The sequence below is a fragment of the Novosphingobium capsulatum NBRC 12533 genome (genome assembly GCF_001598375.1).
In the GTDB taxonomy this organism is placed as follows: Bacteria; Pseudomonadota; Alphaproteobacteria; order Sphingomonadales; family Sphingomonadaceae; genus Novosphingobium; species Novosphingobium capsulatum.
Genome location: NZ_BCYV01000018.1, coordinates 56,131 through 110,163 on the forward strand (window position 1 = coordinate 56,131; position 54,033 = coordinate 110,163).

At 66.6% G+C, this 54,033-nt stretch carries 59 protein-coding genes (2 of these 59 cut by a window edge); 36 read left to right on the forward strand and 23 right to left on the reverse strand.

Annotation, left to right across the window (positions count from 1 at the left end):
• Together SCA01S_RS16355 and SCA01S_RS16360 are read left to right on the forward strand one after the other, a co-directional pair.
• On the forward strand, positions 1-554 hold the 3' portion of the coding sequence (locus SCA01S_RS16355; protein ID WP_062787584.1) for a 4-oxalomesaconate tautomerase. Its footprint begins 508 nt before the window's first position; 554 of the gene's 1,062 nt are visible here — the last part of the coding sequence; its start codon lies beyond the left edge, outside the window; it ends in the stop codon at positions 552-554.
• Positions 555-663: 109 nt separating this feature from the next.
• On the forward strand, positions 664-1,533 hold the full coding sequence (locus SCA01S_RS16360) for an amidohydrolase family protein (RefSeq protein ID WP_062787586.1): 870 nt from the start codon (positions 664-666) through the stop codon (positions 1,531-1,533).
• Positions 1,534-1,573: 40 nt separating this feature from the next.
• On the opposite strand, the gene SCA01S_RS16365 is transcribed toward SCA01S_RS16360, so the two are convergent.
• Entirely contained in the window at positions 1,574-3,928 is a 2,355-nt protein-coding gene (locus SCA01S_RS16365; RefSeq protein WP_062787587.1) for a TonB-dependent receptor, read from the reverse strand.
• A gap of 254 nt (positions 3,929-4,182) precedes the next feature.
• On the opposite strand from SCA01S_RS16365, the gene SCA01S_RS16370 reads away from it, so the two are divergent.
• The 4 genes from SCA01S_RS16370 (at position 4,183) to SCA01S_RS16385 (ending at position 7,480) form a co-directional block, all read left to right on the forward strand.
• Positions 4,183-4,599, forward strand: a complete 417-nt coding sequence (locus tag SCA01S_RS16370) for a secondary thiamine-phosphate synthase enzyme YjbQ (protein WP_062787684.1) — start codon at positions 4,183-4,185, stop codon at positions 4,597-4,599.
• Positions 4,600-4,601: 2 nt separating this feature from the next.
• Positions 4,602-5,003: an acyl-CoA thioesterase gene (locus tag SCA01S_RS16375; RefSeq protein ID WP_062787589.1), complete on the forward strand. Its 402-nt coding sequence runs from the start codon at positions 4,602-4,604 to the stop codon at positions 5,001-5,003.
• 137 nt (positions 5,004-5,140) lie between these two features.
• Complete coding sequence (locus SCA01S_RS16380) at positions 5,141-6,904, forward strand: transferrin-binding protein-like solute binding protein (protein WP_062787591.1); 1,764 nt, start codon at positions 5,141-5,143, stop codon at positions 6,902-6,904.
• A gap of 48 nt (positions 6,905-6,952) precedes the next feature.
• Entirely contained in the window at positions 6,953-7,480 is a 528-nt protein-coding gene (locus SCA01S_RS16385; protein ID WP_062787593.1) for a hypothetical protein, read from the forward strand.
• Between the two features lie 172 nt (positions 7,481-7,652).
• On the opposite strand, the gene SCA01S_RS16390 is transcribed toward SCA01S_RS16385, so the two are convergent.
• Positions 7,653-10,115, reverse strand: coding sequence for an FtsK/SpoIIIE family DNA translocase (locus SCA01S_RS16390; protein ID WP_062787596.1), 2,463 nt, complete (start codon positions 10,113-10,115; stop codon positions 7,653-7,655).
• Positions 10,116-10,207: 92 nt separating this feature from the next.
• Complete coding sequence (locus SCA01S_RS16395; RefSeq protein ID WP_439646872.1) at positions 10,208-10,765, reverse strand: thiamine phosphate synthase; 558 nt, start codon at positions 10,763-10,765, stop codon at positions 10,208-10,210.
• On the opposite strand from SCA01S_RS16395, the gene SCA01S_RS16400 reads away from it, so the two are divergent.
• Together SCA01S_RS16400 and SCA01S_RS16405 are read left to right on the forward strand one after the other, a co-directional pair.
• Entirely contained in the window at positions 10,764-11,429 is a 666-nt protein-coding gene (locus SCA01S_RS16400; protein WP_062787597.1) for a YggS family pyridoxal phosphate-dependent enzyme, read from the forward strand. The two genes, SCA01S_RS16395 and SCA01S_RS16400, sit on opposite strands and share 2 nt — an antisense overlap.
• Positions 11,430-11,573: 144 nt before the next feature.
• Complete coding sequence (locus SCA01S_RS16405; protein ID WP_108338589.1) at positions 11,574-12,896, forward strand: GGDEF domain-containing protein; 1,323 nt, start codon at positions 11,574-11,576, stop codon at positions 12,894-12,896.
• Between the two features lie 25 nt (positions 12,897-12,921).
• Here the strand turns inward: SCA01S_RS16405 and pyk are convergent, their stop codons facing one another.
• A complete protein-coding gene (gene pyk / locus SCA01S_RS16410; RefSeq protein WP_022675851.1) occupies positions 12,922-14,379 on the reverse strand; it encodes a pyruvate kinase in 1,458 nt (485 codons plus the stop codon).
• A 95-nt stretch (positions 14,380-14,474) separates the two neighbouring features.
• Here pyk and SCA01S_RS16415 point away from each other — a divergent pair, with 95 nt between their 5' ends.
• Complete coding sequence (locus SCA01S_RS16415; RefSeq protein WP_022675852.1) at positions 14,475-14,813, forward strand: DUF1244 domain-containing protein; 339 nt, start codon at positions 14,475-14,477, stop codon at positions 14,811-14,813.
• A gap of 151 nt (positions 14,814-14,964) precedes the next feature.
• Positions 14,965-15,201, forward strand: coding sequence for a DUF2312 domain-containing protein (locus SCA01S_RS16420; RefSeq protein WP_022675853.1), 237 nt, complete (start codon positions 14,965-14,967; stop codon positions 15,199-15,201).
• A gap of 39 nt (positions 15,202-15,240) precedes the next feature.
• Here SCA01S_RS16420 and SCA01S_RS16425 read toward each other — a convergent pair whose 3' ends face one another.
• Positions 15,241-15,936, reverse strand: coding sequence for a CPBP family glutamic-type intramembrane protease (locus SCA01S_RS16425; protein WP_158271913.1), 696 nt, complete (start codon positions 15,934-15,936; stop codon positions 15,241-15,243).
• A gap of 164 nt (positions 15,937-16,100) precedes the next feature.
• Between SCA01S_RS16425 and SCA01S_RS16430 the strand changes: the two genes are divergently transcribed.
• The 4 genes from SCA01S_RS16430 to ruvA all read left to right on the forward strand — a co-directional run bounded on the left by SCA01S_RS16430 (position 16,101) and on the right by ruvA (position 18,685).
• Complete coding sequence (locus SCA01S_RS16430) at positions 16,101-16,844, forward strand: YebC/PmpR family DNA-binding transcriptional regulator (protein WP_022675855.1); 744 nt, start codon at positions 16,101-16,103, stop codon at positions 16,842-16,844.
• 151 nt (positions 16,845-16,995) lie between these two features.
• Positions 16,996-17,472: a crossover junction endodeoxyribonuclease RuvC gene (gene ruvC, locus SCA01S_RS16435; RefSeq protein WP_062787601.1), complete on the forward strand. Its 477-nt coding sequence runs from the start codon at positions 16,996-16,998 to the stop codon at positions 17,470-17,472.
• Between the two features lie 49 nt (positions 17,473-17,521).
• Positions 17,522-18,022, forward strand: a complete 501-nt coding sequence (locus tag SCA01S_RS16440) for a nucleoside deaminase (protein ID WP_062787603.1) — start codon at positions 17,522-17,524, stop codon at positions 18,020-18,022.
• A gap of 45 nt (positions 18,023-18,067) precedes the next feature.
• Positions 18,068-18,685: a Holliday junction branch migration protein RuvA gene (gene ruvA / locus SCA01S_RS16445; RefSeq protein WP_062787604.1), complete on the forward strand. Its 618-nt coding sequence runs from the start codon at positions 18,068-18,070 to the stop codon at positions 18,683-18,685.
• 110 nt (positions 18,686-18,795) lie between these two features.
• On the opposite strand, the gene SCA01S_RS16450 is transcribed toward ruvA, so the two are convergent.
• Entirely contained in the window at positions 18,796-19,131 is a 336-nt protein-coding gene (locus SCA01S_RS16450; RefSeq protein WP_022675859.1) for a GIY-YIG nuclease family protein, read from the reverse strand.
• A 74-nt stretch (positions 19,132-19,205) separates the two neighbouring features.
• Here SCA01S_RS16450 and ruvB point away from each other — a divergent pair, with 74 nt between their 5' ends.
• A complete protein-coding gene (gene ruvB / locus SCA01S_RS16455; RefSeq protein ID WP_062787606.1) occupies positions 19,206-20,264 on the forward strand; it encodes a Holliday junction branch migration DNA helicase RuvB in 1,059 nt (352 codons plus the stop codon).
• Positions 20,265-20,512: 248 nt separating this feature from the next.
• The gene (locus SCA01S_RS22330) at positions 20,513-21,469 is read left to right on the forward strand and encodes a PEP-CTERM sorting domain-containing protein (RefSeq protein WP_231627758.1); all 957 of its coding nucleotides are present in this window, start codon (positions 20,513-20,515) and stop codon (positions 21,467-21,469) included.
• Positions 21,470-21,667: 198 nt separating this feature from the next.
• On the opposite strand, the gene acnA is transcribed toward SCA01S_RS22330, so the two are convergent.
• Positions 21,668-24,337 (reverse strand): aconitate hydratase AcnA, encoded by a 2,670-nt coding sequence (gene acnA / locus SCA01S_RS16465; protein ID WP_062787608.1) that lies wholly within the window; start codon positions 24,335-24,337, stop codon positions 21,668-21,670.
• 490 nt (positions 24,338-24,827) lie between these two features.
• On the opposite strand from acnA, the gene SCA01S_RS21890 reads away from it, so the two are divergent.
• The gene (locus SCA01S_RS21890) at positions 24,828-25,592 is read left to right on the forward strand and encodes a DUF4145 domain-containing protein (protein WP_245652705.1); all 765 of its coding nucleotides are present in this window, start codon (positions 24,828-24,830) and stop codon (positions 25,590-25,592) included.
• Positions 25,593-25,707: 115 nt separating this feature from the next.
• On the opposite strand, the gene SCA01S_RS16470 is transcribed toward SCA01S_RS21890, so the two are convergent.
• Both SCA01S_RS16470 and SCA01S_RS16475 read right to left on the reverse strand, forming a co-directional pair.
• On the reverse strand, positions 25,708-26,094 hold the full coding sequence (locus SCA01S_RS16470; protein ID WP_062787609.1) for a type II toxin-antitoxin system VapC family toxin: 387 nt from the start codon (positions 26,092-26,094) through the stop codon (positions 25,708-25,710).
• Positions 26,091-26,324, reverse strand: coding sequence for a type II toxin-antitoxin system Phd/YefM family antitoxin (locus SCA01S_RS16475; RefSeq protein WP_062787611.1), 234 nt, complete (start codon positions 26,322-26,324; stop codon positions 26,091-26,093). The genes SCA01S_RS16470 and SCA01S_RS16475 overlap by 4 nt, the downstream gene beginning before the upstream one ends.
• 101 nt (positions 26,325-26,425) lie before the next feature.
• Between SCA01S_RS16475 and SCA01S_RS16480 the strand changes: the two genes are divergently transcribed.
• Together SCA01S_RS16480 and SCA01S_RS16485 are read left to right on the forward strand one after the other, a co-directional pair.
• Positions 26,426-26,848 carry a nucleotidyltransferase substrate binding protein gene (locus SCA01S_RS16480; RefSeq protein WP_062787613.1) on the forward strand — a complete coding sequence of 141 codons (423 nt, stop codon included), beginning with the start codon at positions 26,426-26,428 and terminating at the stop codon, positions 26,846-26,848.
• Complete coding sequence (locus tag SCA01S_RS16485) at positions 26,838-27,149, forward strand: nucleotidyltransferase family protein (RefSeq protein WP_216643030.1); 312 nt, start codon at positions 26,838-26,840, stop codon at positions 27,147-27,149. The genes SCA01S_RS16480 and SCA01S_RS16485 overlap by 11 nt, the downstream gene beginning before the upstream one ends.
• 24 nt (positions 27,150-27,173) lie before the next feature.
• On the opposite strand, the gene SCA01S_RS16490 is transcribed toward SCA01S_RS16485, so the two are convergent.
• The gene (locus SCA01S_RS16490) at positions 27,174-28,070 is read right to left on the reverse strand and encodes a DMT family transporter (RefSeq protein WP_028657750.1); all 897 of its coding nucleotides are present in this window, start codon (positions 28,068-28,070) and stop codon (positions 27,174-27,176) included.
• Positions 28,071-28,292: 222 nt separating this feature from the next.
• Between SCA01S_RS16490 and SCA01S_RS16495 the strand changes: the two genes are divergently transcribed.
• A complete protein-coding gene (locus SCA01S_RS16495) occupies positions 28,293-29,780 on the forward strand; it encodes a L,D-transpeptidase family protein (RefSeq protein WP_054132408.1) in 1,488 nt (495 codons plus the stop codon).
• Positions 29,781-29,868: 88 nt separating this feature from the next.
• Here SCA01S_RS16495 and SCA01S_RS16500 read toward each other — a convergent pair whose 3' ends face one another.
• From SCA01S_RS16500 to SCA01S_RS16510, 3 genes are read right to left on the reverse strand one after another with little or no spacing between them, the layout of a single operon-like run.
• Complete coding sequence (locus SCA01S_RS16500) at positions 29,869-31,323, reverse strand: SPOR domain-containing protein (protein ID WP_167542918.1); 1,455 nt, start codon at positions 31,321-31,323, stop codon at positions 29,869-29,871.
• Between the two features lie 20 nt (positions 31,324-31,343).
• Positions 31,344-31,865 carry a hypothetical protein gene (locus SCA01S_RS16505; protein ID WP_062787616.1) on the reverse strand — a complete coding sequence of 174 codons (522 nt, stop codon included), beginning with the start codon at positions 31,863-31,865 and terminating at the stop codon, positions 31,344-31,346.
• Positions 31,866-31,882: 17 nt separating this feature from the next.
• Positions 31,883-32,626, reverse strand: coding sequence for an AAA family ATPase (locus SCA01S_RS16510; RefSeq protein ID WP_062787618.1), 744 nt, complete (start codon positions 32,624-32,626; stop codon positions 31,883-31,885).
• A 252-nt stretch (positions 32,627-32,878) separates the two neighbouring features.
• Here SCA01S_RS16510 and SCA01S_RS16515 point away from each other — a divergent pair, with 252 nt between their 5' ends.
• Both SCA01S_RS16515 and SCA01S_RS16520 read left to right on the forward strand, forming a co-directional pair.
• Entirely contained in the window at positions 32,879-34,033 is a 1,155-nt protein-coding gene (locus tag SCA01S_RS16515; protein ID WP_062787620.1) for an SPOR domain-containing protein, read from the forward strand.
• Positions 34,034-34,078: 45 nt separating this feature from the next.
• A complete protein-coding gene (locus SCA01S_RS16520) occupies positions 34,079-35,344 on the forward strand; it encodes a DUF418 domain-containing protein (protein WP_062787622.1) in 1,266 nt (421 codons plus the stop codon).
• Here SCA01S_RS16520 and SCA01S_RS16525 read toward each other — a convergent pair.
• Positions 35,316-35,963 (reverse strand): retropepsin-like aspartic protease family protein, encoded by a 648-nt coding sequence (locus tag SCA01S_RS16525; RefSeq protein WP_157089017.1) that lies wholly within the window; start codon positions 35,961-35,963, stop codon positions 35,316-35,318. The genes SCA01S_RS16520 and SCA01S_RS16525 overlap by 29 nt on opposite strands.
• The gene (locus SCA01S_RS22615; protein ID WP_167542919.1) at positions 35,963-36,157 is read right to left on the reverse strand and encodes a hypothetical protein; all 195 of its coding nucleotides are present in this window, start codon (positions 36,155-36,157) and stop codon (positions 35,963-35,965) included. The genes SCA01S_RS16525 and SCA01S_RS22615 overlap by 1 nt, the downstream gene beginning before the upstream one ends.
• On the opposite strand from SCA01S_RS22615, the gene SCA01S_RS16530 reads away from it, so the two are divergent.
• Complete coding sequence (locus SCA01S_RS16530; RefSeq protein WP_084391077.1) at positions 36,156-36,935, forward strand: L,D-transpeptidase family protein; 780 nt, start codon at positions 36,156-36,158, stop codon at positions 36,933-36,935. The genes SCA01S_RS22615 and SCA01S_RS16530 overlap by 2 nt on opposite strands.
• Before the next feature lie 141 nt (positions 36,936-37,076).
• Here the strand turns inward: SCA01S_RS16530 and SCA01S_RS16535 are convergent, their stop codons facing one another.
• The 8 genes from SCA01S_RS16535 to SCA01S_RS16570 form a co-directional block, all read right to left on the reverse strand.
• On the reverse strand, positions 37,077-37,808 hold the full coding sequence (locus tag SCA01S_RS16535) for a sigma-70 family RNA polymerase sigma factor (protein ID WP_062787626.1): 732 nt from the start codon (positions 37,806-37,808) through the stop codon (positions 37,077-37,079).
• 54 nt (positions 37,809-37,862) lie between these two features.
• Complete coding sequence (locus tag SCA01S_RS16540) at positions 37,863-39,971, reverse strand: flagellar biosynthesis protein FlhA (RefSeq protein WP_062787628.1); 2,109 nt, start codon at positions 39,969-39,971, stop codon at positions 37,863-37,865.
• A gap of 6 nt (positions 39,972-39,977) precedes the next feature.
• Positions 39,978-40,922 carry a lysozyme family protein gene (locus SCA01S_RS16545; RefSeq protein WP_245652714.1) on the reverse strand — a complete coding sequence of 315 codons (945 nt, stop codon included), beginning with the start codon at positions 40,920-40,922 and terminating at the stop codon, positions 39,978-39,980.
• Between the two features lie 208 nt (positions 40,923-41,130).
• Positions 41,131-41,499, reverse strand: coding sequence for a hypothetical protein (locus SCA01S_RS16550; protein ID WP_022677654.1), 369 nt, complete (start codon positions 41,497-41,499; stop codon positions 41,131-41,133).
• A complete protein-coding gene (flgM, locus tag SCA01S_RS16555) occupies positions 41,496-41,816 on the reverse strand; it encodes a flagellar biosynthesis anti-sigma factor FlgM (RefSeq protein WP_084391078.1) in 321 nt (106 codons plus the stop codon). The genes SCA01S_RS16550 and flgM overlap by 4 nt, the downstream gene beginning before the upstream one ends.
• Before the next feature lie 120 nt (positions 41,817-41,936).
• Positions 41,937-42,506 carry a flagella basal body P-ring formation protein FlgA gene (locus SCA01S_RS16560; protein ID WP_084391079.1) on the reverse strand — a complete coding sequence of 190 codons (570 nt, stop codon included), beginning with the start codon at positions 42,504-42,506 and terminating at the stop codon, positions 41,937-41,939.
• A 56-nt stretch (positions 42,507-42,562) separates the two neighbouring features.
• On the reverse strand, positions 42,563-43,018 hold the full coding sequence (locus SCA01S_RS16565) for a hypothetical protein (protein ID WP_062787630.1): 456 nt from the start codon (positions 43,016-43,018) through the stop codon (positions 42,563-42,565).
• Positions 43,015-43,758, reverse strand: coding sequence for a MotA/TolQ/ExbB proton channel family protein (locus SCA01S_RS16570; protein ID WP_062787632.1), 744 nt, complete (start codon positions 43,756-43,758; stop codon positions 43,015-43,017). The genes SCA01S_RS16565 and SCA01S_RS16570 overlap by 4 nt, the downstream gene beginning before the upstream one ends.
• A 223-nt stretch (positions 43,759-43,981) precedes the next feature.
• Between SCA01S_RS16570 and flgB the strand changes: the two genes are divergently transcribed.
• The 13 genes from flgB to SCA01S_RS16635 all read left to right on the forward strand — a co-directional run.
• On the forward strand, positions 43,982-44,344 hold the full coding sequence (gene flgB, locus SCA01S_RS16575) for a flagellar basal body rod protein FlgB (RefSeq protein WP_022676873.1): 363 nt from the start codon (positions 43,982-43,984) through the stop codon (positions 44,342-44,344).
• A complete protein-coding gene (flgC, locus tag SCA01S_RS16580) occupies positions 44,341-44,763 on the forward strand; it encodes a flagellar basal body rod protein FlgC (protein ID WP_412103046.1) in 423 nt (140 codons plus the stop codon). The genes flgB and flgC overlap by 4 nt, the downstream gene beginning before the upstream one ends.
• 1 nt (position 44,764) lies before the next feature.
• On the forward strand, positions 44,765-45,166 hold the full coding sequence (locus SCA01S_RS16585; protein ID WP_062787636.1) for a flagellar hook assembly protein FlgD: 402 nt from the start codon (positions 44,765-44,767) through the stop codon (positions 45,164-45,166).
• A 31-nt stretch (positions 45,167-45,197) separates the two neighbouring features.
• The gene (locus SCA01S_RS16590; RefSeq protein WP_022676876.1) at positions 45,198-46,010 is read left to right on the forward strand and encodes a flagellar hook-basal body protein; all 813 of its coding nucleotides are present in this window, start codon (positions 45,198-45,200) and stop codon (positions 46,008-46,010) included.
• Between the two features lie 22 nt (positions 46,011-46,032).
• Positions 46,033-46,788, forward strand: a complete 756-nt coding sequence (locus SCA01S_RS16595; protein WP_062787638.1) for a flagellar basal body rod protein FlgF — start codon at positions 46,033-46,035, stop codon at positions 46,786-46,788.
• A 25-nt stretch (positions 46,789-46,813) separates the two neighbouring features.
• Entirely contained in the window at positions 46,814-47,602 is a 789-nt protein-coding gene (flgG, locus tag SCA01S_RS16600) for a flagellar basal-body rod protein FlgG (protein ID WP_062787640.1), read from the forward strand.
• 22 nt (positions 47,603-47,624) lie between these two features.
• Positions 47,625-48,401, forward strand: coding sequence for a flagellar basal body L-ring protein FlgH (locus tag SCA01S_RS16605; RefSeq protein ID WP_245652707.1), 777 nt, complete (start codon positions 47,625-47,627; stop codon positions 48,399-48,401).
• Positions 48,402-48,528: 127 nt separating this feature from the next.
• Positions 48,529-49,617, forward strand: a complete 1,089-nt coding sequence (locus SCA01S_RS16610; RefSeq protein WP_157089022.1) for a flagellar basal body P-ring protein FlgI — start codon at positions 48,529-48,531, stop codon at positions 49,615-49,617.
• Complete coding sequence (locus SCA01S_RS16615; protein ID WP_062787644.1) at positions 49,617-49,961, forward strand: rod-binding protein; 345 nt, start codon at positions 49,617-49,619, stop codon at positions 49,959-49,961. Before SCA01S_RS16610 ends, SCA01S_RS16615 begins: the two co-directional genes overlap by 1 nt.
• Before the next feature lie 5 nt (positions 49,962-49,966).
• Positions 49,967-51,304, forward strand: coding sequence for a flagellar hook-associated protein FlgK (flgK, locus tag SCA01S_RS16620; RefSeq protein WP_062787646.1), 1,338 nt, complete (start codon positions 49,967-49,969; stop codon positions 51,302-51,304).
• 7 nt (positions 51,305-51,311) lie between these two features.
• Positions 51,312-52,238, forward strand: a complete 927-nt coding sequence (locus SCA01S_RS16625) for a flagellin N-terminal helical domain-containing protein (protein ID WP_054132419.1) — start codon at positions 51,312-51,314, stop codon at positions 52,236-52,238.
• 88 nt (positions 52,239-52,326) lie between these two features.
• A complete protein-coding gene (motA, locus tag SCA01S_RS16630) occupies positions 52,327-53,190 on the forward strand; it encodes a flagellar motor stator protein MotA (protein ID WP_022676884.1) in 864 nt (287 codons plus the stop codon).
• A 15-nt stretch (positions 53,191-53,205) separates the two neighbouring features.
• Positions 53,206-54,033, forward strand: partial view of a flagellar motor protein MotB gene (locus SCA01S_RS16635; protein ID WP_054132421.1) — the 5' portion only. Its footprint extends 9 nt past the window's final position; only the first 828 of its 837 coding nucleotides appear in the window; the start codon lies at positions 53,206-53,208; the stop codon falls past the right edge of the window.

Below are 54,033 nucleotides of genomic sequence, written 5' to 3' on the forward strand. Positions count from 1 at the left end.
CCGGTTCCTCGTGCGGGGCGCTGCTGCCCACCGGCAACGTGGCCGATACGATCCAGGGCGTGGCCGTGACGCTGATCGACAATGGCATGCCCTGCGTGGTGATGAAGGCCGAAGATCTGGGCATCACCGGCTATGAAGACCGCGAATGGCTGGACAATGCGACCGACCTGAAAGCGCGGATCGAGGCGATCCGGCTGGAAGTGGGCCCGCTGATGAACCTGGGCGACGTGAAGGAAAAGTCGGTGCCCAAGATGATGCTGGTGGCCCCGCCCAAGCACGGTGGCGCGGTGACCGTGCGCAGCTTCATCCCGCATCGCGCCCATGCCACGATCGGGGTGCTGGGCGCGGTGTCTGTGGCGACGGCCTGCCTGCTCGAAGGCTCTCCGGCGGCCGAGGTCGCGCAGGTGGGCGACGGCAGCCGCAAGACCCTGTCGGTGGAGCATCCCACCGGCGAAATGAGCTGCGTGCTGGAAGTGGACGAGAGTGGCGCGGTCAAGACTGCCGCCCTGCTGCGCACCGCGCGCAAGCTGATGGATGGGGTGGTGTTCGGGTAAACGTGTGCTTCTCGCCCTGCGACAGGCTCAGGGCGAACGGCGTGCGAGATTTCAAATAGGTTGCCGTTCGGGCTGAGCGTGTCGAGGCCCGGTTTTCAAGGACAAGACCATGACCGACCGTATCATTTCCTGGCACGGCAACCCGTCGAAGCCGCGCTATACCCCGCCGGCCGGCGCGATCGATGCGCATTGCCATGTGTTTGGCCCGATGGCGCAGTTTCCGTTCAGCGCCAAGGCCAAGTACCTGCCCGAGGACGCCGGGCCGGATATGCTGTTTGCGCTGCGCGATCACCTGGGCTTTGCCAAGAACGTGATCGTCCAGGCGAGCTGCCATGGCACCGACAATGCAGCGACGCTCGACGCCATTGCCAAGAGCAACGGGAAAGCGCGCGGCGTCGCCGTGGTCGATCCGGCGATTTCCGAGGCTGATCTCGCCGCGCTGCACGTGGGCGGCATCCGTGGCATCCGCTTCAATTTCTTGAAGCGGCTGGTGGATGATGCGCCCAAGGACAAGTTCCTGGACGTGGCCAAGCGCCTGCCCAAGGGCTGGCACGTGGTGATCTATTTCGAGGCCGATATCCTGGAGGAACTGCGCCCGTTCATGGACGCCATTCCCGTGCCCTTGGTGATCGACCACATGGGCCGGCCCGACGTGACCCAGGGGCCCGATGGAGCCGACATGAAGGCGTTCCGCGCGTTCCTCGATTCGCGGCCCGATATCTGGTTCAAGGCGACCTGCCCGGACCGGCTCGACCCATCAGGGGACCCGTGGAATGCCTTTGCCGAGGCCGTGGCGCCGCTGGTGGCGGACTATCAGGACCGCGTGCTGTGGGGCACCGACTGGCCGCATCCCAACATGCAGGATGCCATTCCCGATGACGGGCACCTGGTCGACATGATCCCGCGCATCGCACCGACCGAGGAATTGCAGCGCAAGCTGTTGATCGACAATCCAACCAAGCTCTATTGGGCCGATTGAGCAACGAAGGGGGCGAGATGATCGCCCCCTTTCTTGTGGGTCAGAATGCATAGCCCAGGGTGAGCACGGCCGAGCGCCCCTCACCCGGCACGGCCCAGCCATTGTTGCGGATCGACGTGTAGTACTTCTCGTCGGTCAGGTTCTGCACGTTGATCTGCGCGGAAAGGCCGTTGTCCAGCTTGTAGCCCAGCGAAATGCGGTGGGTGAGATAGGACGGCGCCTTGTACATCGGCGCGCCGGTGGAATTGGTGAGATACCAGCTGCCCTGGTAGGTGAGGCCATAGCCCACCTCCAGCCCGAACGGCAGGTGATAGCTGGTGTAGAGGCTGCCCGACCAGCGTGGCGTGTTGGTGACCGGGTTGCCGGCCTGCACGTCGCTGGCGGGGCAGGTCACGCTACCGCCCGTGGGCAGCGTCTGCGTGGCGCCCAGGTGGTTCTTGCAGTAATTCGAGATCGACTGCTTGATCACGCCATCGAGGTACATGGCATTCGCAAAGATCGTCCACGCGGGCGTGATCTTGCCCGACAGGCCCAGCGACACGCCATCGACCTGGCTGCGCCCGTCGAGCACGTTGGTGGTGCCGACCAGCGGATCGTTGGCGGCGACGGGATAGTTGGTGCGCTCGTTGCGGAACACCGAGGCGGTCAATTGCAGCTTGCCCTGCGCCAGATCGACCTTGCCGCCCAGTTCGAAATTGACGGCGGTTTGCGGGGCGACGTTGCAGGGGTCGCCCAGCAGGGTCGTGCTGGTCACGCCGCAACCGCTGCGCACGGTGGACGAGGCCGGTGTCTTGCTGTTGCCGTAAGCGACATAGAGGCTGGCGTTGGCCACCGGCTTGTAGACCAGGCCCAGGCGATAGCTGAACAAGTCGTCGGTGTTGTTCTGCGGCGCACCGGTGGTCACCGCGCCGCTGACCGCCACGGTGTCGCTGCGATAGCGGGCGCGGTTATTTTCCCAGCGAATACCGCCGTTCACTTCGAACCCGCCGCCCAGCTTGACCGCATCGAACGCATAGAGCGCGATGTTGCGGGTGGAGCCATGGGCAATTGCCGTGGTGATGTAGTTTACCGGCCCGGTATAGACGGCATTGGGATTGGCGATGTTGATCGCATCGAGTGTGGGCGTGGTGCCATTGGCATTGCGTAACCCGTTGCCGGAAACGACGTCATAATCTTCCTGCGAGTATGCCGCGCCCAGTGCCAGAGTGTGTTCGAGGCCGAAGGTGGAGACCTTGGCGGAAAGATCAAGCTGGTCATACCAGATCGAGGTGTCGGTCAGGCGGAACAGCCCGCGCGGACCGCTGGGGTAATAGGTGCCCGCCGCCTGGGTTGATGAGCAGGCCGTGGCCGCGCCGGTCGAATTGGCCAGCGTACCGTTGGCCAGGCACCAGGCACCCTGCGGCGGATCGACGAAGGTATCCTGCTTGACCTTTTGGTAGCGTGCCAGATTGCGGATCGAGACCGCATCGGAAAAGCGGTGGTCGAGGATGGCGGTGGCCTGGTCCACCGTCTGTTCCTGGCGATCGTAGTTCTTGTATCCGTAATAGCCGGCATAGCTGGCGCCGGGCAGCAAGCCGCCATAAACCGCGTAATAGGGCACGCCATATTGCGGGATATTCTTGTCACGCTGGTGCAGATACAGCAGCGTCAGGCTGGTATCGCCGGTCAGCCCGAACTTGACCGACGGCGCCACGCCCCAGCGGCGGCTGTATTCGAAATCGCGGCCGGGCACATCGGCGCTGTGGCCCATGACGTTGAGGCGCACGGCGACCTCGCTGCCCAGCTGCCAGTTGCTATCCACCGTGCCGCGCCAGTAATTGGCCGTGCCCACCCCGCCCTGCACGGTGGTGCTGGTTTCGTCCTTGGGCCGCTTGCTGACCAGGTTGACCGTTCCGCCGATCGAGCCCGAGCCGCTGAACACCGAATTGGCACCATTGGTCACTTCCACCTGTTCGATGTTGAACAGGTCGCTGCGGGAATACTGCGCGCTGTCGCGCACGCCATCGATCTGGATATCGGTATTGGCGCTCTGCCCACGCAGATTGATGCTGTCACCATAGCCGCCGCCGCCTTCGCCCGCGCCCAGGGTAATGCCGGGCAGGATCGACAGCGCATCTTTCAATGACAGCAGGTTCTGCGCCTCGATCACCGCGCGGCCGACCACGGTGACGGTCTGCGGCGTATCGAGCAGCGGGCGCACGTACTTGGGCGATTCCGCCCGCTCTACCTTGACCGGGGCTTGCGCGATCGCGGTATCGGTCACGGTCACCCCGCCCAGCACGGTTTGCGCGGCATCCTGGGCCTGGGCCGGCATGGCGGCGATCACGCCGATACAGCCGGCGGCGAGAAATGCGGGACGCAAGGGCGAGGTGGCAGGCACGTGCCCGCTTGGCATGGGTGACGCGCGACGAGACCGGGATGCATTGATCATGATGGAATTTTTCCCCTTTGCTCGGATCGGGCAGCGGCGCCCGGTCCGGATGGGTAGCGCTTTATTGCGAGTGATTTTCATAATCAACCATGTTGATAATGATTCTCATTTTTTATCGTGCCGCGCAAAACCGGGGTGACATGGTCGGCGCCCCATGCCAGGCTGATGCGGTCATGAGCCAAGCCCTTCACCCCGCAGACGCGGTGCACGCCGCGCCGCTGCGCCAGGCCAGCACCACGCTGACCCTGCATACGCCCGGCCCCGGCCTGCACGAATTCACCCGCGAAACCGCGCAGTGGGTGGCGGCCCAGGGCATGAATAGCGGGCTGCTCACGCTGTTCTGCCGCCACACCTCGGCCTCGCTGTGCATCCAGGAAAATGCCGCGCGCGAGGTGCGTGGCGATATCGTGCGCTGGCTCGATCGCCTGGCACCGGAAAGCGCGGCCTATGCCCACGACGACGAAGGTTCGGACGACATGCCGGCCCATTTGAAAAGCATTCTGACCGGGGTGAGCCTGTCGATCCCGCTGATCGGCGGGCAGCTCGCGCTTGGTACCTGGCAAGGCATCTACCTGTGCGAGCACCGCCGCATGGCGCATCGCCGCCAGATCGTGCTGCACCTGGTGGGTGCCTGATCATGACGGCTCGGTTTTCTTGCACGTTCACCGCCCTGCCCGAGCATATCGACGAGCTGGGCCATGTGAACAACGCGGTGTGGGTGCGCTGGATGGAACAGATCGCCACGCGGCATTGGGAAACGGTGGCGCCACCGGAACACGTGGCGGCCTATGTCTGGGTGGTGACCCGGCACGAGATCGACTATCGCGGCAATGTTGGCCAAGGCGAGAGCGTGGTGGCCACCACCTTCATTCCCGATCCGCCCCACGGCGCGCGGTTCGACCGCTGCGTCGATTTCGCCAACGCGACCGGCAAAGTGATCGTCAGCGCGCGCACGACCTGGGCCCTGATCGATAAAAGCAGCGGACGCCTGGTTCGCGTTCCTGCAGAAGTGGCAGCGCCCTTTTACTCTCAGGCGTAAAGCATTGCTGGAACAATATGTAAAATAGCGTATTATGGCGCCAAGTTGGATCTATTCTGTTTTTTGACAAGGATCGAATCATGGCGCGCGCTGGTCTCCAACGGTGTTGCAGAGCGACACGGTATTCGGCACTTGTGTTGGCGGTTCTGCTCGCCGCGTGTGGCGATGGCGGTGGCGTTGCCAGCACGAACTCTCCCAACCCGCCGCCTTCTCCCCCGCCCAAGCCGACCAACGACGATCTGGTGGGCAGCCTGGTCAGCGAGGCCTTCGTCAACGATGCAAAAACCCAGACGGCCTATCAACCGATCACGTCCGCCCAGCCGAACACGGTTACAAGCAAGCCTTTGACGATCGAATACAAGGCATCCACGCAGACCTACACGATTGCCACGCAAGGGCGGACACAGGATTTCGGACCGGCGCAAAAGGATGCCACGCTCAGCAATGCTGCAGCCACGGTTTACAAGCGCAGCGAAGGCGCGCTGACGGAGACACTGTCGCTCAGCACGAATACGACCGATCCCGGCACGCCCGACGCACCCCTTTTCCGCTATGTCGGTGCCGGCCTTTGGCAACGGACGCAGACCGATGGGCCGAACGCCACAACGACCATGGACTATTTCACCTATGGCGTCCCCACGCCCGCATCGGCCATGCCGACCACCGGGACGGCCACATTCGGTGTGCGCCTTGATGGGCAGGCCGGCTATCCTCAGCAGAACTATGTGCTGACAGGCGGCGGTCGCTTTCAGGTGGATTTCGCCAGCGGCGGCCTGGTTGGCAGCGGCACGATCGATCGTTACAGGAATAGCCTGTATGAAGGCACTTTAAACTGGACGTCACAGGCAAAGCTGAAAGCAGGTAGCACGACGTTTTCCGGCAGCTTCAACTTCGGCGCGCGGCCGGGGGCGATCGACGGCCGCTTCTATGGCCCCCATCATGAAGAGTTCGGCGCGGTCTGGAACACCAACCTTTACGACAACGTGGTGGCGAGCGGCACGATTCTGGGCCGCGACACCGCGACGATGCCATCCAACAATGGCCTGGCGAACCTGGTAATCAACGAAGACCTGGGCGGGGCAGCCGTGGCCGTCAGCTATGGCCGCTCCACACGGTGGGACCAGCAAAACCTGACAACGCGCTCGTTGTACATCACCTATTCCGAAACGCAGAAGGCGCTGACGATACGTGCTGGGATCGACGGATATTCCGGAAATCCACGTGCGCTCACGCCCGCGATCCGCGACGCGGCGCACAGCGACGCCACGTACGATGCCTATTCCGTTACGGCGCAAGCCAGTTCGTTGAGCGCGGGCACGCTGCGCGTTTCGCGCCCCGGCTCCAGCAATCCGCTGATTGCGTTGACCTATACCGGCTTTGGCACGTCTGAAACGGTACTGGCACCGTCGCAATCCTCCACATTCCCGTACACCGATTTCGCTTACGGCTTCGGAGAAGCGACGCCGGCCTCGGCGGTGCCGAGCAGCGGCAGCGCTACATACAATGGCGTGATCCTGGGCTATTCCGGGGTCCCGTCTGATGGCAACACCCGGCCCTATGCGATCAGCGGAGACGCGCGCATGGCGTACAATTTCGGCGCGGCAACCTTGACCGGCGCGCTCAACCCCGTGGCGACAGACCGCGATACCGGAACGTCCTACGCGCTTGGCGCCTATGCTTTTTCCGGCACGGGCGACGCAGGCAAGGCAACGTTTGCGGGCACCTTTGACAAAATCATCAACCTGCCATTCAGCGGCGACACCCGCGGTTCGATCAAGGGGCAGTTCACCGGTCCGCATGCTGAAGAATTCTATGCGACCTGGCTCATTGGGATGCGCGATCCCAAGGGTGGCAGCAATATTCCCGTGGGCGGTGTGATCGTGGGCAAGCAGGGCAAGTGATCCAGTCCCCCTTTGCCTAGGACCGCTTTGCGCCTAAGGGCCGCGGTCATGACCGCATCGCTTGCCCTGACCCGCCTCTCGCGCCTGATCGCCGCCAGCCATTCGTGGGAAACCGCGCGCACGTTCAAGGCGTGGAGCCCGAGCGAGGACGACAAGGCGCTGATGGCCACCCGCGCGCAGGACGTGCTCAAGGTCATGGCGGGCAAGGACGTGACCGCGCCGATGCTGGGTGCCGCCTATGCCGTGCACCTGGCCCGTGCCCTCGATGCGCCGATCATGGTGGTCGAAGGCACGCTGAGCGTGGCGGGCGAAGTGGTGGCCGATGACCATGGCTGGGTGATGATCGGGCCGTGGGTGGCCGACATGGCGCTGTTTTCGCGCGCCTATGCGCCCGACGCGCCGCCGCGCCTGGCTGCCCATGTGCTGCGCGCGTTTGGCCCCAACAAGGGCCTGTTCTGCGATGCCTGGCGCCGCACTGCCCGCCTGGGCCTGGGCTATGACCCGCGCCGGGTGTTGACCGAGGCAGAGGTGACCGCGCTGGTGGGCGAGGCGGCCGTGGCGCTGCGGGCGGCCTGAGGGAACACCCCTCCACCACCCGCTGCGCGGGCGGTCCCCCTCCCCGTCGGTGACGGGGAGGATCTATGGCCCGACAGCATCCCCAACGGGTAACAAGCCTTTTCCCAGGCCGTTCGCCCTGAGCTTGTCGAAGGGCCCTGCCCAGTGACCGGGCACTGCAAGCAATCGCCGATTACAGCGGGTTGCCATCCTTGTCGCGATAGATCTCGCGGCGGCCGACGTGGTTGGCCGGGCCGACCAGGCCATCCTGCTCCATGCGTTCGACCCACTTGGACGCGGTGTTGTAGCCCACGCCCATCTGGCGCTGAATCCAACTGGCCGAGGCCTTCTGGCTTTCGAACACGAGCTGGCAGACCTGGCGATACTTGCGGTCTTCGGGATTGTCCGAGGTGTCGAGTTCGTCGAAGCCGTACGAGCCTTCCTCGGGTTCCTCGGTGACCGAATCGACGTATTCCGGCTTGCCCTGGCCACGCCAGTGATCGGCCACGCGCTCCACTTCCTCGTCGCTGACAAAGGGGCCGTGGACGCGTTTGATCGGGTCGGTGCTGGGCTTGTAGAGCATGTCGCCCTTGCCGAGCAGCTGTTCGGCGCCCTGTTCGCCCAGGATCGTGCGGCTGTCGATGCGGCTGGTCACGGCAAAGGAAATGCGCGTGGGCAGGTTGGCCTTGATCACGCCGGTGATGACATCGACCGAGGGGCGCTGCGTGGCCATGATCAGGTGGATACCGGCGGCGCGGCTCTTTTGCGAGAGGCGCTGGATCAGCACTTCGATTTCCTTGCCGACGCTGACCATGAGGTCGGCCAGTTCGTCGACGATCACCACGATCTGCGGCAGCACCTGGTATTCGAGCTGCTGTTCCTCGAACAGTTCCTCGCCGGTTTCGGGATCGAAGCCGACCTGGATGCGGCGGCCGAGCGGCTTGCCCTTGGCCTGGGCGGCGCGAACCTTTTCGTTGAAGCCCGACAGGTTGCGCACGCCGATCGACGACATCTGGCGATAGCGCCGCTCCATTTCCTCGACCGCCCACTTGAGCGCGCGCACAGCCTTGGCCGGCTCGGTCACCACGGGCGAGAGGAGGTGCGGGATATCGTCGTAGGACTTGAGTTCGAGCACCTTGGGATCGACCAGGATCATGCGGCACTGCGCCGGGGTAAGCCGGTAGAGCAGCGACAGCAGGATGCAGTTCAGGCCCACCGACTTGCCCGAGCCGGTGGTGCCGGCGACGAGCAGGTGGGGCATGGTGGCCAGATCGGCGACGATCGGTTCGCCGGCAATGTCCTTGCCCAGGATGATCGGCAAGAGGCCCTTGGCATTGACGAACTTGTCGCACGCCACCAGCTCGCGGAACGAGACCATGTCGCGGATCTGGTTGGGCAATTCGATGCCCATCACGGTGCGGCCGGGAATGGCCGAGACGCGTGCCGACACCGCGCTCATGTTGCGGGCGATATCGTCGGCCAGGCCGATCACGCGGCTGGCCTTGATGCCGGGCGCGGGTTCGAGCTCGTACATCGTCACCACCGGGCCGGTGCGCACGGCGGTGATCTCGCCCTTGACGTTGAAATCGTCGAGCACGTTTTCGAGCAGGCGCGCGTTGCGTTCCAGCGCGAGCTTGTCGATCTTGGGCTGGGCCGAGGCGGGAATTTCCTCGAGAATGTCGATCGCGGGCAGCGCGAACTTGTCGAACAGGTCGCTTTGCCGGGCCTGCGCCTTGGCCGCAGGCGCAGGGGTGCGCTGCGGATCGCTGATCTCGGTAGGGCGGCGGGGCGCGGCAGCATCGGCCGGGATCACCGGCGCGCGGGTATCGAACGGCGGCGCGTCATCATCGGCGCCATCGTCATCATCGGCGAGCAGGGCATCGCCGGCGGCTGCGGCCTTGGCCTTGGGCGCGCGGCGCTGGCGGGCCGGGGCGCCGTCGGCCGCTGCCTCGCGCGGAGTGCGGCGCAGCAACGCCGGGATCGACAGCAGCCGCGCCCAATCGAGCGCAAAGACGCGCCCGGTCAGGAACAGGCCGCCGCCAAAGGCGAGCAACGCGATGGCCAGGATGATCCAGCCCTGCGCCACCGGCACCAGGCCAGCCAGCGCGCGCACCCCGGCCGCGCCGAGCAGGCCGGTGGCGCCGCCAAACCCGGCGGGCAGGCTGCCGCCCGGGCCGGTGAACGCCAGCGCCAGCGCCGTGCCCGACAGCATCATCGCCACCGACAGGCCGAGCGACAGGCGCCACCAGGCCGGTTCGGGCGCGGGCGCTTCTTCATCCTCGTCCACGTCGATCAGGTCACCGGCGGCATCCCACAGGCGACGGGCGAACACGAACAGCAGCGGCACCAGCAGGCCACCGGGCAGGCCGAACAGCACCAGCACGCGTTCCGCGGCCCAGGCGCCGGGCAGGCCCATCCAGTTGTCCACCGGGCTGCCCGAGGCGGTGCTGCCGGAAGGATCGGTCTGGGTATAGCTGACCAGCGCCAACGCGAGGAATACCATGGCGCCAAACAGCGTGGCGCCGCCGATCAGTTCGAAACTGCGGCGGAAGCTGCGCCGCAGCACGGCGCGCCAGTTGGGGTTGCCCCGGCCAGGGCCGAGTTTCCCGCCGCCAGGCGCGGTCGAACGGTTGGGGGTGAGTGCCCGCGAAGCCATGATGCTGAATATTCCCTTCTGGCGCCATCATCGCCCCAAGCGCTGCCGGGGTCAAGAATCGCCCGCGAAAACCCACGGAATTGCGCGGATTTTCACGACAGTCCGTCGATCGCGGCCCAGCCCTGCACGGCGCCCCTTGACGGCAGGCGGCGCGCGGCTGCGCGGTTCATCCCGCCCAACGCCAGGACCGGCACCGGGCTGTGGCGCGCCAGCAGCAGGAAGCGCACCATGCCCAGCACCGGCGCGCCGGGATGGCTGCGCGTGGGCAGCACGGGAGACAGCAGCACGGCATCGGCACGCACCCGCGCCGCCGCCGCGATTTCGCGCAGCGAATGGGCCGTGGCCAGGCGCAACCCGGATTCGCGCCCCAAGGCATCCGGCGCGCCATAGCGCCCCTGCCCGCCCCGGCCGCAACGCGCGCCCGCTGCGATCAGCGCCACGCCACGCGAGGCCGCCAGGCGGCGCAGCGCGGCCCAGCGCTGGCAGCGCGCCCCGGGCGCCAGGTGATAATGGCGGAACACCAGCGCACTGCCGCGCGGCAGGCGCGCCACGGCGCGGGCCAGCACGGCATCGTTGCGCGCATCGCTGAGCAGGACCAATCGCGGCACGGGGTAGCGCTTTGCCATGACGACGCTATAGCACCGCGCCATGACCGGACCAGAGCATACCCCGCTTGACGACATTCGTGCCCGCATCGCCCAGGCCGCGCGCATTGCCCGCCGCGCCCCTGCCGACGTGACGCTGGTGGCCGTATCGAAAACCCACCCGGCCGAGGCGATCCGCCCGCTGATCGCCGCCGGGCAAACCGTGTTCGGCGAAAACCGCGTGCAGGAAGCCCAGGCCAAGTGGGCGCCGCTGCGCGAGGAGCATGCCGGGCTGGAACTGCACCTGGTCGGCCAGCTGCAATCGAACAAGGCCGATGAGGCCGTGGCGCTGTTCGATTGCATCCATTCGCTCGATCGCCCCTCACTGCTGACCGCGCTGGCCCGCGCGATGGACAAGACCGGCCGCCGCGTGCCGCTGTTCGTGCAGGTCAACATTGGCGCCGAAGAGCAGAAGGGTGGCTGCGCCATCGCCGATCTGCCTGCCTTGCTGACCGAGGCGCGCGCGGCCGAGCTGCCGGTGATCGGGCTGATGTGCGTGCCCCCGGCAGGAATCGAGGCGGCGCCGTTCTTTGCCCTGCTCGACAAGCTCGCCGCAGACCATGGCCTGGCCGGCCGATCGATGGGCATGAGCGACGACTTTGAAACCGCGATCCAGCTGGGCGCCACGCATATCCGCGTCGGCTCTGCCCTGTTTGGCGCGCGCGGCTGATCATCGTTAGCGTCCTGCGCCGCCCATCATAGGCATTCATGCGCAGGCGCGCGTTCAGCCTGCTCCACCTGCCCTGTCCGTAAGAATGGCCGTGCCCGGCATCCCCCGGGACGGTGCAGGTTTCGGAACGGGAGCTTTCTGAGCGTGGTGGACGAGCAAGCGCCATTCCTGCGTCGGCTGCGCCTGCCGGAATGGCGCGGCACCACGCGGCAGCGCCTGGGCCTGATGTATAATGGCGCGATCGCGCTGCAGCTGCTGTCCATCGCCCTGGTGGCGGTGCACGAAATGCTCGACCGCTGGCAGCCTGGCGGCAACGACATGCTGCTGGTGCTGGCGCTGGGCTTGCAGGTGGCCGTGGCCACATCGCTGCTGGGCTTTCGCACGATCCTGATCACCCATCACAACCACGAACAGCACATGCGCGCGGATTCAGAGGCAGCGCGGCGGCGCACCGCCGAACTCTTTGCCATGACCGACATGTTGCAGGCCGCCGAAACCAACGAGGAAGCCGGCGCAGTCCTGATGGTCACCGCGCGACGCCTGCTGGGCGGGCACGGCGCGGCGCTCTATGTGCTCAACAATTCACGCGATCGGTTGGACCTGGCGCGCCAGTGGGACTTGCCGGATGGCTATGTCGCACCCGATTCGTTGGCGCCGAGCCACTGCTGGGCGTTGAAGCGCGGCAAGGCGCACGTGAATGCGCCGGTCGAAGGCGGGCTGTGCTGCTCGCACCATGGCGGCGACAATGCCGTGCTGGAAATCCCGATGATGGCCGGTGGCCAGGTGCAGGGTCTTCTGGTGCTGGCGCGCAGCGATGCGCCAGTGGCGCTGGCGGGGGGCGAGGAACTGGCCAACTTGCGCCACCTGGGCACGGCGCTGGCGGATTCGATGTCGCTGGCTTTGTCCAACATCGCGCTGCGCGATCGGCTGCGCACCCAGTCGCTGCGCGATTCGCTGACTGGCCTCTATAACCGGCGCTATATGGAAGACACGCTGGAGCGCCTGATTGCGCTGTCGCAGCGATCGGGCAATCCCACCGCAGTGATCATGATCGATCTGGATAACTTCAAGGAACTCAACGACAGCTATGGCCATGCCAAGGGCGATGCGGTGCTGCGCGACGTGGCGGCGCAGATCGTTGGCGCGCTGCGCCCCACCGACGTGGTCTGCCGCTATGGCGGGGAAGAGATCATCGCCATCCTGCCCGATTGCGCGCTGGCCGATGCCGTGGCCAAGGCCGAGCAGATCCGCCTGCGCGTGCTGGGCGTGACCGATATCCAGGGCTGCCCGGTCAGCGCGTCGCTGGGCGTGGCGGCCATGCCGGAAACGTCCGTCAGGGGCGAGGAACTGATCCCCGATGCCGATGCCTCGCTCTATCTGGCCAAGGCATCGGGCAAGAACTGCGTATTCGCGGCCGAGCGCGTCACCTCGGGCCTGACAGTGGCCCGGGTGACGGACAAGACCTGAACGCGCCAGGTCTTGTCAGGGCTGCTCAGTCGGCCTGGTGCTGCTTGAGTTCGTCGCCGGTGAGGGTGACGACATGCAGCAGGTTGGTGGCCCCCGGCGTGCCGAACGGCACCCCGGCCAGCGCCACCAGCTTGGATCCGGCGGTGCCGAAATCGTGGCGCAGGGCCATGCGCTTGCCCTTGGCGATCATTTCCTCAAAGCTGCCGATGTCCTTGGTGGCAACGGCGTGGGCGCCCCACAGCAGGCCGACCTTGCGCGCGGTCTTCTGGCTGGGCGTGAGCACCAGCATCGGCACGCCCGGCCTTTCACGCGCCACGCGGCGGGCGGTGGAGCCCGAACCGGTGAACACGATGATCCCCGAGATCGGCAGGGTTTCAGCGATCGAGGCGCAGGCCTGGGCCAGCGCGTCAGCCGTGGTGGGATCGGGCAGCGTTTCGATGAAGTGGACGCGGGCGGCATAGCCGGGATCGCTTTCCACCTGCACGGCGATGCGGTTCATGATGCTGACCGCTTCTTCCGGCCAGGCGCCGGCGGCGGTTTCGGCCGACAGCATGACCGCGTCGGCGCCGTCATAGACCGCGTTGGCCACGTCCGACACTTCGGCGCGGGTCGGCGTGGGCGCCTCGATCATCGATTCTAGCATCTGCGTGGCCACGACCACCGGCTTGCCCTGGCGGCGTGCGCTTTCGACGATGCGCTTTTGCAGCGGCGGCACTTCTTCGGGGTTGAGCTCGACGCCCAGGTCACCACGGGCGACCATGATGCCGTCGGACAGTTCGATGATCTCTTCCAGGCGCGAGATCGCGGCCGGCTTCTCGATCTTGGCCATGAGCGAGCCATAGCCGCCCATCAGGCGGCGCGCCTCGGCCACGTCTTCGGGGCGCTGCACGAACGACAGGGCGATCCAGTCGGCGCCATGCTCCACGGCGAAGGCCAGGTCGCGACGGTCCTTTTCGGTGAGCGCGGGCACAGGCACCACCGCGTCGGGCACGTTGACGCCCTTGCGATCGGAAATCACGCCGCCCACTTCGGCCGAGCAGAGGATTTCGCTCTCGCTGGCGCGGATCACGCGCAGGCGCAGCTTGCCATCGTCGATCAGCAGGCGCTGGCCCTTTTGCAGGATGCCGAACAGTTCGGGATGGGGCAGGCAGACGCGGTTTTCATCGCCCGGCTCGGGATTGCGATCGAGCGTGAAGTGGCCCGAATGGCGGATGACGGCGCGGCCTTCCTTGAACGTGCCGACGCGCAGCTTGGGCCCCTGAAGATCGCACAGCACGGTGATCGGGCGCTTCACCCGTTCTTCCAGCGCGCGGATATTGGCGATGGTCTCGGCATGGATGGCGTGTTCGCCATGGCTCATGTTGACGCGAAAGGCATCGGCGCCGGCCAGGAAAAGCTTTTCCAGCATTTCCGGGGAACGGCTGGCCGGCCCCACCGTTGCGAGGATCTTGACCTTGCGTTCGCGCTTGTCAGGCTGGCCCATGGTGCAAAAAACTCCTCTTCACTATCGAACCCGGCAGGCTTTCATTCGGCCTGCCCTATGGCCTATGCCGGGGCAAAACCCAAGGGATGATAACCATGGATACGAATGCTTCGACCGGCCAAACCACCCATTCTGGCGCTGATCCGCTCGATCAGCTCGATGATGCGGTGGCCGCGGCTGCCTTTCGCCACCTGGTGCGCCATTTGCGCCACCGCCACGATGCCCAGAACATCGATCTGATGGGCCTGGCGGGCTTTTGCCGCAATTGCCTGGCCGACTGGATTATCGAGGCCGGCGCCCCGCTGGACAAGGCCGCCGCCCGCGAGGCGATCCACGGCCTGCCCGCCGATGAATGGAAGGCCCGCTACCAGACGCCGGCCACCCCCGAACAACTGGCGCGGATGGACGAGAGCATGAAGCGCAACCCGCGCTGACACCGGCCAGAACCCGGACATAACCCGGCCCGCGCCCGACAGCGGCGCAATCTTTCCACAGGATCGGCTTTGCCAGCGTGGGCGTGGGCGGCTATTTGCCCGCGGCTGAAGGCCGCAACGGCCGCCCACACAGAGATTCGGAGCTTATCCCATGGCCGACGCCGCCGACGACCGCCTGCGCCTCTTGATCGAGCGCATCGAACGCCTGGAAGAAGAAAAGAAGGGCATCGGCGACGACATCAAGGATGTCTACAGCGAAGCCAAGTCGGCCGGCTATGACGCCAAGATCATGCGCCAGATCGTCCGCCTGCGGAAAATGAAGCCCGACGATCGCCGCGAAATGGAAGCGATTCTCGACGTTTACAAGAACGCCCTGGGCATCGACTGAGCGCCAGGGACTGAGCAACGCGGCGCTTGGCCGCCCCGCTCACTGCACCAGGAATGCCACGGTTACCGCCGCCAGATTGCCCAGCGCGTGGGCAAGCATGGCGGCGGGCAAGCTGATCCGCACACGGATGAAGCCGAACACCAGCCCGGCCCACAGCTGCGGCAGCACCATCGGCACCAGCGCCAGCGTGATGCGCGGATAGTTGCTGAGGTGAAACAACGCGAAGACCACCGCGTGCAGCATGAACAGCACCGGAAACGCCGCGACGAACCACGCCGGGGTTTCCCGCCGGCGCAGCACGAACCAGCCCAGCGCCGCACCCAGCACGCCCAGCAGCAACAGCAGCAGCGCCACGGGGTGGGCCGCGCCATCGCGCACCGTCCATAGCGCGGCAGCCGCTACAACCAGCCCCGCGATCAGCGCGAGTGCGCGGGGCCGGCCCGAAAGCCAGCCCCGGAACACACATTCCTCGGCCACCGGGGCCAGGAGGGTGACGGTGGGGAGCAGCAGGGCGGGCGGCACTTTGCCAAAGGCGTCGGGTGAAGGCAGGCCCATCGCCCGCTGCCACAGGTGCAGAACCAGCGCGAGCACCAGCAGCCCGGCCAGATAGAGCCCGGTTGCCCCGCGCCACAGCGCCCAGCTTTCCGCGCTGCCCAGCCCCATCGGGCGCGTCCAGCGTGGATGACGCAGGAAGTGGGCCAAGGATTGCGCAGCGGGCAGGGACAGGCGGACCATGGCAAGGGCCATACTGCGCCAGCGGTTAACGCCGCGTTTGCCGATCTGCTCCGGTTGCTGGGCCGCCCCGTTGTTGGCCAGGCGCGCATTGCCGTTTTGCGCCGGTTGGTCTAGGGGCCGTGGCAAACCCCAAGTTCCCACCATCAGCCGCAAGAAGCAGATCCATGGCAGGCCATTCCAAATTCAAGAACATCATGCATCGCAAGGGCGCGCAGGACAAGAAGCGCTCGGCCATGTTCTCCAAGCTCTCCCGCGAAATCACCGTCGCGGCCAAGATGGGCATGCCCGATCCGGACATGAACCCGCGCCTGCGCGCCGCGATCAACGCCGCCAAGGCGCAGTCGATGCCCAAGGACAACATCCAGCGCGCCATCGACAAGGCGAGCAAGGGTGACGGCGAGAACTATGAAGAAGTGCGCTACGAAGGCTATGGCCCGGGCGGCGTGGCGATCATCGTCGAGGCGCTGACCGACAACCGCAACCGCACCGCCACCAACGTGCGCACCGCCTTTGCCAAGAACGGCGGCAACCTGGGCGCTTCGGGCGCGGTCAGCCATGGCTTTGAACGCCTGGGCCTGATCGAATATCCCGCCAGCGTGGGTGACGAGGAAAAGGTGCTGGAAGCGGCGATCGAAGCCGGCGCCGACGACGTGGAATCGGACGACGATACGCATCAGATCTGGACCGCGATCGACAACCTCCACCCCGTCAGCCGCGAGCTGGAAAAGGCGCTGGGCGAAGCCGAAGCGGTGAAGCTGGCATGGAAGCCCAGCCTCAAGACCACGGTTTCGGCCGATGATGCCGCCACCCTGCTCAAGCTGATCGACGTGCTGGACGACGACGACGACGTGCAGACCGTGTGGGGCAACTATGAAATCCCCGACGACGTGATGGAAAAGCTGGGCTGATCAGGCCAATGGCGGTGCGCGCTGGCGATCGATCCTCCCCCTCGCAGAGGGGGAGGTGGCGGCCGTCAGGCCATCGGAGGGGGCTCCCCCTCCACCACGCGCTGCGCGCGCGGTCCCCCTCCCCCGCGATGCGGGAGAGGATCTTGCAGTCATGATCATCCTGGGCATCGATCCCGGCCTCACCTGCACCGGCTGGGGCGTGGTGGCCAAGTCTGGCAGCCGGCTCAGCCATGTTGCGAATGGCCAGATTCGCACCGATGCCAAGGCCACCATGGCGCAGCGCCTGGTGGAACTGGATGCGGCGCTGACCGACGTGATCCTGGTCCACCGCCCCGACGAAGGCGCGGTGGAAGAGGTTTTCGTCAACGTGAACCCGCAATCCACGCTCAAGCTGGGCCAGGCCCGCGGCGTTGCCATGCTCAGCCTGGCGCGATCGGGCATGCATGTTGCGGAATATCCCACCAAGGTGATCAAGAAGGCGCTGGTCGGCACCGGCGGCGCGGAAAAGCAGCAGATCCAGCACATGCTCAAGATCCTGCTGCCTGGCGTGAAGCTGGCCGGCGAGGACGCCTCTGACGCGCTGGCCGTGGCGATCACCCATGCCAACATGCTCGGCAGCCACCGCTGATCCCGAACGGGCACGGGAACGCCAGCCCTCGCGCGGCGTAGCGTTCTTCATGAACATCGCCGCCACCGACGAAGCCTGGATGGCCCGCGCCATCGCCCTTGCCATCCGCGAAAAGGGCGATGACCCGGCCAATACGCCGATTGCCGCGCTGGTGGTGCGCCACGGCAGCCTGGTCGCTGGCGCGGTCAACCGCACGGTGGAACGGTGCGATGCCACCGCCCATGCCGAAGTGGAAGCGCTGCGCGCGGCCGGCCAGGCAGTGGGCGACATGAAGATCGACGGCGCCACGCTCTATACCACGCTGCAGCCCTGCGGCATGTGCACGATGGCGGCGATCTGGGCTGGGATCACCCGCATCGTCTATGGCGCCGGACGCGATCAGGTGCACGAGATGTATTTCGAGGACCGCCACCTTTCGACGGTCGATTACATCCGCGATGCCTTCAAGGACGACCTGTCGCTCGAAGGCGGGGTGGCCGCGCATGATTGCGCCAAGCTCTATTACGGCCCTCATGATGCCGTGCCCGAGGATCAACAGGCCAATACCTGAACCCCGGTTGCGCGCGGGAAAGTTCCCTGCCATAGGGAACAAACCATGATCGCCAAATTGACCGGCATGCTTGACGACACCGGCCCGGATTGGGCGATCATCGACGTGAACGGCGTCGGTTACCTGGTGCAATGTTCCGCCAAGACGCTCACGCACCTGGGCGTGCGCGGCGACAAGGTGGTGGTGCACACCGAAATGCAGGTGAGCGAAACCGACCAGCGCCTGATCGGCTTTGCCAGCGCGGGCGAACGCGCGTGGTTCCGCCTGCTCACTGCCGTGCAGGGGGTGGGATCGAAAGTGGCCCTGGCCATTCTCTCGGCCCTGTCGGTGGAGGAATTGCAGCGCGCCTGCGCCGGTGGCGATGCCGCCATGGTCGCACGCGCCAACGGGGTGGGGCCAAAGCTCGCCAGCCGCATCGTCAACGAACTCAAGGACAAGGCCGGGGGCCTCGCCGGCATGACCGGCGGCCTGGGCGTGGCGGCAGAGGCAGATGTTGCGCTGCCGGCCGGCTCGGCCAGCGCCGACGCGATCTCGGCCCTGCAGAACCTGGGCTTCAAGCCCGCCGTGGCAGCCAGCGCCGTGGCCTTTGCGATCAAGGACCTGGGCGAAGACGCCCGCCTCAACGACCTGGTGCGCGTGGCGCTCAAACGGGCGACGGGGTGATGGCCGTTACGGCGGGAAAGGCGGCATGCTGGACCCCGGATCAAGTCCGGGGTGACGAGGATTTTGAAGTCAAACGTTGCCTGCAGAACGGTCGTCACCCTGAACTTGTTTCAGGGTCCAGGGTGAGGCTTGCCCTGCCCCAACGGCGGAAAACCGAGGTCGATAGCAAGATCGCGCCAATCGGGATTGGCCGCATGGACAAGATTGAGTTTCCAGTCACGGCGCCAGTTCTTGAGTTGCTTTTCGCGGACGATCGCCTGCTCCATATCGGCGAAGATCTCGAAGTGGACCAGGCGGTAGACACCATAGCGCGCGGTGAAGCCGCCGGTGATGCCTTCGCGGTGCTGCCACAACCGCTGCATCAAGGCCGACGTGACCCCGATGTACAAGGTGCCACGCACCCCGCTCGCGAGAATGTACACGCATGGTTGCCGTTCCCGTCGCATATCCCATCGTGGCCACGGGCAGATCAGTGGACAATGACCGTTGCTGCCGAATTGGCCGAAAGCCCTGATCCCGTATGACCGAAAACCCGCTGCTTTCCGCCCAGGCCCAGGCCGAAGACCTCGACGCTGCATTGCGGCCCAAGACGCTGGCCGAGTTCGTTGGCCAGGAGTCCGCGCGCGAAAATCTCAAGATCTTCATCGAGAGTGCCAAGCAGCGGCGCGAGGCGATGGACCATGTGCTGTTCTTTGGCCCGCCGGGTCTGGGCAAGACCACGCTGGCACAGATCATCGCGCGCGAGCTGGGGGTAAATTTCCGCGCCACGTCTGGCCCGGTGATCGCCAAGTCGGGTGATCTTGCCGCGCTGCTGACCAACCTCGAATCGGGCGATGTGCTGTTCATCGACGAAATCCATCGCCTCAATCCCGTGGTCGAGGAAGTGCTCTATCCGGCGATGGAAGACCGCGCGCTGGATCTGATCATCGGCGAAGGGCCATCGGCGCGCTCGGTGCGGATCGATCTGCCGCCGTTCACCCTGATCGGCGCGACCACGCGGCAGGGACTGTTGCAGACCCCGCTGCGCGATCGTTTCGGCATCCCGGTGCGCCTGCAGTTCTATACCGTGGCCGAACTGGAACGCGTGGTGACGCGCGGCGCCACGCTGATGGGGGTGGGTATCGATAGCGAGGGCGCGCGCGAGATTGCCAAGCGCGCGCGGGGCACGCCGCGCGTGGCCGGGCGCCTGCTGCGCCGGGTGCGCGATTTTGCCCAGGTGATGGGCGATGGCACGATCACCCGCGCCCTGGCCGACCAAGCGCTGACCCGGCTGGAGGTCGATGCGCTGGGGCTTGATCTGCAGGACCGGCGCTATCTCATGATGATCGCCGATATCTACAAGGGCGGCCCGGTGGGCGTGGAAACGCTGGCCGCCGGCCTTTCCGAACCGCGCGACACGATCGAGGAAGTGATCGAGCCCTATCTGATCCAGCTGGGCCTGGTGGCGCGCACCGCGCGCGGGCGCTGCCTTAACGATCGGGCCTGGCAGCACCTGGGAATCACCCCCCCGACCGCGCAGATGCCGGGCGGCCTGCCCGGCACCCTGCCCGGCCTGTTTGACCCCGACAGCGGCGAATAGGCGGATTTGCCTGTCGGAATCGGCAACACCCGGGCCGGCAAAAGTTCCAGATTGGGACAGAGTTAACACACCGGCGCGAAAAGTGACGAAATATGGCCCGCTGCCGTGCCGATTTCAGGTTAACGCGATGGACGCTGACGCTATGATCTGCGTTGTTCATCTGCGGGAAAGGCCGGCAGCCACCTGTTAAGTGGTTTCTGCTAGGCCGGCCCCGGGATTTAGCGAGAGCAACGATCATGTCGGTTAGGATGGCATTGGCAAAACTGGCGGCCTGCGCGGCAGGCGGCGCAGTTCTGGGCGGGGGCGCGGTGCACGTGTCCGAAGCGCCATCGACCGGCGAGATTCACCACACCAAGCCGATCAAGATCAAGCAGGCCAAGCCCCGCCGCGTGGTGCGCCGCGCGCCGCCGCACGTGGTGCACCGCCAGCGCAAGATCGTCACCACGGCCACCACCAAGGTGTGCGATCCGCCGCAGCAATATGCCATGGCGCCGGTGCCCTACATGGCGCCCCTGCCGCCCCAGGCGCAGGGCGGCGGCGGTGGCGGCGTGCCGGTGGTGATCGGTGGTGGACCGGTGGGCGGCTTTGGCGGCGGGTTCTTCGGCGGCTTCTTTGGCGGCAGCGGCGGTGGCGGTGGCAACGTGGTGGTATCCTCCACCAGCACTGGCTCCACCTCTACCTCGGGCGGCTCCAGCTCGACCTCCGGCGGATCGACCTCGACCTCGGGTGGCTCGACCTCCACGTCGAGCGGCAACGTCTCCACCTCCAGTGGCAATGTCTCGACCTCGTCGGGCAGCGTATCGACGTCCTCGGGCAGCGTTTCCACCTCGAGCGGGAACGTGAGCACCTCGTCCGGCAATGTCTCGACCTCTTCCGGCAACGTCAGCACCTCGTCCGGCAACGTGTCGACCAGTTCCTCGACCTCGACCTCGTCGGGCAATGTCAGCACGTCGTCCTCGACGAGCAGCAGCACCTCCTCGTCGACGTCGTCCTCCACCTCCTCGTCGACCTCCAGCTCGACGAGTTCCTCCAGCTCCACCAGTTCGTCCAGCTCCACCTCGTCTTCGTCCAGCGGATCGACGAGCAGCGGGACGACCACTGGCGGCACCGACGTGCCCGAACCATCGATGGTTCTGCTGTTCGGCGCCGCAGCCGCCGCGCTGGTTGCACGCCAGCGCTGGGGCCGGAGCCGCAAGCCGGCTTGAAACCACGGTCAAGCCCGGTTCTGTCGGGCTCCACGGAAGGGGCGGTCTTCGGGGGGAGGCCGCCCCTTTTTCGTGGGCGAAATGCCCCTCCACCACCGCTTTGCGGTGGTGGAGGGGCATTTCGCCTCCGTACCAACGAAAAAGGGCGGCCCCGGTGGGAGCCGCCCTTCTTGCATTCCGGCGTGATGCCGGCGGCGATCAGGCCGCCAGCTTGCGCAGCACGTAGTGCAGGATGCCGCCGTTCTTGAAGTATTCCAGCTCGTTGGCGGTATCGATGCGGCACAGCGCATCGAACGTGAACGTGCTGCCATCGGGGCGCGTGACCTTGACGGTCACGGTCTGGCGCGGCTGGAGATCGGCGACGCCTTCGATGGTGAAGGCATCGTCGCCGGTCAAGCCCAGGCTCTGGCGGGTCTGGCCATCGAGGAACTGCAGCGGCAGCACGCCCATGCCGACGAGGTTCGAGCGGTGGATACGCTCGAAGCTTTCGACGATCACGGCGCGCACGCCGAGCAGGTTGGTGCCCTTGGCCGCCCAGTCGCGCGAGGAGCCGGTGCCGTATTCCTTGCCGGCGATGACCACCATCGGCGTGCCATCGGCCTTGTACTTCTGCGCCACGTCATAGACCGCGCCCACTTCGTCGCCATAGCGCGAGAAGCCGCCTTCGGTGCCGGGGACCATTTCGTTCTTGATGCGGATGTTGGCAAAGGTGCCGCGCATCATCACTTCATGGTGGCCACGGCGCGCGCCGTAGGAGTTGAAGTCAGCCTTGGCGACCTGGTGATCCTGCAGCCACTTGCCCGCCGGGCTATCGGCCTTGATCGAGCCGGCCGGCGAGATGTGGTCGGTGGTGATCGAATCGCCCAGGATCAGCAGCGGCTTGGCGCCGACGATGTCGGACACCGGGGCCGGCGTCATGGTCATGCCTTCGAAGTACGGCGGGTTGGCGACATAGGTCGACCCGGCGCGCCACGAATAGGTTTCCGAACCCGTGACGTTGATCGCCTGCCAGTGCTTGTCGCCCTTGTAGACGTCGGCATAGCGGGCCTGGAACATCGCGCGGTTCATCGCGCCCGACATGACCGAGTGAACCTCGGCATTGGTCGGCCAAATGTCCTTGAGATAGACGGCCGCGCCGTCCTTGCTCGTGCCGATCGGGGTGGTGGTGAAGTCTTCGACCACCGTGCCCTTGAGCGCATAGGCGACAACCAGCGGCGGCGAGGCCAGGAAGTTGGCGCGCACGTCGGGGCTGACGCGGCCTTCGAAGTTGCGGTTGCCCGAGATCACCGAGGCGGCGACGATGCCGTTCTCGTTGATCGCCTTGCTGATCGGCTCGGCCAGCGGGCCGGAGTTGCCGATGCAGGTGGTGCAGCCATAACCGACCAGGTTGAAGCCGATGTTGTCGAGGTGCGACTGGAGGCCGGCCTTTTCGAGGTAGTCGGTCACCACCTGCGAGCCCGGTGCCAGCGAGGTCTTGACCCAGGGCTTGGGCTTGAGGCCCAGCTCGTCGGCCTTCTTGGCGACCAGACCGGCCGCGATCAGCACGCCGGGGTTCGACGTGTTGGTGCAGCTGGTGATGGCGGCGATCACCACGTCACCGTCGCCGATGTCATGGTCCTTGCCTTCGACGGCCACGCGCGACTGGGTCTTCTTGTAGACGTCGCCCAGGTCCTGGTTGAATACGTCGTCCACCTGCGGCAGCTCGACCTTGTCCTGCGGGCGCTTGGGGCCGGCGAGCGAAGGCACGACCGTCGACAGATCGAGTTCGAGCGTGGAGGTGAACACCGGCTCGACCGAAGGATCGATCCAGAAGCCCTGCTCCTTGGCATAGGCTTCGACCAGCGCGATCTGGTCTTCATCGCGGCCGGTCAGGCGCATGTAGTCCAGCGTCTTTTCATCGATGCCGAAGAAGCCGCAGGTGGCGCCATATTCCGGCGCCATGTTGGCCAGCGTGGCGCGATCGGCCAGCGTGAGGCCAGCCAGGCCGGGGCCGAAGTATTCGACGAAGCGGCCCACCACGCCATGCTTGCGCAGCATGTTGGTGGCGGTCAGCACGAGGTCGGTGGCGGTCACGCCTTCCTGCAGCTGGCCGGTGAACTTGAAGCCCACCACTTCGGGGATGAGCATCGAGACCGGCTGGCCGAGCATGGCCGCTTCAGCTTCGATGCCGCCCACGCCCCAGCCCAGCACGCCCAGGCCATTGACCATGGTGGTGTGGCTGTCGGTGCCGACGCAGGTGTCGGGATAGGCGACCAGGTTGCCGTCCTGGTCTTCGCTGGTCCACACCGTCTGGGCGATGTGCTCCAGGTTGACCTGGTGGCAGATGCCGGTGCCCGGGGGCACGGCGTGGAAGTTGGAAAGCGACTTGGAACCCCACTTGAGGAAGTCGTAGCGCTCGCCATTGCGATAGTATTCGATCTCGACGTTCTGTTCGAACGCCTTGGGGTGGCCGAATTCATCGACCATGACCGAGTGATCGATCACCAGGTGCACGGGCACCAGCGGGTTGATCTTGCTGGTGTCACCGCCAAGCTTGGCGATGGCGTCGCGCATCGCGGCCAGATCGACCACGCAGGGCACGCCGGTGAAATCCTGCAGCAGCACGCGCGCCGGGCGGTACTGGATTTCCGCGCTGCTCGACGGGTTGTGCTGCCAATCGACCAGGGCCTTCACATCGTTGGCCGAAACGGTGAAGCCACCGTCCTCGAAGCGGAGAAGGTTTTCCAGCAGCACCTTCATCGAGAAGGGCAACCGCGAGACATCGCCGAACTTTTCGGCGGCCTTCTTGAGGGAGTAGTAGGCGACGTTCTTGCCGCCGACGGTAAGCGTGCTGCGCGTGCCGAGCGAGTCCTGTCCGACCTGGGTCATGGCTAAGCGAAATCCTCCTGCCGTTTGCGAGGGACCGCGGGCGCGAAGGCCGCTACCTGTTCCGGGGGCAAAGCCCATGTCCGGGGGCAACGAAAGCCAGCGGGCCTCTCGTGAACGGCGCCGCGATGCGCTGTCAGGGCCGACTCGTCAAGGGCGGGAAATGGCTAAATTTGCGGGATCTGGCTTATTGCGACGCAATATCAGAAGTATTGTCTCGCGTGGGGTGCAGTTCGTCGATTTGGGGGGTGTGGGGACAGCGGACCGGTGCCCCCGCTCAGATCGGGTGAGTTCTCGAAACCTATCGAAGCGATCCCAGAGCGAGTTCCAATGCCGCGCAAACGGGAGGAAAAGCTAAGAGTTGAAATTGGCGCACTGTCACTGCCCTCCACATGTGCCTAAACGAGCCGCGTTGACGTTATTAAGAACGGTTAAGACGCTTGCATAAAGCTAAGAGCGCATTCTAGATGCAATCGGGAAAAGGAGAAATAAATTGTCCTTCAACTGGTCTTGTCCTCATTGCGGCCACCATCAATCGGTGGTCACGGAAAGGGTTCATCAGATTGACACCCGCATAAGCGTTGGCTCGTTGAAAAACGGCGATGTTTTTCTTTGCGCACTGGCAATAGGATGTGCAAACTCTAAGTGTGAAAAGCTGACACTATCAGTATCGATACGTCCAAAAACCTACAAAGGTAGTTACGCAGTAGCAGATTACGGAACCAATCCATCTTATCATAGACAATTAATACCTGAAAGTTTTGCAAAACCCCAGCCAGATTATATTCCCGAAGCTTTACGTGAAGATTACCGGGAAGCCTGCCTTATTTTGAATGATAGCCCGAAGGCTGCAGCAACCCTTGCTCGAAGGTGCCTGCAAGGAATGATCCGCGATTTTTGTGGCATTACTAAATCTCGCTTGATCGACGAGATTACTGCTTTGCGAGCCCAAATTGATAGCGGCTCTGCACCTGCAGGGGTAACAGCGGAAACAGTTGAGGCAATCGATCACGTGCGCACGATCGGGAACATTGGCGCCCACATGGAAAAAGACATCAACTTGATCGTTCCAGTAGATGCAGGCGAGGCTTATACACTTATCCAGCTAATCGAGATGCTTTTTGAAGATTGGTATGTCGCTCGAAATTCACGACAAGACCGCCTTAAGAAAATTTCAGAAATTGGCGTAGGGAAAAAACAATTTATCTCTGACGCACTTTCACAAAATTCGCTGCCTAAGCCTGAAAATAAAATGTAAAATTTATCAAGCACGATTTCACTCATGGATATTTTATATTGGAAATTCGGGAGATAGCATAATTAATTGCTACCACGGATCTAAACCCTCAGGCCAAGCAGGAGAGTAAACCTCCCTACCAGATCCGCTTCACAGCAAAGCCGTCGAACAGCGCCTCGTTCGATACCAGCGTCATGTCCTCGGCCTGGGCCTGGGCGATCAGCAGGCGGTCAAACGGGTCTTTGTGGGGGATGTTCATTTCCCCGGCGAGCTGGGCGTGGCGAACGCTGATCGCCAGTTCGGCAAAGCCCTGGCCGGCGACAATCGCCGCGAAATCCTGCGCCAGCAGGGCTGCACCGGGCAGCTTGCCGATGCGGAACTTGGTGGCAACCTCCATGGCGGAGGCGGCGCTGACGGCGATGCTATTGGCCTCGTCGGCAATGGCTTCCTGGGCGCGGCGGCTCAGTGCCGCGTCGCCTGCCAGCCACCAGATCAGCGCATGGGTATCGAGCAGCAGCCTCAAGCCAAGTTCCACCCGCCGAGTTCATCGTCGGGCAAAGGCTCGTCAAACCGCGCATCCAGAGCGATCTGGCCCTTGAGCGCGCCGAAGACGCGCCGACCGCGCGGTTCGACTGGCACCAGGCGCACCGCCGGCACATTGCCGCGGGCGATCACCACGTCACCACCTGCAAGCGCCTCTGCGATCAGGCGGGACAGGTTGGTCTTGGCATCGTGAACCGAGAACTGCGCCATCGGTGATCTCCTTAGCTAGAAATATAGCTAAGTACGCCGAGCCGAGCAAGGGCTGACACCACCCGCTTGCCCCCGCCCCCCGCGCTTTGGCATGAGAGGGTATGTCTGCCGATCTTGCCACGCTGGATTTCACGCCGCTTGCCGGTGTCATCGCCCGCCTGCGGGAAGGACTGGCCCGCTTCGCGCGGGATGAAAGCGATACGCAGATCCGTGACGGGCTTATCCAGCGCTTCGAATTTACCTATGACCTTTCGCACAAGATGCTGCGGCGGGTGATCGAGGCGGGGGCGGCCAATCCCGAGGACGTGGACCGCATGACGTATCCCACCCTGATCCGCACGGCCGCCGAACAGGGGCTGACCGGGGCGGATTGGGCGCAGTGGCGCACCTGGCGCGAGATGCGCAATATTACCTCGCACACCTACGACGAAGGCAAGGCGCGCCAGGTGGCAGCGGCGATCCCGGCATTCCTGGCCCAGGCCGAAGACCTGCTGGCCAGGCTGGAAGCCGCGCGTGGCGCCTGACGCGCATCTGGCACTTTCCGTGGAAGAGCTTGCCGCTGTGCGCGCGATTCTGGCGGCGCATCTGCCTCCAGGCTTCGTCGCCAGTGCCTTCGGCAGTCGCGCGCGGGGAGCAGCCAAGCCCTGGTCTGATCTCGACCTGGTGATCGAAGGACCGGCACCTTTGCCGCTGGCCACCCTGGCAAGCCTTCGCGAAGCATTCGACGACAGCGATCTGCCCTGGAACGTGGACCTGGTGGACCGCAGCGGGCTTGACCCGGCGTTCGCGGCGATCGTGGATGCGCAAAAGGTGGCGCTGGCTTGACGGGGCCAGCTTGGCCGCCCTCCCCTACATCGGCTCGGGATGCGGATCGCCGCGCCGCGCCGCCAGGATGCAGCCGGCCACGATCAGCGTAACGCCGGCGACCGTGCCACGCGTCACTGGTTCGCCAAAGGCGACATAGCCGGTGATCGCGGCCCAGATGAACGCGGTATATTCCAATGGGACCAGCACTTGTGCCTGGGCGCGGGCATAGGCCCAGGCCATCAACAGCATGGCGATCACCGACATGATCGCGCCGGCCACCACCAAGCCCCAGGCCAGCGGGGTGGGCCATGTCGTCCATGCCAGGGCGATGGGCGAAAGGGACGTAGCGGTCACCAGGCTTTGGTAAAAGGCGACTTCGACCGGGCTGGCCACTTGCGCCTGGCGGCGCTGGAGCACCAACGTCGTCGCATAGAGCACGGCAGAGGCCAGAATTTCGACCAGGCCGCGCCAGGCGCCCGGCCCGGGAGCCGCGCCCAGTTGATCCCTGGCGATGACAGCCACGCCCACCAGCGCCAGCAACGAGCCCATCACCGCGCGGTGGCTGACGCGTTCACCCAGGGTCAGCGCGGCCAGATAGAGTGCGATCAGCGGCGCCAGGAATGACAGCGCCATGCCCTGCGCCAGCGGCATGCGCACCACGCCATCGAAGAACAGCACCCCCATGCCCGCCGTGACCACACCGCGCAGCACGTGAAGCCGCAAGATAGCCGGGGGCGGCAAACGCCCTTTCCGGTGCAGCAGCGTTTCCCGCAGCCAGAACGGTGCCACGACCACGGCGCTGGCCGTGCTGCGCCAGAACACCGCGACAAAAGCCCCCAGCATGAGCGAGGCGCCTTTCATGGCGCCGTCCATCACGCTGAAAAAAACAAGGCCGATCAACGTGGCGATGATCGGCAGGAGCGGGCGCGGCGTATGCATGGGCGGCGCATAGCCGAGTGCCGGCAGATTGGCTATCATCGCGCCAATGCGTTTGGCGGAAACGATGAACCGTGTTTATCGTTTGGAAGGAAAAGCAGCCATGTGCATGCCTGATTCAGCTTGGCGAAAGCCTCGCTGCTTGATTGGCGGTGGGGCATGGGGCAGTAGATGAACCGTGCACCACGTGCGTGCAACCGAATGGCAACAGGGAATTTCGAACCGATGACCCCCCGCAAGACCTGGCCGCAGCGCCGCAACCGTGCGCGTCTTTTCGGCGCGACGACGCTGGCCATGGCGCCCCTGGTTGCCACGTCGCTGGTTGTTACGCCCCTGCTGGCCACGCCGGCCCTTGCCCGCACGCAGGACAACAGGGGCCCGGTGGACCTGACCGCGCAGGCGCAGCAGCCGGCGCCCCCACCGGCCAAGGTACCGCCGGCCAAGCTGCCCCCGGCTCCCGCTGTCAGCCCGGCCGTCCCGCCCGCGCCCGGCGCGGCCGTGGCCTTGCCCGCGCCGCCCCCTGCCCTGCCCGAGGTGGAAGCGCCGCCGCCAGTGGCGGTGTGGACGCTGCAGGATGCCAAGGACCTGCTTTCGGCCATTCGTGGCATCGGCAGCGAAGGCCTGTTTGCCCGCGATTACCAGCCGGCTGCGCTCGCCGCCGCGATCACCAAGGGTGAAGGCGACGATCTCAACCAGCTGGCCAGCAAGCTGTTCGTGTGGCTGGCCGAAGACCTGCGCGACGGGCGCACGCCGATGACTGCGCGCGAGCAGTGGTTTGCGGTGGACCCCGACCAGGACCTGCACCCCAATTCGGCGCTGCTGGCCCAGGCCACCGAAACCCATGACGTGAAGGGCACGCTGCGCGCGCTGCTGCCCACGCACCCCGACTATGCCCTGCTGCGGCAGCTGTTGCAGACCACCAAGGAGCCGGCCAAGCTGGCCCTGGTGCGCGCCAACATGGACCGCTGGCGCTGGCTGGCCCATGACCTGGGCCTGCAATACCTGATGATCAACGTGCCCGAGCAAATGCTGCGGCTGACGGTGAACAACCAGATCATCACCACCTATCGCGCCATCGTGGGCAAGCCCGGCAGGACCGCGACGCCGCAGCTGGCCGAAATGGTGGAGAACGTGGTGTTCAACCCCACCTGGACGGTGCCGCAGTCGATCGTGAAGGGCGAAGGCCTGGGCGCCGATCTGCTGGCCCATCCGGCCAAGGCCAAGCGCATGAACTATGCCGTCAAGCAGCTATCTGACGGCACGATCCAGGTGGTGCAGCAGCCGGGCGAGAACAATTCGCTGGGCCGCGTCAAGCTCGACATGCCCAACGAGTTTGCCATCTATATCCACGACACGCCCAACCGGAACCTGTTCGCCCAGGAAAACCGCGCGCTCTCGCACGGCTGCATCCGCGCCGAGCGCGCCACCGAACTGGCCATGACCATGGCGATCCTGGGCGCCGACCTGCCCAAGGAAACCGCGGTGGAATACAACCTGTCGGGCAAGTACACCAAGGTGCCGATGACCAAGCCATTCCCGGTGTACATCACCTATTTCACCGTTGCGCGCGATGTGAACGGCGTGATGCGCAGCTTCAAGGACATCTATGGCCGCGATCCGGCCGTGCTCGCCAGCTTTGCCCAGCCGCGCCAGCTGCACACCACGCAGCGCAAGAGCAACGAAGCCGTGATCAAGCTGGACAACCCGCTTTAACTGGCAGGCTGGCCCACCAGGCAAAAACGAAACGGCGGCGAATCATTGCTGATTCGCCGCCGTTTTGCGTGTGTGAGGTGCGCTGGGATCAGCGGCGGTTGCTGGCAAAGCGGATAGTGGGCGCCATGCCGGGCTGGTTGGCCACGGGATTGGCCAGCACGATGCACACGCCGCCCTTGGCCTTGACCGAGCCGCACAGCGAGCGCGCCGGGCTGGCGCTGGCAAAGCCGGCGGCCTGGGTGCGCCAGAACTGCTTGCCGTTGACGACTGCGGCGGTGATCACCGGGCGATAGCCCTTGAGCGCGGGATTGATCGCCAGGTAATGGCGCCAGGCGCGGTGCGCACCTTCCTGCGTGGAAAAAGCGCCGAGCTGCACCAGGTGGGTGCCAGCCGGCATGGCCGGCGTGCGCGCGGCGAGCGTGGCCACGCGGGCCTGGGCCGCCTTGGCCACCAGGGCAGGCGCACGATCGGCGCGATCGGCGGGGCGCAGGCGGCCGGTGATGACCGGAGCGGCCGCGTGGGTGGTGCCGGGGCGCGGGGCGATGGCCCAGGCCGGCACGTTGGCGCTGGCGACGGCCGAGGGAGCGCCTGACGCGGACGACGGCGGCATATCGATCGCGGCGAGCTTTTCCGCCGTGGGCGCGGCGCTGGCATCGGCCACCTGGGGCTGGGCCGCGCCATTGTCGACCGCGGGCAGTTCCTGCGCGGCAAAGCTGGCGAGCACCGGAGCCTGTGTCGCGGCGGGCGGGCTGGCCGGCGTGGTGCCGATCGCCGCCTGCGCCGTAGCGGCCTGAGCAGCCTGGGCCACGGCCTCTTCGGCACCGGCAGCGGGGAAATTGGCGAGGGCGAGCGCGGTGGGCTGGCCTTCGTCTTCGATCTGGCCGGGCACGCCGAGTACGCCGGCCACGCGCAGGCGCATGTTGCCCGGATCGTTGAGCTGCGCCCACTGCGCCATGCGTGCGGTGAGCTGGTCGGCGGGCACGTCCTGCGCGGCCATGTCGCGCGCCTCGCGCCAGTGGCCGGCCATGGCCATGGCATAGGCCAGGTTCTGGCGGGTCTTGGGCGTATCGTCGCCGCCGCGCACCGCGCCGGTCAGCACCTCCACCGCCTGGTCGGCATGGCCGGCCAGCGCCAGGGCAAGGCCATAATCGGCCACTGGAATCTGCTGGCGATGGGTGCCGAGCGTATCGACCGCGACATCGGGATGGCCCAGCGCGATATCGGTCAGCGCCAGGCTGAGCGCGACTTTGCCGTCATCCTGGCCCAGTTCCATCGCATCGTCATAGGCCTGGCGCGCCGCCACGAAGCGGCCGGCGCGCAGATAGGCGCTGCCCAGCAGCATGCGATAGCCCGGGTTGCGCGGATCGGCCAGGACCGCCTGCTCTGCCAGGGCGACGGCCTTGACCGCTTCCCCCCCGGTCAGCGCCGATTGCGCGCGGGCGGCGGACTGCCCCGGATGGACCGAGCCCTGGGCACAGCCGGCCACGAGGCCGGCGGCCAGCGCCGTGGTGGCGAGCGAGAGGATCATGCGATGGGACATCATGGGCGTTTCCCGCAAAAGCATCAGCGCGGCCGCCGCAATGGGGCGGCGCGCGTGGAGGGCAAGAGTTCGGATTGAGGCAACTGGGCCAGCACGTCTTCGAGGCCGGGCGTGGCATCGACCAGGCGATCAAGCGCCTCGATCAGCAGCGACTGAGCGCTGCGCCGCTCGGCCGTGCAGCAGGCGCGCAGCAGGGCATGGCGGCGCGGATCGAGCCGCAGCGTGAAGGCGACCTTCTTGCCGGGCAATTGTTCCACATCGAGCGCGGCGCGGCGGTTGGCCGCCACCTTGCGGTCAAGCACCGCCGAAAGTTGGGCGATCTGGCGCAGCACTTCGGGGCGGCTGTCATCCTCGCCGGCCTCTTCCAGCGCCACCACTTCGGCCAGCGGCAGCGCGGGCTCAGCGTCAGGCACGATGGCCGCGTCGGGTTCGATGCCGGCCCAATCGAGCGAGACATGGCTGCGCATCGCCGGGCGTGCGGCGCCCTTGCGCGCCAGCAGCGATCCGGTGAGCGAGGCAAAAGGCTTGGTTTCTGGCGTGCCCATGGTTGCGTCTCCCTCGCTCACGAGCCGGCCACGCGGCGCCCGAAGGTGCCGACCGGGCGCGGCGCCGCGCCACCCAGCGCGCGCACCGGGGCCATGCCGGGCTGGCTCTGCTGCGGCACGGCAAACACGGTGCGGCGGAAATTCTTTTCCAGGCGCTCGGAGATATAGCTCCACAGCTGCGCCACTTCGGCGGCAGAGCGGCCGGTGGGATCAACCTCCATCACGGTGCGCCCGTCGATCATCGAGGCGGCAAAATCGGTGCGATGGTGCAGGGTGATCGGCGCGACCGTGCCATGCTGCGAGAGCGCGACGATCGCCTCGGCCGTAATGCGCGCCTTGGGCGTGGCGCCGTTGACGGCAAAGATCAGCGGCTTGCCCGCGCGCTCGCACAGATCGACCGTGGCCCCCACGGCGCGCAGATCGTGCGGCGAGGGGCGCGTGGGCACGACGATGAGTTCGGACAGCGCGATGACCGACTGGATCGCCATAGTGATGGCCGGCGGGGTATCGATCACGGCCAGCTTGAAACCCTGCTGGCGCAAGACCTGCAGATCCTGAGCCAGGCGGCCCACGGTGGTCTGGGCAAACGCGGGAAAATCCGCCTCCCGCTCGTTCCACCAATCGGCCAGACTGCCCTGGGGATCGATATCGATCAGCACGACCGGCCCGGCACCGGCGCGTTGCGCCTGCACGGCGAGGTGGCCGGACAAGGTGGTCTTGCCCGATCCCCCCTTTTGCGAAGCCAAGGCCAGTACGCGCAATGTGTCCCCCTGAGGCTGGCGTGCGATCAGGCCTGAGGGATTCGCAGATTGCGCTGAAATTTTGGTTAACACCCCCGGTGTTTCCGGGGCCTGGGGCAGCGCCCGGCCATGGTGTTGGCAAAATGCCACGCAAGCGCACGCGGGCGCATCGAGACGATGACGCCGGGGGAAAACTTGTTTACCATTTTCCGCGCAAGAGACCTGAGGGAAAGCCCGCAGACGACCTGCCCTGGCAAGAGATTCGCGTTCAACATGATCACGCCGCGCCCCAAGACCGCTTCGCTTCGCGCCATGGCCACGCTGGCAGCGATGGCCGCCCTGTTTCCCACGCTGGCCTGGGCCGATGTACGCGACGGGGTAAACGCCTGGTCGCGCGGGGATTATGCCGGGGCAGTGCGCCAGTGGCAGGGGCCCGCCGCCAAGGGCGACGCTGATGCGCAGTTCAACATGGGCCAGGCGGCCAAGCTGGGCCGGGGCATGCCCAAGGACATGGCCAAGGCCGAAGACTGGTTCCACAAGGCCGCGCGCCAGGGCCATGCCCGCGCCGCCGACAACTATGGCATTCTGCTGTTCCAGACCGGCCGGCAGAGCGAGGCACTGCCCTGGCTCACCGCCTCGGCCGATCGCGGCGAGCCACGCGCGATGTATGTGCTGGGCGTGGCGGCGTTCAACGGCGATTTCCAGCCCAAGGACTGGGTGCGCGCCTATGCCCTGATGACGCGGGCGGCGGCCGTGGGCCTGCCCCAGGCGATCGAAAGCCTCAAGACGATGAACCAGGTGATCCCGCTGGAACAGCGCCAGATGGGCGCATCGCTGGCGAGCGACCTGGAAACCCGCACCAGCGACCAGCGCTCCCGCGAACTGGCCGCCGCCGAACTGGGCGTGAGCACGCCCACGGCAACGGCTGCCGCTGCAACGCCGCTGCCCACCCGCGCCGCGCCTGCCGCGCTGACCCCGGTTGACCTGCCGCCGGCGCAGACCGGCGATGGCACCATGACGACAGCACCCGGCCGCGTGATGGCCGGCGCCAGCTATGCCAACCCGGTAGAAGTGCCGCGCGCCGCAATTGCCGCCACCGCCGCGCCCCGGCCCAAGCCGGCACCGGCTGTGGAACCAAAGCCCGCGCCAAAGCCGGTGCCAAAGCCAGCTGGTACGCCACGGCCCGCTGCCACGGCAACCGGCGCCTGGCGCATCCAGCTTGGTGCCTTTTCGCAAAAGAGCAATGCCGATGGCCTGTGGGCGCGCGTGCGGGGCCGGGCCGAACTGGCCGGGCACCCGCGCATCGACCTGCCCGAGGGCAAGGTTACGCGGGTTCTGGCGGGGGGCTTTGCCAGCCAGGCCGAAGCCGCGCATGCCTGCGCCGCGCTGAAAGGCGCGGGCGTGGATTGCATCACGTTGAAGCCCTGACGGTTTGATCTTTCCGGCAGGCCGCGCGCGGTGCATGGGCGCGGCATGACCACGCCTGATCCAGCCCCCCTGGCGCCCCTACCCCGCATCGCCGCACTGGATTTCCTGCGCGGCTGCGCCGTGCTGGGCATTCTGGCGATCAACATTACCGGGTTTTGGGGGCCGCAACTCGCCAGCCTCAGCCCTGCGCTACCCCGGCTGGATGGACCAGGGCTAACTTGGTTCGTGATCAGCTACCTGCTGTTCGATGGCAAGATGCGCGGCCTGTTCACTCTGCTGTTCGGGGCGAGCATGGTGCTGTTTGCGCAAAGCGTGGAGCGGCGCGGGTTGTCGCCCGATACCATGCAGGTGCGCCGCCTGCTGTGGCTGCTGGTGTTTGGCTATCTGCACTATGCCCTGCTGTGGTGGGGCGATATCCTGTTTGCCTATGCGCTGTGCGGCATGCTGGCGCTGGCGCTGCGGCGGCTCGATCCGCTGCCGCTGCTGGCGATCGGCGTGCCGGTGCTGGTCCTGGCCCATGCGTTTGATGCGCTGGCCGCCCTGCCCGCGATTGCCGGGGAACAGCGCGTGCTGGCCGGGATCGGCACCCCAGCAGACCGCGCCGCCGTGGCCGATATCGCCGCGCGCGTGGCGCAATCGCTGGCGGCCGACGCGCGCGTGCTCCATGCCGGCTGGATCGAGAGCGTGGGCTTGCGCACCCTGGTAACGCCAGCCTTCCCGCTGACCGCCACGCTCAACACTTTCAGCGAGACCTTTCCGCTGATGCTGATCGGCATGGCCTTGTTCAAAAGCGGCTTTTTCACCGCGCGCTGGCCGCGTGCAGCGATGCTGGGCCTGGCCCTTGGCGGCGTGGTGCTGGGCGGCGCGGCCAGCGTGGCGCTGGCGCTGTGGGCCGATCGCAGCGGCTGGCCGGCGCAGCTGACCTTTGCCGTGACCACCGACATGGCCGCCCTGCCCCGGCTGGCGATGACGCTGGGCTATGCCGCGGCGCTGCTGCTGGCCTGGCCGGCGCTGGCGCGACGGGCGCCTGGCCGGGCGCTGGCGGCGGCGGGGCGCTGCGCCTTTACCAATTACCTCGGCACCAGCCTGATCATGAGCGCGCTGTTCTGCGGCTGGGGCGCGGGGCTAGGTTGGGGCAATGCCCATGCCGTGCCGCGCGGCAGCCTGCCGCTGTTCGTGATCCTGGGCTGGGCGATCATGCTGGCCTGGCCGCAAGCCTGGCTGGCCCGCTTTGGCCAGGGGCCGCTGGAGCGGCTGTGGCGGCGGCTGACCTTTGCCGGCGTTATACGGTCTGCGGATGGCGCGGGGTAAGGATCAGCACGCCTTCTTCCACCCGCCAGCCTTTGAGGCGGTTGAGGAAATTCATGCCCAGCACGTTGAGGCCGCCGGTCGTCTCGCTGACGATCACGTCCATGTCGCGCGCGACGATCGAGCCGAACTTGAGGGTTTCCACCCGCGCCGTCTGTGCCTCAACATCGCCGTTGGCAGTGTGCATCACCACCGGCAGGCGCAGGGGATCGGCCGTAATGCCCGCCTCGCTGGCGCCTTCGGCCGACAGCGTGGTGATCGTGGCGCCGGTATCGACCATGAAGCGGGTGCGCGTGCCGTTGACGTTCGCCTCGATCCAATAGTGCCCGTCAGCCGCCAGCGGCACGCGCACTTCGCCGCCGGAAACCTGCGCCTCGGGCAGGCCGATGCTGGGCATGAAATGGGCGAACGAGGGATCGAGGTGAACGAAGCGCAGGCATGCCACGGCAAACACGCCCAGCAGCACGAGATTGCCGAAAAAGCGCATGAGCCGCGCCAGGCCGCCGCCGCCCAGCCCCGCCAGGGTGACCAGCACCATCGCCACCAGCGCTGCGGCAAGCAGCGGCGGCGGGCTGATAAGCCAGGGCGGCAGGGCGCCAAGCATGTGGCCGGGATCGATCATCACCCGCCTTTTGCCACGGCCAACCTTGCCCCAAGCTGAAAACGCATGCGCGCGGCCGCCGTGCCGTAACGCTTGGGAAACCACGGTGATTTACGATAGAACCAAGGCTTGTCCCTGGGCGGGACAGGCAGCCCGGCGCGCTGGCCTTGATCGGCGTGAACGCTATTATCCGGGGTGAAAGGAAAATCTGGCATGGCTGGCAAGCCGGCATGGTGGCGCAAGGCGCTGTGGCCGAACGGAAAAGACGGGTTGAAGACGAGGCAAGGCCGCCAGGCCGCGTGGCGCCGCCTGGCGGTGCTGGGCGCGGGCGCCTGTGCCACCGGCCTTGCCATACTCCTGGCGTTTCACGTGGGCCAGGATCTGGCCCGCAGCCTGGCTGGCGGGGATGACGATGCGCCCCAGGCGCTGCCAACCGCGCTGGCCGAGGCGGCCCCTGCCCCGGCCGCGCAAGCCGCTATCCCGCCGGCAGCGGCGGCGCCCGCCGCGCAGACCCCGGCGGCCGACACGCCCTTCGTGGTCAAGTCCGTGCTCAAGATCGATGGGCCGATCCGCTTTGGCCAGTTCTATTGGGATGAAAGCCAAAGCCAGGCCGGCCCGGTGGTGATCACCGTGGACCTGACCGCCCGCGTGCTTTCGGTGTTCCGCGATGGCCACGAGATCGGCGCGACCGCGATCCTCAAGGGCTATGGCGACAAGCCCACCCCGCTCGGCGTGTTTCCGATCACCCAGAAGGACGCAACGCACGTGTCCAACCTCTATGACGCGCCGATGCCCTGGATGCTGCGCCTGACCAACGATGGCGTCTCGATCCACGGATCAAAGGTGGAAAAGGGCTATGCCACCAACGGCTGCGTGGGCGTGCCCGACGAATTCGCCAAGCGCCTGTTCAAGGTGGCGAGCCTGGGTGACAAGGTGATCATCACCGACGGCAAGCGCCTGGGCCTGGGCGGGTCCATCAATCCTGGAGCGTAGGCGCGGTGGGTTCGGTTGCGGACGTTTTCGCGCTATGTACAACCATAGCAGCTGGACCCCGGATCAAGTCCGGGGTGACGAGGAATAGGACGGTCGTTTGTGGAATGACCGTCACTGGTGATCCCCCTGGCGGGGAGGACATCACAGCACGTCGAACCCGCTGCCCAGGCCAGCGCGCAGTTTGTCCAGGGCCTGGGCCTTGAGCTGGTGCACGCGCGGGACGGATACTTCCAGCACCTGGGCGATTTCCGCCAGGTTCAGTTCCTCCACGAAATAGAGCTGGATCACCAGTTGCAACCGCTCGGGCAGTGCGGCGATGGCCTTGGCTACCAGTTGGCGGCTTTCGCTGTCGGCCAGCTGGGCAAAGGCATCGGGGCGATCGTCGGCAAAGGCGCTGTCGCTGTCGGAATAGGCATCGTCGATCGCCTCGATCCGCACCGGCTCGCTCGCCGCGCGCAGGTCGGCCAGTTCGGTGTCGGTCAGCCCCAGGGCGCGGGCCAGTTCGGGCTCGCTGGGCATGCGGCCCAGTTCCATGGTCAGCTGGTTGGTCTTTTCGCGCAAGGTGCGCCGCCGATCGGACGAGGTGCGCGAAAGCGGCATGGTGCGCCGCACCAGATCCACCATCGCCCCGCGCACCCGCAGCTTGGCATAGGCGGCAAAGCCATCTTCGGTGGGGCCGGAATGCTTTTGCGCGCATTCGGTCAGCGCCACCAGGCCCGCCTGGACCAGATCATCGACATCCACCCCGGAATGGCCAGACCCGTGCACGTGCCAGGCCAGGCGGCGCACCATCGGCAGGAACCGGCGAATGCGATCGGCGGTATCGTCACGATAGGCACGCGAGGCGGCAAAGCTGCGGTGATCGTGTTTCATGGAGTCTCGTTTTCTTTTTTGAAGACCAGGAAGAGGCAGGAACGGGCGCCGCGATCACGCCGTCAGGGCGGGTTGGAGCGGCGGCGGCAGCTGCGGCGGCCCGGTCGGCGTCTCCTCGCCGATCACCGCAACCACCTCGATCGGCTGGGTGGGCGGCAGTTCGGCGATCGACAGCACCACGCAACCCGGCGCCCGCTGCCGCATCAGCGCGGCCAGCGCCCGCCGCGCGCGCGGCTGCACGATCAGCGCCGGCGCAATCGCGCCGGGGCCGCGCTGAGTGACAATGGCGTTGACCCGTTCGCCGATGGTACGCGCCAGGTCTGGCTCGATCACCGGCTGCCCAGTGACGGGATCGTGCATTCCGCCCACGATCATTCCTTCAAGCTGGCCCGACAGCGTGAGCACGGGCAGCCGTTCGGTGGGGCCACAGACGCGCGCCACGATCAGCCCGCCCAGCTCGGCCCGCAGCAGATCGACCAGCTTGTCGTGGTCGGTGGTCTGCAGCACGGCCTGGCTCAGCGCCGCCAGGATCGGCATCGGATGGGCGATGGTCACCCCGTCTTCGAGCAAGGCATGGAACAGGCGGGTGAGCGCGGCGAGCGAGAGCGGCTGCGGATGCAGCGTTTCGATCAGGCCAGGCGCGCGATCGCGCACTGCATCGAGAATGGCGCGCACTTCATCGGGGCCGAGCAGCAGTTGTGGCCGTTCACCCAGCAACTGGTTGAGGTGGGTGGCAATCACCGTGCTGGCGTCCACCGTGAGGAAGCCTTCGGCAATGGCCTGATCGCGCGAGTGGTTCTCGATCCACAGCGCCGGGCAGCCAAAGCTCGGATCGCGCGTCGCCTCGCCAATCAGGCCATGATCGCCGCGCGCCTCGCCGGCATCGATCGCCAGCACGCGATCGGCGCGCACCGTGGCCCCGCCCAGCGGCACCCCGCCCAGCATGATGCGATAATCGTTGGGGCCAAGGTCCAGGCTGTCACGCACGCGGAACTGCGGCACGACAAAGCCGAACGCCTGGCTCAACTGCTTGCGCACGCCGGTGATGCGGGTGACCAGCGGAGAACCGCGCCGCTCGTCCACCAAGTGGACCAGGCCATAGCCCAGCTCGATAGTGACCAGCGTGTGGTCGCTGACTTCTTCCAGGGTGATGCGCGCCGGATCGCTGGGCGGCGCTTCGGGTTCGAGCACGGGTTCGGGGCGGCGGGCCCGCTGGCGCAGGGCCCACCACAGCCAGCCGGCCCCGGCCGCGGCGGGCAGGAAAACCGATTGCGGCATGGCGGGAATGGCGCCGATCGCGCCCAGGATCACCGCCACCGGCAGCCAGGTGGCGGGATTGGCGAACTGGTGGCCGATCTGGCCGGCCAGATCGCGCGTATCGGCCACGCGGGTGACGATCACTGCCGCCGCGATCGACAGCAGCAGCGAGGGCACCTGCGCCACCAGCGCATCGCCCACCGCCAGGGTAATATATCGCTGCGCCGCCTCGCCAGCGCTCAACCCGTGGGTGATCATCCCCAGGCAGAAGCCGGCGATGATATTGACGCCCAGGATCAGCAGCGCGGCAATGGCATCGCCTTTGACGAACTTGCTGGCGCCGTCCATCGCGCCATAGAAATCGGCCTCGGTCGCCACTTCGCGGCGGCGGGACTTGGCTTCATCGGCGCTAATCAGCCCGGCGGCAAGATCGGCATCGATCGCCATCTGCTTGCCCGGCAAGGCATCGAGGGTGAAGCGCGCCGACACTTCTGACACACGGCCCGCGCCCTTGGTCACCACCACCAGGTTGATGATCATCAGGATCATGAACACGAACAGGCCAACGGCGAAATTGCCGCCGACCAGGAACGCGCCGAAGGCCTCGATCACGTGGCCAGCGGCGGCCTCGCCCTCGTGGCCGCGCACCAGCACGATGCGGGTGGACGCAACGTTGAGCGCCAGGCGCAGCAGCGTGGCAAACAGCAGGACCGAGGGGAACGAGCTGAAATCGAGGGGCTTTTCGGCATTCATCGCGGCCATCAGGATCGCCACCGACAGCGCGATGTTGACCACGAAAAACACGTCGAGCAGCACCGAAGGGAGCGGCACGATCATCAGCACGATAAGCATGAGGATGCCGGCCGGAAGGGCCATGGCACCGGGCGAGCCAAAACGCTTGAACATGATCGGTTAGAGCCCCATCGCCTTGAGCCGGCCATAGGCACGGGCCACATGATCGCCGCCCGCGCTGCCCGGCGAGGCCAGGGCGAAGGTATCGCGCAGGGTATCGGCCATCGAGGCGCGCGCAGGTGCCGCCTGCCCGCCAGGGTTGCCGGCATTGGCCGCAACCTGCTGGAATTCCTGCGCCACCGGGCCGCCGGTTGGCGCCGGCTGCGAGACCGGTGCGCCGGGCAGACCGAGCGCGGAAGGATCGCCATAGGGCGTGGCCGCCATCGCCCATGAGCCCGACAGCGGCGGCAGCGCGCTGCCGCTACCGGCAGCCTCAAGCCGGCTGCGCAAAAGGTCCATCACGCCAGAAAGCGAACGCGGCGCGCCGCTGGCGGAAAAGAAGATCGCGCGGTTGGCCGCTGCCGCCTTGGGCAGCAGCGCCGCCGCGCTGGCATCGGGATCGGCCGCCAGGCCAGCCAGGAAGCGCCCGGCGCCATCGGCACCGAGGAAATGCGCGAGATAGAGTTCGGCATTGTCGGGATCGCGGCCCAGCGTGGTGGAGAGCGCCACGCGGTTGTCATTGGCCAGGTCTCCGGCCAGCAGGGCAGAAAGCTGGGGGTCATGGCGCATGGCCAAAAGGCGGCTGCGCAGCGCGGGATCGCTGGCGGCGCTGCCCACGGCATCGCCGGCCCAATCCAGCCCATGATCGGCGCCGTGGCGCGCCAGGGTGCCGAGCCAGGTCTGCCCGGTGAACTGGTAAAGCCCGGTCGCGCTGGACGTGCGGGCGCGGGCGTGGGGATCAAGCCCGGATTCGAGCCGCGCCTGCGCGAGCAGATAGCCAAAGTCCACGCCGGTGGCATTGGCCGCGCGCGCGATGGCGGCGTGCACCGCGCCGCCTTGGGACGCGCTGCCGCCCATGATCGCGCCGGTTGCCGGATCGGCAATGCTGCCGGCAGAGTTTTGCACTGAACTCAAGGCCCACATCCTTGTGCTTGCGGCGAAAGCCAGACGATGGCGCGCCGCGACAAGGAGAGTACAGCAAGGGTTGTGCCAGTTTTCCGAAATCCGAAGAAAGGATGCCGGATTCAGCGCTTTGCCGCGCACAAAAAAGCGCTGCGAGCCGGCCCGGCAAGGGCAGCGGCACGCAGCGCCAGACAAAATTTGCCGGTGGGGATCAGCGCACGCGCGCGGTGCGGGCGTGGTGCGCGCGCACCTGGCCGGCATGAGCGCGGTAGAGCGCGGGGGTTCCGGTCAGGGCATCGAGCCGGGCGGCAACATTGGCGGCGATCAGGTTGCGCACGCGGCGGTTGGCTTCGTTGAGGCGGCGCGCGGCATCGACCATGCCCCGGCATTCCTCGTCGATCGCCTCGCTTGCCACCGTTTCCAAGCGGCTGCACAGATCCGCCTTGTCGACCGCGCACCCCATGATCGCATCCATGTCGAGGCCGGCCAGCGCCTGGCGTTCTTCATTGAGCACGGCAATCATCTGGCCCAGCGCGCGGGCGAGATCGGTGGGGTGGCAAATCGGTGCGTCAGCGGTCATTGGGGGGTCCTCAGCAGCATGCCGGCGGCAATCATGGCATCGGCGATCCGGGCGGGAATCACCGGGTAATGGCCCTCCGCGATGGCGCGGCGAATCTGGGCGACGCGATCGCTGCTGACCGGCACCTCGCCGGCGCGGGTCGCATCGCTGGTGGCAACAGTGGCAGCGGCGGTCGCCGCGCTGGCCTGGACAGCAGGCGCGGCCTGGGCCACGGCTGCCGCCGTGGGGTCGGTCGCCTGGGGCGGCACATCGGATGCGGCAATCTTGACCTGGACCGCACCAACCGGCCGCGACGGTCCGATTTCGATGTTGGACATGGTCGAGCTCCTCGGGGGTTATGCCGGGAAGAACGGCATTGCTCCGCAGAGTTTAAGGCCATGCGGCGGATTTTTGCCGGGTCAATCTGCCTTAGGGAAATTGCAGTGGTGCGCGCCGGTTCACTCGACCGGCACTTCGACCACGCCGGGGCGCGCGATGCGCCCGCGCAGGGCATCGGCCTTGGCCCCGGTGCGCACGCGGATCCAGCCGCCCACCGGGCCGGGATCGAGCGCCTCGCCGGCCTGCTCCACCGAAAAGCCATCGCCCACCATGGCGATGGTTACGCCATCGCCGCGCAGCACCGCCGGCGCTGCGGCCGGGCCAGCCGGCGCTTCGGCAACCGTGGCCACCACCGGCACGAACAAGCGCCAGCCGCCGGCATCCGGGCAGCGCACCAGCACGCTGTCATGCGCGCCGGCGCGCCAACCCAGGGCCAGCGGCGCGGTGCAAGCCACCAGGCGCAAGCGCCGATCAACCGGCTGCGCCGCGCCGCCCGGCACGCCGATGCTGCGGCCGGTGAACTGCGCGACGGCCTGATCGATCGCAGCCATATCGGCAAAGCGCGTGGCTGGCGCCTGCGCCACCTGCGCCCGCGCCACAGGGCCAGTGGCCAGCAGGGCGGCAAGCGAACCGGCAACGACTGCGGCAAAGCGGGCGGCAAAAACAGGCCGGTTGGGGGCAGCGAACATGGCAGTTTCCTGAAGCGGGAGGCGTCTTTCCCGCTTTTCAGCAAGAGCCATGCCATTCAGCGCTCTTCATCATAACCCAGCGTGACGCTGGCGCCCGGTTGCGCGCCAGGTTCCACCACCAGGCGCGCGCTGGCGGCACGTTGACCAGCGCTGCGCGCCAGACTGGCGGCCTGGTCCAAGGCTGCCTCTCGCCCGCCAGGCCCCGTGGCATAGCGCACCACGATCGACAGGCGCAGGCGCGGATCGGCCGCCTGTTCGGCCAGCCATTGCGCCAGCGGCGGGGCGCCGGGCCCATCGCGCCACACGCCCACCGGCTCTGCCTGCAGCGACGGGGCAACGGGCTGAACCGCAGGCGGCGGCGGGGGGGCGCGCAGCGGGGCCGCCTGCGCCCTGACTGGGGGCGGGGCCGGCCCTTCGGCCACGGACAGGGCAGAGGCGCAGATCATGAACAGGATCAGCGCGAGATCGGCCAGGATAGTCTGCCATCCGGTCTGCCCGGGCCGGGTGATCATGCCGTTTCGCGCGGATCGAGGGGCCGCAGCCCCGTATCTGCCGCCATGCCATCGGCGTTTGCCGCCCTGCGTGGCAGGGTAACGCCGTGCGGTGACAGCGGCGTGGCACGCTGGCGATCGGGGCAGGCTGGCCCGACCTGCTGGGTCAGCCAGGTCATCACCTCGGCGCGGGCTTCCTCTTCGGCCTGCGAGGCGCGCTCCACCGCGCGGCCCAGCGGCCCCATGACGATATGCGCCAGGAGCAGGCCATAGAGCGTGGTCAGGACCGACATGGCGATGGCGCCGATGAAATTGCCATGGGCCAGGCTTTCCACCTTGAGCTGGCTGAGCGCCACGAGCGTGCCCGCCAGGCCGAACACCGGCGAAAGATCGGCTGCCTGGGCCAGGGTGCGCGCCGCCGTGGTGGCGCGGCGCAGGCGCGCGCGACGCCAGGTTTCATGCTGTTCGAGCAGCCCGTCGAGCGAGCGGGTGCGCACCAGCGCGCTGGTGGCCGAATCGAATTCGCGATCGGCCAGGCGGCGGGGGTTGGCGCGGATCACTCCATCGCGGCGGATCAGCGCCACCTCGTGCGCGAGTTCGGAACGCATCGCCGCGGCATTGAAGCCAGGGCGCAGCAGCCCACCCACGGCGCGCAGGGCAGTGAGGCTGTCATGCCAGCCACAGCGCAGCACGGTGCCGACAAGCGTGCCGCCAACAACGATCACGGCCGATTGGGCATCCAGCAGGTGGGTTAAATCCATGGGCCTTGGTCTTTCGCGAAATCCTGGCACGAAGAACGGCAGCGTGCGCGCGGGTTTCAGGGGGGCGGCAGCCAGGCTTGCCGCCTTTCGGCAAAGCCTTGCCGCGCCTGGCGGGGCGGCCCGCAACCGTGGCGCCGGATTCCGGGGCATTGCCGCACTTGGCACGTCCCTTGCTGAACCATCGGCATCATTCGTCTGCCCAAGGAAAGCGAGAGCACCGCCGATGAGCCAGAGTGCATCATCTGACAGCCTGTTCGGCATCCATGGCGCCGCGCTGGAACTGCGCGCCACGCGCCTGGGGCTGCTGTCCTCCAACATCGCCAATGCCGCCACGCCGGGATACAAGGCGCGGGACATCGATTTCGGCGCCGCGCTCAAGGCGCGCCTGGCCGGTGCCAGCGAAAGCCAGGCCGAAGCCGGCGCCGCGCTCTATCGCGTGCCGGTGATGCCCAGCCTGGATGGCAACACGGTGGAAATGGCCACCGAGCAGACTGCCTTTGCCGAAAACGCGGTGGGCTATTCCGCCACGCTGGAATTCATCCGGGGGCGCGTGGGCGAAGTGACCCGCGCGCTCAAGGGCGAATGAGCATGGCGGGCAACGGCACCCCCCCCCTCACCCTGTTCGGCGTAACCGGCCGCGCGATGTCGGCCCAGCTGGTGCGGATGAACGCGGCGGCATCGAACCTGGCCAATGCCGGCAACGTGGCGAGCAGCGAGGCGCAGGCCTATCGCCCGCTGCGCCCGGTCTTTGCCGAGGAACTCGATGCGCGCTCCGGCCTCGCCACGGTCAAGGTCCAGGGGGTATATCGCACCGATACCACCGCCGTGCGCACCCACGATCCCGACAATCCCCTGGCCGATGCCAATGGCGATGTCTGGGCCGCCCCGGTCGATGAAAACGCCGAGATGGTCGAGATGATGGAAGCCAGCCGCCAGTACCAGAACGTGGTGGAGGCGATGCAGACCGCCAAGCAGCTGATGCTCGATACGATGAGGATGAAGTGACATGACCACCGTTACCTCCCAAAGCACAACGGGCACCAGCGCCACGGGCACCGCAGCGGCCCCCGCCAAGACCGGCTGGGCCAGCCTTGGCGCCACCGATTTCCTCAAGATGCTGACCGCGCAGCTGCAGAACCAGGACCCGACCTCGCCGGTGGACAACACCCAGATGGTAGCCCAGCTGGCGCAGTTTTCGTCGCTGTCGAACTCCACCGAGATGAACTCAACGCTGAGCGCCATTTCCGACAAGCTCGACAAGCTGAACACGGCCAGCGCGTCAAACGCCGATGTGGCCGCCACGCTCAAGACCATTTCGCAGCAGCTGGCCGCGATCAGCGCGGCCCAGGCCGCCGCCGGCACCACTGGCACGACGGCGGGTGGCACCACCGCCACCACTGCCGCCTGATCCCTTTCCCCAACCGACAGGAAAACACGCCATGTCGTTCTATACCTCGCTCAACGGCATCAAGAATGCGCAGACCGATCTCAACGTGGTCAGCAACAACATCGCCAACTCGGAAACCAACGGCTTCAAGAAAAGCACGGTGAGCTTTGCCGACGTGGTTGCCGGCACGGCGTTTACCAACCCGCGCCTGATCGAGGGGATCGGCGCCAAGGTTGAAGCGATCACCCAGAACTTCAAGCAGGGCGCGCTCGATTCCACCGGCTCCTCGCTCGACGTGGCGGTAAGCGGCGACGGGTTCTTCACCGTCAAATCGCCCACCACTGGGCAGACGATGTACACCCGCAATGGCGCCTTCCAGATGGACGCAGGCGGTTATGTCACCGACGCGCAGGGCAACCGCGTGCAGATGTATCCCACCGACGCCACGGGCACTGCCACCAGCACGAGCCTGCAGGACACGCTGGTGCCGATCACCAACGCCGCCGGATCGGAATTTGCCGGGATGACGGTTTCGGAAAACGGCAATGTCGCGGCCAGCTATGCCGACGGGTCCAACACCGTGATCGGCAAGATTGGCCTCGCCACCTTCCTCAATCCGCAGGGCCTGCGCCAGCAGGGATCGGCCGATTGGACCGCCACCAACCTGTCGGGCACGGCCAACTATGGCGAGCCGACCAATGGCCAGTACGGCAAGCTGATGTCGGGCTATCTCGAACGCTCCAACGTCGAGGTGTCGGACGAGCTGGTGGGCCTGATCGTGGCCCAGCGCGCCTATCAGGCCAATGCCAAGGCGATCGATACCGCCACCCAGGCCACCCAGGCCATTCTCAACCTGCGCAGCTAAGGCTTAAGGGAGGCACGCGGCCATGGACCGGCTGATCTATACCGCCTATTCCGGCATGACCGGATCGATGGTGCGCGAGCGCGTGATCGCCAGCAACATGGCCAATGCGCAGACCGTGGGCTTTCGCCAGGAAATGCTCAGCGCCACGCCGGTCACGCTCAAAGGCCCCGCGCTGGAAGCCCGCGCGATGACGCAGGGGTATGTCCAAGGTTCCAGCATGAAGCAGGGCGCCACCATGGCGACCAACAACCCGCTCAACGTGGCGTTGAGCGGGGACACCATGCTGGCCGTACAGACGCAGGATGGCAGCGAGGCCTATACCCGGCGCGGCGACCTGACGATCACCACCGATGGCGTGCTGCAGAACGGCGACGGGCGGCCGGTGATCGGCGATGGCGGGCCGATCACCGTACCGACCGGCACGATCGTGACCATCGCGCCCGATGGCACCGTGCTGGCGGGCGACCCGCAGAACCCATCCACCCCGCCCCAGGCGGTGGCGCGGATCAAGCTGGTTTCCACCCAGGGCAGCCAGGTGGGCAAGGGGCTGGACGGGCTGTTCCGCGTGACGGGGCCGAACAATACCATCGGCACCCTGCCACAGGACGAAGAGGCCCGCCTGACCCCCGGCGCACTGGAGCAGTCCAACGTCGATCCCACGCAAGTGCTGGTCGAAATGGTGGAGGCGCAGCGCCTGTTCGACATGCGCACCAAGGTGGCCTCCACCGCGCGCGAGGTGGACGAGAAATCCGCCGCGCTGATGCGCCTCAACACCTGACAATCATTTTCGGAGAAATCCTGCCATGCCCAGTTCCGCCCTTCACGTTGCCCGCACCGGCCTGGAAGCCCAGGACACGCGGATGCGGGTGATCGCCAACAACCTGGCGAACGTGAGCACCACCGGCTTCAAGCGCGACCGCGCCAACTTTTCCACGCTGGCCTATCAGGACACGCGCGTGGCCGGGCAGCAGTCTTCCAACGAGACCGCCTATGCCACCGGGCTCAACCTGGGCACCGGCGTGGCGCTGCAGGGCACCGCGCGGATGGAAAGCCAGGGCCAGCTGCAAAGCACCGGCAATGCGCTCGACCTGGCGCTCGACGGTGATGGCTTTTTCCAGGTGACGCTGCCGGGTGGCCAGCTGGCCTATACCCGCGCCGGCAATTTCAGCCGCTCGGCCGACGGCACACTGGTGACCTCGCAAGGCTATCCGCTGCAACCGGCGATCACCGTGCCCGAAGGCGCAAGCGCGATCACCGTGGCGCAGGACGGCACCGTGACCGCCACGCTGCCCGGCGCGACCGAGGCGACCACGCTGGGCCAGATCACCATTGCCAGCTTTGCCAATCCGCAGGGTCTCAAGGCGATGGGCGACAACTTTCTGGTGGAAACCGGCGCCAGCGGCGCAGCGCAAGTGGGCAATGCCGGCGACGCCGGGCGCGGCCATATCCAGCAGGGTTACCTGGAAGCGTCCAACGTCAACGTGGTGGAAGAGCTGGTCGACATGATCGAGTGCCAGCGCGCCTACGAGATCAATTCCAAGATGATCTCGGCGATCGACGAGATGCTCAAGAACGCCAACCAGACGCTGTAAGGCCGGAAAGACGCTAAAGCCCATGGACTCTCCGTTCGATCCCCTGTTCGACAAGGCGCTGCATGCCGAGCGCGGGCGTGGGCTTGCCCCGCGCCATGGGCTTGCCCCGCGCCAGGGCCTGGGCCTGCGCCTGATGGCCATGCTGATGGTGCCGGCGATGATCACGGCCGGCATGCTGGTGGCAGCCCAGCCGGCCAAGGCGCGCAACCGCCCGGCGGCGGGGTTTGACCCGGCGCTGCCGGTCGAAAGCCCGGCCAAGCCCGCCGATGGCAGCATCCTCAACCTGGCCAACGGCTATGCCGGGCTGGTCGAGGGCGCGCGTGCCCATGCCGTGGGCGACAGCCTGGTGATCGTGCTGGCCGAACAGCTGACCACGTCGAAATCGGCGGCGAGCAAGACCGCCAAATCATCCTCGTTCACGTTCACCCCGCCCAACAAGGGGCCGCTGTCGATCCTGTCGCAGAACGGCATCAACAATTCGGGCGCCAGCGCCTTTTCCGGCCAGGGCAATGCCTCGCAGACCAGCACGCTGGGTGGCGAGGTTTCGGTGACGATCGCCCAGGTACGGCCCAATGGTACCGCGCTGGTCAAAGGCGAAAAGCGCCTGACGCTGAGCCAGGGGCAGGAATGGGTGCAGCTGTCGGGCATCGTGCGCCTGGCGGATATCGACACGACCAACCGGATCCAGTCGGGCCAGGTGGCCGATGCGCGGATCACCTATGCCGGCAACGGCGATGTCAGCCGCGCTGCCCACCAGGGCTGGCTGACCAAGTTCTTCAACCTTGTCAGCCCGTTCTAGGGAACCCTTGATGTCTATCGCTTCTCCCATCGCGTTCGATCTGGCCGCTGCGGCGCTGGCCGGGCTGGCGTTGCGCCCGCTGTGGCGGCGCGGCCTGCTGGCAGTGCGCCCCGGCCTGTGGCTGGTGATGGTGGCCGCAGCGCTTACCGCGCTGCCGGTGCTGGGCACCGCCACCGCCCATGCCGAGCGGGTGCGCGATCTGGGCGAGTTCCAGGGCGTGCGCTCGAACCAGCTGACTGGCTATGGCATCGTGGTGGGCCTGCCCGGCACGGGTGACGACAACTTGGAATACCTGACCCAGGCGATGCGCGGCGTTTCGGGCCGGCTGGGCGTGCAATTGCCCGCCGGCGTGGCGCCGGGCCTGAAGAATGCAGCGGCGGTGATGATTACGGCCGATCTGCCGGCCTTTTCCAAGCCCGGCCAGCGCATCGACGTGACCGTATCGACGATCGGCAAGGCCAAGTCCTTGCGCGGCGGGGCGCTGGTCTTGGCGCCGCTCTATGGTGCCGATGGGCAGATCTATGCCATGGCGCAGGGCAACCTCGCCGTCGGCGGCCTGGGCATTACCGCCAAGGATGGATCGCAGCTGACCGTCAACGTGCCCACGGTGGGCCGCATTGCCGAAGGCGCCACGGTGGAGCGCGCGGTCGATACCGGGTTTGATCGCAACGAGGTGTTGCGCTGGAACCTGTTCGACGCCGATTTCCTCAACGCCGCCCGCGTGCGCGATGCGATCAACACGCGTTTTCCCGGCACCGCCAGCGTCGAAGACGGCGTGACCGTGGCGCTGCGCCTGCCCAGCGGCAGCGATGCCCGCGCCAGCGCCATGGCCGCGATCGAGGCGATCGAGGTGAGCCCGGCCGAAGCCGCCGCCAAGGTGATCGTCAACAGTCGCACTGGCACGGTGGTGATCAACAGCGCGGTGCGCCTGTCTCCCGCCGCGATCAGCCACGGCAAGCTGGTGATCAAGGTGGACGAAAAACCGCGCGTATCGCAGCCCGGCCCCTTTTCCAACGGCCAGACCGCCGTGGTGCCCAATAGCCAGATCAGCGTGGAGGAACAGGGCAACCACGTGGCGCTGTTCAAGCCCGGTGCCTCGCTCTCTTCGCTGGTCAATGCCCTTAACAAATTGGGGGTTTCGCCGTCCGATCTGGTGGCGATCCTGGAAGCGCTCAAGCAGGCCGGCGCCCTCAAGGCCGAAATGGTGGTGATCTGATGACTTCTGCATCGACAAGCACCGGCGCCGTTTCGGGCGCCGCCGCAGCCGCCACGTCCCCGGCCAGCGGCCCCGATCGCGCCGCGCTGCGCAAGGCCGCGCAGGGTTTCGAGGCGATGTTCCTGCGCCAGATGTTGAGCACCGCGCGCAACACCGACCTGGGCGGCGACGATCTGTTCGGCAAGAAGCAGGACGATACCTTTACCCAGATGCGCGACGAACGCTTTGCCGAGATCGCCGCCAAGGCCGGCACGCTGGGCCTGGCCACGCGGCTGGAAAGCCAGTTGGCCAGTGCGGCTGCCCAGGCCACTGGCGCCAAGCCTAAAACCGGTGGGGGAGCCTGAGCGCCATGACCACCGACCTGCTCTCGATCGCGCGCAGCGCCACCCGCGCCGCCCGCACCCAGCTGGACGTGACGGCCCAGAACATCGCCAATGCCGGCACCGATGGCTATGTGCGCCGCACGGTATCCACCGAAGAGGTGATGACGCCCGGCTATGTTGCCGGGAACCGCGATGTGTCGCTGTCGGGCGTGCGGGTGACCGGGGTTATCCGCAATGCCGATGCCTTTCGCCAGGCCGAGGTGCGCCGCACCGGCGCCGATACCGCGCGCGCCGATACCGAAGTGGGCGGCCTTACCGATATCCAGTCCGCGCTTGAGGCGCCGGGCGTCTATTCGGCGATCACCGGCTTTGAAACCGCGCTGACGCAACTGGCGCAAAGCCCCACCGACACGCCGCTGCGCGCTTCGGTCATCGCGGCGGCGCAGACACTGTCCAACAGTTTCAACATCGCCTCAAACCAGCTTGATGCCGTGGCCAAGGGCCAGCAGAGCGGGGCCAGCGACGGCGTGAACCAGATCAACACGATGTCGGCCGAACTGGCCAAGGTCAACGGCCGACTGGCACGCATGGCCGATGCCAGCAGCGATCGCACCGGCCTGCTCGACCAGCGCGACATGCTGCTCGAAAAGCTGGCGGGCTATGCCGATATCGCCACCAGCTTTGCCAGCAATGGCGCGGTTGATGTGACGCTGGGCGGCGCATCGGGCGCGCCGCTGGTGACCGGTGCCACCGCGCAAGCGCTGGCGGTTACCACCGCGGCCGATGGCACCATCGGCTTTTCCGTCAACGGTGGTGCCGTCACCCTGTCGGGCGGCTCGCTGGCCGGGCAGCAGCAGGTGCTGGCCAACCTGGCCGATGTGCATGGCCAGCTCGATACCCTGGCCAAGAGCGTGATCGACACGGTCAACACCGTGCAGGGCAATGGCGCCGCGCTTGATGGATCGACCGGCCCCGCGCTGTTTTCCGGCACGGGCGCGGGCAGCATGCAGCTTGCCACCACCCAGGGCAGCGCGATCGCCACGGCGGCCGCAGGCGCCGCCGCCGGCAGCCGCGACACCACCAACCTAACCGCGCTGCGCAATGCGCTGACCAGCGCCGATCCGGCCGGCACGATGGATACCCTGATCTACCAGGCCTCTGCCACGGTGCAGGCGCGCACCACCACGCGCGATGCGCTCAAGACCATTTCCGATGCGGCCAAGACCGCGCTTTCCGCCCAGGCCGGAGTCGATCTCGACACCGAAGCCATCAACCTGACCCGGTTCCAGCAGGCGTTCCAAGCCTCGGGCCGGGTGATGCAGGTTGCCGGCAACCTGTTCGACACTATCCTCTCGATCAAGTAGGTCGCCCATGTCATCCAGTGTATCGACCACTACGTCCGCGTTCTACGATCGCTCCGCGCTCGATCTCAACGGCTTGCGCACCCAGATGGAGCAGGTGCAGACGCAGATTTCCAGCGGCAACCGGCTGACCGCCTCGTCAGACGATCCGCTCACCGCCTCGCGCCTGCGCAACCTGCAACGCCAGGATGCCATCGCCAAGGTCGATGCCGGCGCGGCCAACCGCGCCACGGCCGATCTCAACCTGACCGATTCGGCCATGACCGAGATGATCAACACGCTGCAGCGCACGCGCCAGCTGGCCAACCAGGCCGCTACCGGCACGCTGTCCAACGAGCAGCGCACCAGCATTGGCCAGGAACTGGCCGAATTGCGCAACAACCTGGTCTCGCTCGCCAATTCGCGTGACAGCGCGGGCAATGCGCTGTTCGGCGGCGATGCGGCGGGCGCGGCCTATAGCGTGGATGCCACCACCGGCGTGGTCAGCTATGTCGGCAGCGGCAGCGCCGGCACGCTGGAACTGGGCGACGGGCAGAGCGTGAAGCGCAGCCTGACCGGGCCGGAGTTTCTCAATTTCTCGTCGGGCGGCACCAGCAGCGATGTCTTTGCCGCGCTCAAGACCCTGACCGACGCGATCAGCGCGGGCGGCCCCGGTGCGCAGTCTGCCGCCAACAGCGCGCTCACCACGCTTGATGACGCCATGACGGCCGTATCCACCGGGCAGACCGTGGTAGGCGCGCGCCTGTCGTGGATCGATCTCAATACCGAGCGGCAGACCACGATGGGCGAGGCGCGTAGCCAGGACCAGAGCACGCTGGGCGCCACCGACATTCCCACTGCCTATACCCGGTTGCAGGAACTGGCCACGGTGTTGCAGGCCAGCCAGGCCAGCTTCACCAAGATCTCGGGCCTTTCGCTCTTTACCATGATGTCCTGAAAGTGCGCGCGCCCGTGCCGTTCTGCATTGCAGCAACGGCCGGGCGATAGCGCCGGCTTTCACGGTTTATCGACAGGGTCACCGCTTCATGTTTGCTGGTATCGGCATCGTCGTCCTGCTCGCCATGGTCTTTGGCGGCTTCATCATCACCGGTGGCGCGATCGGCCCGGTGGCCGAAGCCATACCCCACGAAATGCTGATCATCGGCGGCGCGGCGCTGGGCGCCACGATCACCGGCAACTCGATGCACGAACTGAAGGGCATCGGCGCGGGCCTGGGCAAGGTGTTCAAGGGCCCCAAGCACAACAAGCAGGACCATGTCGATGCCATCGTGCTCTGCGCCAAGCTGATGAAGATCCTGCGCAGCGATGGCCCGGTGGCGCTGGAAAGCCATGTGGCCGATCCCAAAAGCTCGGCCCTGTTTGCCGAATATCCGCGCATCCTGGCCCATACCGCGCTGGTCTCGCTGATCTGCGATACGCTGACGCTGATCGTCGTGTCTTCCGGCACGCTGGAAGTGCATGCCGTGGAAGACGTGATGGACCACGCGATGAAAACCCATTTCCACGAGCAGGAAGAAGCGCAGCATGCCCTGCAAGGCCTGGCCGACGCCCTGCCCGCGCTGGGGATCGTGGCCGCCGTGCTGGGCGTGGTCAAGACCATGGGCTCGATCGACAAGCCACCCACGGTGCTGGGCGCGATGATCGGTTCGGCCCTGGTCGGCACGTTCATGGGGGTGCTGCTGGCCTATGGCATCGTCGCGCCGCTGGCTGGCCGGCTCAAGCAGGTGCTCGATCAGGATGCGATGATCTACCAGGCGGTCAAGCAGGTGATCGTGTCCTCGCTGCACGGCTGGCCGCAGCCGCTGGTGGTGGAAAGCGCGCGTTCGGGCCTGGGCCATGCGTTCCGGCCCGGCCTGTCGGAACTGCTCGACGCGCTGCGCGGCCGCTAAGCGAAAGGGATCGCCATGGCCAAGCCACCCAAGGGCAAGGACGCACCCAAGCCGATCATCGTCAAGAAGATCACCGTGGTGGCCGGCGGCCATCACGGCGGGGCCTGGAAAGTGGCCTATGCCGATTTCGTGACCGCGATGATGGCGTTCTTCCTGCTGATGTGGCTGCTGGGCGCGACCACCGAAAAGCAGCGCAAGGGCATTGCCGACTATTTTACCCCCACCCTGGTCAAGACGCGCAAGGGCAGCGCCGGGTCTGACGGGCTGCTCGGCGGCTCGTCGCTGACCGATGCCGACAACTATCCCCACCGCGCCGGGCAGACCGGCACGCGCACGATGACCATCCCGCGCGATGCCACCGGCGGCCCCAAGGATGGCGGATCGAAGATGAAGCGCACCCAGGTGATGCAGCAGCGGCTGAAGGAAAAGCTGGATGCCAATGAAAAGCTGCGCCAACTGGCCAAGCAGGTGCACATGACGATGACGCCCGAGGGCATCCGCATCGACATGCTCGACGATGCGCACTTCTCGATGTTCCGCCTGGGCACCACGATCCTCACGCCCGATGCGCTGGAACTGATCCGGGCGATCGGCCAGGCCATCGCGCCCGAACCCGGCGGCCTGACCGTGCGCGGCCATACCGACGCGCTGCAGTGGAAGCCTGGCGACCCGGCCAACAACTGGTCGCTTTCGGCCGGCCGCGCCGAAGCCACGCGCCAGGCCCTGATGCGCAACGGCGTGGGCGAGGCCCGCTTCCAGCGGATCGAAGGCGTGGCCGACCGCGAACCCCTGGTGCCCGACAGCCCCAACGACCCGAGCAACCGCCGCATGTCGATCCTGCTG

What these genes read in the sequence shown, in the direction of transcription:
- SCA01S_RS16360 (WP_062787586.1), top strand. Translation starts at nt 664, where the DNA reads ATGACCGACCGTATCATTTCCTGGCACGGCAACCCGTCGAAGCCGCGC.
- SCA01S_RS16365 (WP_062787587.1), bottom strand. Translation starts at nt 3,928, where the DNA reads ATGCCAAGCGGGCACGTGCCTGCCACCTCGCCCTTGCGTCCCGCATTT.
- SCA01S_RS16375 (WP_062787589.1), top strand. Translation starts at nt 4,602, where the DNA reads ATGACGGCTCGGTTTTCTTGCACGTTCACCGCCCTGCCCGAGCATATC.
- SCA01S_RS16385 (WP_062787593.1), top strand. Translation starts at nt 6,953, where the DNA reads ATGACCGCATCGCTTGCCCTGACCCGCCTCTCGCGCCTGATCGCCGCC.
- SCA01S_RS16390 (WP_062787596.1), bottom strand. Translation starts at nt 10,115, where the DNA reads ATGGCTTCGCGGGCACTCACCCCCAACCGTTCGACCGCGCCTGGCGGC.
- SCA01S_RS16400 (WP_062787597.1), top strand. Translation starts at nt 10,764, where the DNA reads ATGACCGGACCAGAGCATACCCCGCTTGACGACATTCGTGCCCGCATC.
- SCA01S_RS16395 (WP_439646872.1), bottom strand. Translation starts at nt 10,765, where the DNA reads ATGGCGCGGTGCTATAGCGTCGTCATGGCAAAGCGCTACCCCGTGCCG.
- pyk (WP_022675851.1), bottom strand. Translation starts at nt 14,379, where the DNA reads ATGGGCCAGCCTGACAAGCGCGAACGCAAGGTCAAGATCCTCGCAACG.
- SCA01S_RS16415 (WP_022675852.1), top strand. Translation starts at nt 14,475, where the DNA reads ATGGATACGAATGCTTCGACCGGCCAAACCACCCATTCTGGCGCTGAT.
- SCA01S_RS16420 (WP_022675853.1), top strand. Translation starts at nt 14,965, where the DNA reads ATGGCCGACGCCGCCGACGACCGCCTGCGCCTCTTGATCGAGCGCATC.
- SCA01S_RS16425 (WP_158271913.1), bottom strand. Translation starts at nt 15,936, where the DNA reads ATGGTCCGCCTGTCCCTGCCCGCTGCGCAATCCTTGGCCCACTTCCTG.
- SCA01S_RS16430 (WP_022675855.1), top strand. Translation starts at nt 16,101, where the DNA reads ATGGCAGGCCATTCCAAATTCAAGAACATCATGCATCGCAAGGGCGCG.
- ruvC (WP_062787601.1), top strand. Translation starts at nt 16,996, where the DNA reads ATGATCATCCTGGGCATCGATCCCGGCCTCACCTGCACCGGCTGGGGC.
- SCA01S_RS16440 (WP_062787603.1), top strand. Translation starts at nt 17,522, where the DNA reads ATGAACATCGCCGCCACCGACGAAGCCTGGATGGCCCGCGCCATCGCC.
- ruvA (WP_062787604.1), top strand. Translation starts at nt 18,068, where the DNA reads ATGATCGCCAAATTGACCGGCATGCTTGACGACACCGGCCCGGATTGG.
- SCA01S_RS16450 (WP_022675859.1), bottom strand. Translation starts at nt 19,131, where the DNA reads ATGCGACGGGAACGGCAACCATGCGTGTACATTCTCGCGAGCGGGGTG.
- ruvB (WP_062787606.1), top strand. Translation starts at nt 19,206, where the DNA reads ATGACCGAAAACCCGCTGCTTTCCGCCCAGGCCCAGGCCGAAGACCTC.
- SCA01S_RS22330 (WP_231627758.1), top strand. Translation starts at nt 20,513, where the DNA reads ATGGCATTGGCAAAACTGGCGGCCTGCGCGGCAGGCGGCGCAGTTCTG.
- acnA (WP_062787608.1), bottom strand. Translation starts at nt 24,337, where the DNA reads ATGACCCAGGTCGGACAGGACTCGCTCGGCACGCGCAGCACGCTTACC.
- SCA01S_RS16475 (WP_062787611.1), bottom strand. Translation starts at nt 26,324, where the DNA reads ATGGCGCAGTTCTCGGTTCACGATGCCAAGACCAACCTGTCCCGCCTG.
- SCA01S_RS16480 (WP_062787613.1), top strand. Translation starts at nt 26,426, where the DNA reads ATGTCTGCCGATCTTGCCACGCTGGATTTCACGCCGCTTGCCGGTGTC.
- SCA01S_RS16490 (WP_028657750.1), bottom strand. Translation starts at nt 28,070, where the DNA reads ATGCATACGCCGCGCCCGCTCCTGCCGATCATCGCCACGTTGATCGGC.
- SCA01S_RS16495 (WP_054132408.1), top strand. Translation starts at nt 28,293, where the DNA reads ATGACCCCCCGCAAGACCTGGCCGCAGCGCCGCAACCGTGCGCGTCTT.
- SCA01S_RS16500 (WP_167542918.1), bottom strand. Translation starts at nt 31,323, where the DNA reads ATGATGTCCCATCGCATGATCCTCTCGCTCGCCACCACGGCGCTGGCC.
- SCA01S_RS16505 (WP_062787616.1), bottom strand. Translation starts at nt 31,865, where the DNA reads ATGGGCACGCCAGAAACCAAGCCTTTTGCCTCGCTCACCGGATCGCTG.
- SCA01S_RS16515 (WP_062787620.1), top strand. Translation starts at nt 32,879, where the DNA reads ATGATCACGCCGCGCCCCAAGACCGCTTCGCTTCGCGCCATGGCCACG.
- SCA01S_RS16520 (WP_062787622.1), top strand. Translation starts at nt 34,079, where the DNA reads ATGACCACGCCTGATCCAGCCCCCCTGGCGCCCCTACCCCGCATCGCC.
- SCA01S_RS16525 (WP_157089017.1), bottom strand. Translation starts at nt 35,963, where the DNA reads ATGATCGATCCCGGCCACATGCTTGGCGCCCTGCCGCCCTGGCTTATC.
- SCA01S_RS16530 (WP_084391077.1), top strand. Translation starts at nt 36,156, where the DNA reads ATGGCTGGCAAGCCGGCATGGTGGCGCAAGGCGCTGTGGCCGAACGGA.
- SCA01S_RS22615 (WP_167542919.1), bottom strand. Translation starts at nt 36,157, where the DNA reads ATGCCAGATTTTCCTTTCACCCCGGATAATAGCGTTCACGCCGATCAA.
- SCA01S_RS16535 (WP_062787626.1), bottom strand. Translation starts at nt 37,808, where the DNA reads ATGAAACACGATCACCGCAGCTTTGCCGCCTCGCGTGCCTATCGTGAC.
- SCA01S_RS16540 (WP_062787628.1), bottom strand. Translation starts at nt 39,971, where the DNA reads ATGTTCAAGCGTTTTGGCTCGCCCGGTGCCATGGCCCTTCCGGCCGGC.
- SCA01S_RS16550 (WP_022677654.1), bottom strand. Translation starts at nt 41,499, where the DNA reads ATGACCGCTGACGCACCGATTTGCCACCCCACCGATCTCGCCCGCGCG.
- flgM (WP_084391078.1), bottom strand. Translation starts at nt 41,816, where the DNA reads ATGTCCAACATCGAAATCGGACCGTCGCGGCCGGTTGGTGCGGTCCAG.
- SCA01S_RS16560 (WP_084391079.1), bottom strand. Translation starts at nt 42,506, where the DNA reads ATGTTCGCTGCCCCCAACCGGCCTGTTTTTGCCGCCCGCTTTGCCGCA.
- SCA01S_RS16565 (WP_062787630.1), bottom strand. Translation starts at nt 43,018, where the DNA reads ATGATCACCCGGCCCGGGCAGACCGGATGGCAGACTATCCTGGCCGAT.
- SCA01S_RS16570 (WP_062787632.1), bottom strand. Translation starts at nt 43,758, where the DNA reads ATGGATTTAACCCACCTGCTGGATGCCCAATCGGCCGTGATCGTTGTT.
- flgB (WP_022676873.1), top strand. Translation starts at nt 43,982, where the DNA reads ATGAGCCAGAGTGCATCATCTGACAGCCTGTTCGGCATCCATGGCGCC.
- flgC (WP_412103046.1), top strand. Translation starts at nt 44,341, where the DNA reads ATGAGCATGGCGGGCAACGGCACCCCCCCCCTCACCCTGTTCGGCGTA.
- SCA01S_RS16585 (WP_062787636.1), top strand. Translation starts at nt 44,765, where the DNA reads ATGACCACCGTTACCTCCCAAAGCACAACGGGCACCAGCGCCACGGGC.
- SCA01S_RS16590 (WP_022676876.1), top strand. Translation starts at nt 45,198, where the DNA reads ATGTCGTTCTATACCTCGCTCAACGGCATCAAGAATGCGCAGACCGAT.
- SCA01S_RS16595 (WP_062787638.1), top strand. Translation starts at nt 46,033, where the DNA reads ATGGACCGGCTGATCTATACCGCCTATTCCGGCATGACCGGATCGATG.
- flgG (WP_062787640.1), top strand. Translation starts at nt 46,814, where the DNA reads ATGCCCAGTTCCGCCCTTCACGTTGCCCGCACCGGCCTGGAAGCCCAG.
- SCA01S_RS16605 (WP_245652707.1), top strand. Translation starts at nt 47,625, where the DNA reads ATGGACTCTCCGTTCGATCCCCTGTTCGACAAGGCGCTGCATGCCGAG.
- SCA01S_RS16610 (WP_157089022.1), top strand. Translation starts at nt 48,529, where the DNA reads ATGGTGGCCGCAGCGCTTACCGCGCTGCCGGTGCTGGGCACCGCCACC.
- SCA01S_RS16615 (WP_062787644.1), top strand. Translation starts at nt 49,617, where the DNA reads ATGACTTCTGCATCGACAAGCACCGGCGCCGTTTCGGGCGCCGCCGCA.
- flgK (WP_062787646.1), top strand. Translation starts at nt 49,967, where the DNA reads ATGACCACCGACCTGCTCTCGATCGCGCGCAGCGCCACCCGCGCCGCC.
- SCA01S_RS16625 (WP_054132419.1), top strand. Translation starts at nt 51,312, where the DNA reads ATGTCATCCAGTGTATCGACCACTACGTCCGCGTTCTACGATCGCTCC.
- motA (WP_022676884.1), top strand. Translation starts at nt 52,327, where the DNA reads ATGTTTGCTGGTATCGGCATCGTCGTCCTGCTCGCCATGGTCTTTGGC.